Genomic DNA, 56143 nt, shown 5'->3' with positions numbered 1-56143 from the left:
TCAGGTAGACGGCCCACGCCACGGCAAGGGCGACGAAGATGAGAGCGCTCAGGTCCACGCTCGAAGCGTAGGAGCGGACGGCGTGGGCGAGGCGGATGTCAAGTGGTGTGTCGCAGAACTACTGGTGTGACTGGTGTGTCTCGAGCCGCGCCACCACGCCCTCGGGGGCCTCCTCGGCGGTCACCGCGAAGATCCGGTGGTCTCGCCAGGCGCCGTCGATGTGCAGGAAGCGCGGGGCGTAGCCGACCTGCTCGAGGCCGAGCTTCTCCACCACCCGCAGGGAGTTGCTGTTCTCGGGGCGGACGCAGATCTCCACGCGGTGGAGGCCGACGGGACCGAGGCAGTGGTCGATCACCATGCCGACCGCGCGGGGCGCGATCCCGCGCCCGGCGACCTCGGCAGCCACCCAGTAGCCGATCGAGCCCCACTGCGCTGAGCCGCGCGCGACGTTGCTCACCGTGACCTGGCCGACGAAGCGGCCCTCCACCTCGATGACGAAGGGCAGGCACTGGCCGAGCTTGGCCTGGTGGAGCAGCGACCGGGTGACGACCTTGTACGACGAGGGGCGCGGCGCGGCGCCGGGTGGCACCGTCGCGTCCCACGGTCGCAGCCAGTCGTGGTTGCGGGCGCGCACGGCCTGCCACTCGTCGGCGTCGGACCTCTTCAGCGAGCGGACCACGACGCCCCCGGACGCGAGGCGGGCCGGCCACCCGGGCGTCGCGGGGTTCAGTGGTCGCTCCCGACGACCTGCTCGACGGCGTGGCGCACGACGGGCTCGAGGACGCCCAGGCCGTCCTTGACCCCGCCGCGGGAGCCGGGGAGGTTGACGACCAGGCAGTGGCCGGCGATCCCGGCGAGACCGCGCGACAGCATCGCGGTCGGCACCCCCTTGGCCACGCCGGCGGCGCGGATCGCCTCGGCGATGCCGGGGACCTCGCGGTCGAGCAGCGGCGCCGTGGCCTCCGGGGTGCGGTCGGTGGGCGTGAGGCCGGTGCCGCCGGTGGTGAGCACCAGCCTGGCGCCGGCAGCGACGGCCGCAGCGATCGCCTCGCGCACCGGGTCGCCGTCCGGCACGACCGCGGGCTCGTCGCACGCGAAGCCCTGCTCGCGCAGCCAGGCGGCGATCAGCGGCCCGGTCTCGTCGGCGTAGGTGCCGGCGGCGGCGCGGTTGGACGCGACGACGACCGCCGCTGGCAGGTTCATCGGGCCCAGTCCCCGGACCGGCCGCCGGACTTGGCCTCGACGCGGATGTCGGTGATGGTCGCGGCCTTGTCGACCGCCTTGACCATGTCGACGACCGTGAGCGCGGCGACCGACACGGCGGTCAGGGCCTCCATCTCGACGCCGGTGCGGTCGGTGGTGCGGACGGTCGCGGCGATGTCGACGGAGTCGTCGGTGACCTCGAGGTCGACGGTCACGCCGGAGATCGCGAGCGGGTGGCACAGCGGGACCAGCGCGGGCGTCTGCTTGGCGCCCATGATCCCCGCGATGCGGGCCACCGCCAGCGCGTCGCCCTTGGGCACGCCCTCGCCGCGCAGCAGCTCGACCACGGCAGGGCTGACGAGGACCCGGCCACTGGCCGACGCCGTACGGGTCGTGACCGGCTTGTCCCCGACGTCGACCATCCGGGCCGCACCGTGCTCGTCGACGTGGGTGAGCCGGCCTCGGTGCTGGTCGTCCATCAGAACTCCTCGTCGAGCCGGCGGATGGCGACCATCTCGCCGGCCGGGATCGCGGTGGTGTCGGCGGGCACCTCGATGAGGCAGTTCGCCGTCGCCAGGTCGCCGATGAGGTGCGAGCCGTGGCCGCCGACGGGCGAGACGAAGGTGCCACCGCGGTCGGTCTCGTAGTGGCCGCGCACGAGCTGCACCTTGCCCTCCGGCGACGAGAGGCCGTGCGTGAGCCGGGCGCGTCCGGCGGGTCGGACGTAGGGCAGCTTGCCCATCATCCGGCGGATCGCGGGCAGCACGAACATCTCAAAGGAGACGTAGGACGAGACCGGGTTGCCGGGCAGCGTGAAGACCGGGGTGTCGTCCTCGCCGACGGTGCCGAATCCCTGCGGCTTCCCGGGCTGCATCCCGACGCCGCCGAACCACATGGTCCCGTGCTGGGACAGCGACTCCTTGACGACGTCGAAGTCGCCCTCGCTCACTCCCCCGCTCGTCACGACGATGTCGGCGCGGACGAGCTGGTCGCTCAGCGCCTCGGTGAAGGCGTGCGCCTCGTCCGGGACGATGCCCACGCGGTAGGCGATCGCACCGGCAGCGCGGGCGGCGGCGGCCAGCAGGTAGGAGTTGCCGTCGTAGATCGAGTCGTGGCCCAGCGGCGTACCGGGGTCGCGGAGCTCGGAGCCGGTGGAGATGACGACGACGCGCGGGCGGGGCCGGGTCCGGACGGTCGCGCGGCCGACGGCGGCGAGCATGCCGAGGTGGCGCGGCCCGAGGACCGTGCCCTCCTCCAGGAGCATGTCGCCCTCGGTGATGTCGTCGCCGGTCGGCCGGATGTGCTGGCCGGGCGATGCCGGGCGGTCGATCCGGACGGTCGCGACGCCGCGGTCGGTCCACTCGTAGGGCACGACCGTCGTCGCACCGGCGGGCACCGGGGCGCCGGTCATGATCTTGACCGCGGTGCCGGGCGAGAGGGCGAGGATCGACGACTGGCCGGCACCGATCTCCCCGACGACGGGGAGGGTGACCGGGGCGTCCTCGCTCGCGCCGGCGACGTCCTCGGCGACCACGGCGTAGCCGTCCATCGCGGAGTTGTCGAAGCTCGGCAGCGAGATCGGCGCGACCACGTCCTCGGCCAGCGCCAGGCCGAGCGCCTCCATCAGGGGCTGCGGGAAGGCCGGCAGCGGGGAGGTCGTGGCGAGGATGCGCTCGACGTAGTCGGCAACGGGCAGCAGGTCAGCCATCGGTGTCCCGGGGCGGGTCCTGGCTCAGCACGGTGCCGCCCTCGACGCGCTGGGCGGCTGCCGCCTCGAGCGCCACGTCGCCGACGACGCGGACGCCCTTGCCGAAGGTCCAGTCGCCCTCGACGGTGAACGACTCGGCCTCGCGCAGCGACGGGGCACCCTCGGGGAAGCGCTTGTCGAAGTCGCCGACCAGCTTGTAGAAGTCGCCGTCGAGCGACACGAACGGCACCTCGTCGCCGGCCTGGTCGAGCACGAAGTCGCGGCCGAGGTCGTAGACGTCGGAGCGCAGGACGAGCAGGTCGTCCGTCGTCTTCACCGGGACGAACCGGTCGCGGCCGACCTCGATCGTCAGCGCGCCCTCGAACACCTCGATCGCCGCGCCCATCGCGGTCTCGATCTGGATGACCTCCGGCGTCGAGCTGTCGGCCGGGTCGAGGTGCTTGACGTTCTTGATCAGCGGCAGGCCGAGGATGCCGCCACGGGCGTCGAGCGCCTCGACCATCGCCTGCAGGTCGAACCACAGGTTGTTGGTCGAGCAGTACTTGTGCCGGTTGAGGTCGGCCAGCGCCTCCTTGTCGACGTCCAGCGTCTGCGCCGACTCGCGCAGCACGATCCGGCCGTCGGCCTTGCGCCGCGCGAAGTGCCCGCCCTTGCGGTCCGAGGGCGTGCGCCGCACCGCCTCGATGGCGAACGGCGCCCCGCTCTGGGCGAACCAGCCCGCCACTCGCGCGTCGGGCACCGCGCCGAGGTTGTCGGAGTTGGAGACGAAGACGTAGCGGTAGCCCGCGTCGAGCAGCCGCGCCAGCAGGCCGGTGCCGCGCAGCGCGGTGTAGATGTCGCCGTGGCCGGGCGGGCACCACTCGAGGTCGGGCTGCTTCGGGTAGGCCGCGGGCATCATGTCGGCGGCGAGGAGCTTGGGCTCCTTGTTCTGCAGGAACTCCAGCGGCAGGCCCTCGACCGGCAGGTCCTCATAGCGGGCGAGCGCGGCCATCGTGTCGGCCGAGGTGCGGAAGGAGTTCATGAACAGCAGCGGCAGCGTGGCGTCGTACTCCTGGCGGAGGTGGAGCACCTGCCGGGCGATGATGTCGAGGAAGCTCAGGCCGCGGCGCACGCACAGCAGCGACTTCGCGCGCTCCATGCCCATCGACGTGCCGAGCCCGCCGTTGAGCTTGATGACCGCCGTCTTGCGGATGGCCTCCGCGGCGGTCTCCTCGTCGACCTCGACGTCGGCCAGCGCCTCCATGTCGAGCGGCTCGATGGAGTCCTCGGCGATCATGCCGGTCTCGCCGTGCTCGAGGAGTCGGTAGTAGTGCGCGAACGTGTCGATCGCGACATCGTCCACCCCGGCCTCGCGCATCTTCTGGCGCGCGAGCTCGAGGCCCTGCGGGTTGCCCTTGCTTGCCATGGTTCGATCGTAGGCTGCTGGTGTGGGACCGGGACACTCGGCGGCCAAGACCGCCCTGCGCGACCAGGTGCAGGCGGCCCGCAAGCGGCGCCCGCTCGAGGCCGCCGCGGGGTTCGCGGCGTCCGTCGCCGACGTGGCGCTCGCGTGGGAGCCGGTCCGAACCGCTGCGACGGTGGCCGTCTACGTCTCGGTCGGCAGCGAGCCCGGCACCGGCCTCCTGCTCGACGCGCTCGCCTCGGCCGGCAAGCGCGTGCTGCTGCCGGTCGTGCTGCCGGGGCTCGACCTCGACTGGGCCGTCTACACCGGTCGGTCCGGCCTGGCGCCGGCGGTGCGGGGGCTGCTGGAGCCGACCGCGCCGCGGCTCGGGGTCGACGCGATCGCGCAGGCCGACGTCGTGCTCGTGCCCGGCACCGGGGTCTCCCCGACCGGCGCCCGCCTCGGCCAGGGCGGCGGGTGCTACGACCGCGCCCTCCCCCGCGTCACCCCCGGCACCCCCGTCGCCGTGGTGCTGTACGACGACGAGGTCGGGCTCGACGTACCGGCCGAGCCCCACGACGTACGGGTCGGCTTCGCGCTGACCGCGTCGGGGGTGCGGGTGCTGGGTCCTCTGGAGTCACCGGATATCCGGTGAGACTCCCGCTTGGCACCCGAGTCTTGCGTGACAAGCGGGTAGGTCACCGGATATCCGGTGACTCAGTCCGAGGCCGGGGTGAGCACGAGCCGGTCCTCGGCAGCCGCCTCGACGGCGCCGCGGGTGTACGCCCAGGGCAGGGTCTCGCCGTCGACCCAGAGCTCGGTCTGGTCGGAGTAGTGCGACGACGCCGGGTGCCCGGAGACGCCGGTGAGGTTGATCCACCGCGAGTCGTCGAAGTCGGCGAGCGAGACGACCATCCGCATCGACGGCGCGGCGGTGACGTCGAAGCCCTCGACGGCGTTCCACGACGTGGCGTCGACGATGGACGAGCCGCCGCCGACCTGCCAGCCGTCGCGGTTGAAGAGGCGCTCGACCGGCCCCACGCCCGACTCGCCGAGGGTGGAGCTGTGGAGGTTCATGCGGTGCAGGCGCCCCCACTCCCACAGGCGGGGGTCGCGCGACTGGCGACGAGTCATCTCGTCACGCGCGTCGATGAGCGAGGCCCGCAGGATGTCGTCGCGGGTCTCGACCGTGTCGTCGGTGGTCACGTCGTCCCACCACGGTCCGGCCGGCTCCGACAGCATCTGGCCCACCACGCGGAACCACCGGTCGCCGCCGTCGGGCCAGGTGCGCTGCCGCAGCTCGTCGTGGAACGTCTTGTCGAGGATCGTGCGCCACACGACGTTGAAGTAGGCCGCGGCGGGGCTGTCGGCCCGCGAGGTGAAGTCCCAGTTGCGCAGCAGGTTCTGGGCGTTGCGGTAGTAGGGGGACGGCAGCGCCTCGACGTCGAGCAGGTAGGGCACCAGCGTCTCGGCCATCGGGTTGGTGGAGTCGAGCTGGAGGCCGGCCATCTCCGAGACGGACAGCTCCCCCTCCTCCTCGAGCACCTCGCGGATCCGCGTCGAGCGGTAGCCGTAGTCCCAGTCCTTGGTGAGGAGGTAGGGGTAGCGCTGGTCGATGACGGCCTGGTTGGCCGTGACGATGAAGCCCTCCTCCGGGTCGAGCACGCTCGGCAGCCCGTCGAAGGGGATGTAGTCGCCCGTCCAGTCGTTGGCGCTGACCCAGCCCTCCACCGGCATCGTGCCGTCGTTGCCGGCCCGGCGGATCGGGATCCGGCCGGGTGACTGGTAGCCGATGTGACCCTCGCGGTCGGCGTAGACGAGGTTCTGCGCGGGGACGGCGAAGTCGGCGGCGGCCGCGCGGAACGAGTCCCAGTCCGAGGCGCGGTTGAGGGCGAGGATGGCGTCGGCCGTCGGCGCGGGCTCGAGGGCCGTCCACGCCAGCGCGACGGCGTACCCGCTGCCGCGCTCCCCCGGCTCGTCGGTCGGCGCGTTGGCGCCGACGGTCGCGAACTCCGACGAGACGTCGCTGATCAACGGTCCGTGGACCGTCTCGCGGACCCGCAGCTCGACGTCGTCCTCACCCCGGACCTTGATCGTCTCGGTGCGCACCTCCATCGCCTCGGTCGCGCCGTCGCGGACGTAGCGGTCGTCGCCCTCGGTCTGCTCGAGGAAGAGGTCGGTGACGTCGGGGCCGAGGTTGGTGAAGCCCCACGCGATGTCGGCGTTGTGGCCGATGATCACGCCCGGCACGCCCGAGAACGTGAAGCCCGACGTGTCGAGCGAGCAGTCCGCGGTCTGCTCGCGGCAGTGCAGTCCCATCTGCATCCAGATGCCGGGCTGGCTGATGCCGAGGTGCGGGTCGTTGGCCAGGATCGGCTTGCCGGTCGCGCTGTGGTCACCGTCGACGACCCACGAGTTGCTGCCGATCCCGCGGCCCTTGCCGAGGAGCTCGGGCATCGCCTCCACCCGGTCACGCACCCGCTCGAGCGCCGCGACGACGCCCGGGGCGTACGCCGGCCGGCGGGGGTTGCGGGTCGCGTTGCCGGTCGCGTTCTGCTCGAAGACGCCGTCGACGACCCCGCCGCCGCTGACGATCGGCGGGTGCTCGCCGAAGGGGTAGCCGGGCCACAACGAGGTGATCTCGTCGTCGGTGTGGTCGAGCGAGAGCAGCACCCGGTCGACCTCGGCGTCCATGTTGCCGCGCAGGTCCCACGCCATCGCCTTGAGCCACGCCAGCGAGTCGACGGGGTCCCAGTCGGCGGGCTCGTAGTCGAGGCCGGTGAGCCCCAGCACGCTGTACTCGGCCGCCAGCTGCGACGGACTGCGGTCGGCGAGGTAGGCGTTGACCCCCGCGGCGTAGGACGTCAGCGCGTCGCGCGTCGCCGGCTCGAGCAGCGCCAGCTCGCGCTCGGCGACGCGACGCCAGCCCATCGTGCGGATGAACCGGTCGGTCTCGAGGGTCTCGGAGCCGAACAGCTCGGAGAGCCGGCCCGCGGTGACGTGGCGGCGGACGTCCATCTCGAAGAAGCGTTCCTGCGCGTGCACGAAGCCCTGCGCGAACATCAGGTCGGCGTCGGTGTCGGCGTAGACCTGCGGGATGCCGTGGTCGTCGCGCACCACCTCGACGGTCGCCGCGAGCCCGGGGACCTCGATCTCGCCGTCGGTCTGCGGCAGCGGACGGCGTACGACGACCACCGTCACGGCCGCGAGCACCAGGAGCAGCACGACGAGACCCAGCGCCGTCCACGCCGTCCAGCGCACTGCCCGGGGCGCACGCATGAAGGCCTGCCAGCGCGAGCCATGCTCCGGGCGGCGGCCGGCGTCGGCGGGCTGCTCGGGCGTGCCGGTCGAGGCGGTGGTCGGGTCGGGGGTGTCGGCAGGCTCGGTCATCGCCCCACCATTGTGCCGTACCATTGGCAGTCGAAGGGCCCGAGTGCCAGCGCGTCGCGCCGGCCCGGCCGCTCCCGCACCACCGTCGCTTCTCCGTCGCTCCACGAGGACCCACATGCCGACCTACCAGTACGCCTGCACCGAGTGCGGCCACTCCTTCGAGCAGTTCCAGAGCTTCAGCGAGGACGCCCTGACCGTCTGCCCCGAGTGCAACGGCCGGCTGCGCAAGCTCTTCAACGCCGTGGGCGTGGTGTTCAAGGGCTCGGGCTTCTACCGCACCGACAGCCGTTCGGGCGCCAGCTCGTCGGCCCCGCCGTCCTCCTCCACCGCCTCCAGCACCTCGTCCTCGTCGTCCGGCTCGTCCAGCTCCTCCTCGAGCTCGTCGTCGAGCTCGTCCAGCTCGTCCAGCTCGTCCAGCTCGTCGTCCGACTGACCTTCCCTTGGTCGAGGAGGTCACGCGGCGACCGCCACGAGACCCTGTGGAGAGGCCGAGCGCGGAGAGGCCGCTCGGTCCTAGCGTCGGTGCATGTTCCCGGGACTCCCGCCGGCCAGGCGCCGGCTGCGCGCCGTACGACACCAGTTGCGGCGTCGCCGACGGCTGATCGCCGCCGCGCTCACCGCCGTGGCCGCCCTCGGTGCGCTGCGCACCCTCGCACCGCCGCCGGCCGACACCGTCGAGGTGCTGGTGGCCGCGCGGGACCTGCCCTCCGGAGCCCTGCTGGCCGGTGACGACGTCGTCTCCCGCGACTGGCCGGCCGACCTCGTCCCGGCCCGCGCCGCGACGGCCCCGACCGGGCGGGTGCTCGCCGCGCCGATCGGCCGTGGCGAGGTCGTGACCGACGTGCGTCTCGTCGGCCCGGGCCTGGCGCTCGCCCAGCCCGGGGACACGATCGTGCCCGTGCGGCTGCCCGACGCGGGCATGGTGACGCTGCTCCGCGCCGGCGACGACGTGGACCTGCTCGCCACCGATCCCGGCACGGGTGAGGCGTCCCTCGTGGCCCGCGACGTCACCGTCTTGGCCACCCCCACCGACGTGCCCGAGGGTCCGGCCGGCGGGTCCGGCGGCGCGCTGGTCGTGGTCGGCGCGACGGCCTCGGAGGCGACGGCGATCGCCGGCGCCTCCCTGACGCAGTACCTCACGGTGTCGTGGAGCCGCTAGCGTGAGGTGCGTCCAGTTCTCACGCGGCCCTCTCGGGGCCCCACCATGGGAGATCCAGCATGAGCGGCTTCAAGGCATTCATCCTCAAGGGCAACCTCATCGAGATCGCCACCGGCCTGATCATGGCGCTGGCCTTCGCGGCGGTCGTCACCACCTTCACGGCGTGGCTCACCGGTCTGCTGCCCTCGGCGGACGAGTACTTCAGCAACGAGGCCGGCAGCTTCGGCGCCTTCCTCAACGCCCTGATCGCGTTCCTCATCATGGGCGCGGTCGTCTACTTCTTCATCGTGCTGCCCTACACGAAGGCGCGCGAGCGCTTCTTCCCCACCGAGGAGGCCGGCGCGGCTCCCGACGTCGCGCTCCTCGAGGAGATCCGCGACCTGCTCAAGGCCCGCGGCGGCGCCGTCTGACCGACAACCTCTGCGCGGCCCGTCCCCCGCCGGGGGCGGGCCGTTCGTCGTCCCGGAGCGGTGCCTGAGCCACATTCCACGGCGTACGGATGTGGGTGGCGCACCGCTGGGCCGGCGCGTCGCTCAGGACACGCCGCCGGGCGGTGCCTGAGCCACATTCCCGGGCGTACGAATGTGGGTGGCGCACCGCTCCGCCGGCGATCGACTCCGAGCGTCAGCCGTGGTGGGGCGGCACCTGGTCGCGGTACCAGTCGTCGCCCTTGCCCGAGCGGTCCTCGCGCGGGTCCCGGTCGTCGCTCGTCTGGTCGGGCGTGGCGTCGCCGAACACCTCCGCGAGCCGGCGGCGGCGCTGCCACTCGGCCTCACGCTCAGCCTCGCGCTCGGCCTCGCGCTCGGCCTCGCGCCTGCCGGGCTCGGTGGGCTCGGTGGGCTCGGCCGGCTCGGTGGGGGTGTCGGGATCCACGGGAACGGGTCAGGCGCAGATGCCGGGGACGGGGTCGGGCTTCGTGGTGGCCGGCGCCTCGGGGGTCGCGGTACTGGACGGGGTCTCGGTCTCGGTCGGGGTCTCGGACGGGGTCTCGGAAGGCGTCTCGGACGTGGTCCCGGACGGGCTCTCGCCGGCGCTCGGCGACGGGGACTCGGAGGCTCCGGGCGGTCCCTCGGCGCTCACCGAGTTGTCACCGAGCAGCCGCGGCGGGATCACCTTGTCCGCGTTGATCAGCTTCCAGATCTCCTCCGCCTCGGGCGTCCAGTAGACCTTGCCCCAGAACTCGGAGTCGCGCCCGTAGTACTCGGTCGGGAGCGTGACGAACTGGACCTTGTCGAGGCCGATGTTCTGCAGCTGCATCGCCACCTTGCCCAGGCGGGTGACGGAGGCGAACTCCTCGTCGGTGGTCAGCGACTTGGTGGCGGCGTCGAGGAACTTGACGACCTTGTCGAGCCGGGTCAGCGTGCCGGCCGACTGCACCTCGCGGACGAGGGCGCCGATGAACTCCTGCTGGCGCCGGATGCGCGAGATGTCGTTCTGCTGGAGCTGCTCGCCGACGTAGCGGGCCCGGACGTAGTCGAGGGCCTCGTCGCCGGTGAGCACGGACGGGTTGCCCTTCGGCACGAAGATCTGGTGCTGACGGTCGACGATGTCCTCCGGCACGCAGACCGGGACGCCGCCGACGGCGTCGACCATGTCGCCGAAGCTGGCGAAGTCGACGACGACGAAGTGGTCGACGTAGATGCCGGTGGTGGTCTCGAGCTGGTCGAGGGTGCAGACGGGGCCACCGGTGCTGTACGCGGCGTTCCACATCACGTCGGTCGCGGCGGCGGACTCGCCGTCGTTGCACTCGGGGCGGTCGATGATCGAGTCGCGCGGGATCGAGACGGCGTACGCCCGGCTGCGGTCCGCAGAGAGGTGCACGAGGATGGTGGTGTCGGAGCCGCCACCGCCCTCTTGGTCGATGCCACAGCCGTCGCAGTCGCGCGAGTCGGAGCCCATCACGAGGATGTTGAGCGGCTCACCGTTGCCGGTGTAGACCTTCTCGGGACGCTCCTCGTCACCGAGGGCGTCGAGCGAGAGGCCCTCGATGTTGCCGTTGAGGTGGCGGATGAAGTAGACGGTGCCGAGCCCGGTGATCAGCGCGAGCACGACCGCGCTGATCAGGATGACGCGGCCGACCGTGTGCTTGCGGGCGGCCTTCCCACGGCGTTTGGGTGCGCCGTCGGACGGCTCGGGGCGCGACTCGTCCGACACGGGCTCACCTTCGTTGGGGTGGGGAGGGGGCTGACCGGACTGAACCTACTTCACTGCGGCAAGATTTCCGCTCCCGCGGAGCATGGACCACGCCGGTCGAGTGCCCGGCTGGTGCCCGACGGTGTACGCCGACGTGGCAGGATGCTTCCCGCCGCGCCACCTCCGGTGCCGCAGCACGCCCCAGTAGCTCAGTGGATAGAGCAGCCGCCTCCTAAGCGAAAGGTCGCAAGTTCGACTCTTGCCTGGGGCACCCACCCGCGACCGCCGGACCGGGTCGGTCTAGCCCGCGTCGCGCTTCCGGATCTTCCGGCCCTGCAGGCGCCGCCACGCCCGCTCGAAGTCCTCGACCGCGGCCGCGGCCCGAGCCTCCTCGATCGCGTGCAGCCGGCCGAGGGTGAAGCCGTTCATCCCCTCGACGTGCATGCGCGCGCCGTGCTCGCGGAGGAACCGACGGGACATCACGGTGTCCTGGTGCTCCCCCAGGGCCTGCTGCACCTTCTTGGCGGAGGTGGCCAGCTTGGTCGCCTGCTTGCCCAGGGCCGGCTCGGCCATCTCGGCCGCGTAGCGCAGCCGCTTCGCCTTCTTGCGCGCGTCGTGCAGGCCCGTGTCGTGGGCCTCGCTGGCCTCGGCCTGCACTGCTGCCCGCACGGCGCGGCGCAGGCGCTTGACGTCGCGGCGGACCAGACGGGGAAGCACCTCGCCTGCCGGCTCATCGGCGTCGCCCGTGGTCGGGAGGTCGCGCGCGAGGGCGTCGAGCTCGAGCACCAGGCTGGCGTAGCGGACGTCGTCGAGCGCCGCGAGCGCCTGCGAGCGCCCGCGCTGCTCGGCGGCGGCCAGCTCGTCGTCGACCAGCACCTCCACCGGGCCCATCACGAGCTCCGGAGGCTGTGTCGACAGGAGGTGGCTGAGCCGCTCGCGGAGCACCTGGGCGTCGCGGGCGCCGCTCAGCTCGCGGCCGAGCCGGCGCAGCCCGTCGACGAGGCTGTCGGTGCTCGTGGCGAGCAGCGGCCCGCCGGTCTGGAGCGGTGTCCGGAGGCGGCGGGCGGCGATGCGCATCTTGTGGACGGCGCTGGCCTCACCCGAGCGCACCCGCGCCTCCTGCTCGCGCAGGGTGGCGAGGTTCTCGACCAGGTGGGCGCGCACCACCTCGGCCGCGGTGCCGTGCCGAGCGGGCGTCATCCGCCCATCATCCAGCAGCGGGGCGGCCGGCCAGCGTCTCGAACCTGATCCCGGCCTTCTGAAGCCGGTCGAGCAGCGCGTCACCCATCGCCTGGGCGGGCGTGACCTGCCCCGCGGTGACGGGGTTGTCGTCGAGGGCGAGGCACAGCGCCGCCTCGGCCAGCATCGTGGCGGTCTCGGTGTAGCCCGGGTCACCGCCGGAGACGCGGGTGCGGACCGATCGCGCGCCGGCCTCGCCGACGAAGTCGACGGTGAACCACGACCGGGCGCGCTTGGCCTCGTCGGGCCCCGAGCCCCGGGGGACCTTGGAGGTGATGAGCTCGCGCAGCGGCTTGACCTGCGCGGCGAGGGTGAGGGCGCCGACCCCGACGGCGCCGCCGACGGCGTACGGCAGGGTCTTGGTGCCGGCCCAGTGGGAGTAGCGGAACTCCGGGCCGTACGACGCCAGGGCGGCGCCGGTGCGCGCCACGATCACCGGGTCGATGGTCGGCAGCGGGAGCAGCCAGTAGCCGAGCACCGGGTCGCGGTGGGGCTTGCCGCGCACCGCGCGCGACGACCGGCCCTCGGGCCGCGCCTCGGCGCGCCGGCGGGCGGCGTAGGTCCGGCGCATCTCCCGGGCCCGCGCGAACTGCTCCATCGCGGAGTGGAAGGTGCCTCCGGAGAAGGTGCCGCTCGACCGGACGACGCCGCGGAGCGTGATCGGCTGGTCGTCCGGCAGCTGCTGCACGGTGTAGTAGGCGCCGAGGTCGTGCGGGATGGAGTCGAAGCCGCACGCGTGGACGAGGCGGGCGCCGGTGCGGACCGCGGTCTGGTGGTGCTCGAGGTACATCCGGTCCACGAACTCGGGCTCGCCGGTGAGGTCGAGGTAGTCGGTGCCCGCCTCCGCGCAGGCGGCGACCAGCGGGTCGCCGTGCTCGAGGTAGGGCCCGATCGTCGTGGCGACGACCCGCGCGCGGCGGGCGATGTCGGACAGCGCCGCGGCGTCGGTCGAGTCCGCGACCAGCACCTCGACGTCCTCGGCCCCCTGCTCGGCCAGCCGTTGGCGTACGGCCTCGAGCCGGTCGGCGTTGCGGCCGGCGATCGCCCACCGCAGCCCGGTCGGCGCCGTGGTGGCGAGGTAGTCGGCCGTGAGGCCACCGGTGAACCCGGTGGCGCCGAAGAGGACGAGGTCCAGGTCGCGGTCGCTCATCGCGCCATCGTGTCACGCGGAACCACGGCCGCCGGGCCTCCGTCCCACCGCCATGCCCACCGCCATGCGCGCTCGAAGCATCGTCACCGGCCTCACCGTCGTCACCAGCCTGGCCGCTGCCGCGGGCGTCGGCTACGCCCTCGGCAGGGACCCCGACGGCGGTCGTCCGCCCGCCTCGCCGCCCATCGCGCTCGCCAATGCCGACCTCACGGTCGCGGGCGGGTGCGACGAGCTCCTCGACTCCTACGTCGACCGGGCGCTCGAGGCGGTCGGCCCGTACGGCTGGGGCGGCGGTGTCGTCTACGACGTGATGACCAGCAGCGACGCCGCCGGGTCCGCGGCTGAGCCGTTCTCCGAGGCCGCCCGGTCGTCGGTCAGCACCTCACGGAGCACCAGCAACGAGTCGGGCACCAACGTGCAGGAGGCCGGTGTCGACGAGGCCGACGTGGTGAAGGTGGCCGGCAGCCTGCTGCTGCGGCTCCGCGACGGCGAGCTGATGGCGTACGACGTCTCGGGCACGGAGCCGCGCCTGCTGTCCGCCACCCGCCTCGACGACGCCCGCGGCAGCGGGTGGGTCGGCGACCCCGGCGGCCAACTGGTCCTCGTCGACGGGCGCGCCGTGGTGCTCGGCACCTCGGCCGACGGGAGGTCGACGACGATCACCACGGTCGACCTCGCCGACCCCACCTCGCCCACCGTCGTCGACGCGACCACGGTCAGCGGCCGCGCGTCGGCGGTGCGCCTGCACGGCGACGTGGTGCGCGTCGTGCTGCAGAACGGGCTGCCCGAGCTCGACTTCTCCGTCCCCGACGGGACCCTCGGCCAGCTCCGGGCACGGCTGCGCAACCGGGCGCTCGTGCGTGAGACCACCCTCGCCGACTGGCTCCCCACCCTCGACGGCAGGCCGCTCGTCGACTGCGCGGACGTCGCGGTCCCCGAGGACGACCTCGCGCTCGGCACCACCACCCTGCTCGCCCTCGACCCGGCCGATCCCACCGCGCGGACGACCACCGCCGTCGCCACCGATTCCGCCATCTCCTACTTCTCGACCGACCGCTTCTACCTCGCCGCGTCCGCACCCCCGTGGGGCTGGGTCGACTGCATGACCTGCCGCCCGTCGGGCGTCCCGCCGGTCCTCGGCGGCACGACCCCGCTGTTCGCCTTCGCCCTCGACGGCACCGACGCGACGTACGTCGCCTCGGGCGAGGTGGAGGGCACCATCGCCGACCGCTGGTCGATGGACGCCGTCGGCGGCTCCCTGCGCGTCGCGGTCGGGCCGAGCAGCGAGACCGGCAACTTCAACTCCGTGCTGACGCTCCGCGAGGAGGGCTCCGACCTCGTCGAGGCCGGGCGGGTCGACCAGCTCGGCGTCGGTGAGGAGATCAAGTCGGTGCGGTGGTTCGACGACCTCGCGATCGTGGTCACCTTCCGCCAGACCGACCCGCTCTACGCGGTCGACCTCAGCGACCCGGCCGCCCCACGGCTGCTCGGCGAGCTGAAGATCCCCGGCTTCTCGGAGTACCTCCACCCGCTCGGCGAGCACCGCCTCGTCGGGATGGGTCAGGACGCCTCGCTCGAGGGCGTCACCCGCGGCGCCCAGGCCGCGCTCTTCGACGTCACCGACCTCACCGACCCGCGCCAGCTCGACGTCGTCCGCTACGACGAGGGGACACAGGCCGGGGCGGCGACAGACCCGCGCCAGTTCACCTGGCTGCCCGAGCAGCGCTCGGTCCTCACCGTCGTCAGCCAGGGCTGGACCGGCACCACCGGCTGGGTCTCCGTCCTCTCGCTCGCCGACGGGTCGATGAGCAACCGGATGGTCGAGGTCGAGCACGGCACCGACGTCGCGGACGTCCGCCTCGTCCCCCTCGCCTCCGGCAAGGTCGCGCTCGTGACCGGCGAGGACGTGTCGTTCTTCCCCCTCTGAGCGGCGAGGAACGCGGCGTACCCTCCCTGTATGTGCCGCAACATCCGCCCGCTCAACAACTTCGAGCCGCCCGCGACGCGTGACGAGGTCACCGCGGCCGCCCTGCAGTACGTGCGCAAGGTGGCCGGCACGACGAAGCCGTCGCAGGCCAACGAGGCGGCCTTCTACGCCGCGGTGAAGGAGATCGCCCACATCACCGAGCACCTCCTCGACGACCTCGTCACCACCGCCCCGCCGAAGAACCGCGAGGTCGAGGCGGCCAAGGCCCGGGCCCGCGCCCAGGCGCGCTACGCGTGAGCCTCGCGGCCGGCCTCTCCACCGAGGAGGAGGCGCTCGACCTGCTCGCCTCGCGGCCGCTGGTCGTGCTGACCGGTGCCGGGCTGTCCACCGACTCCGGGATCCCCGACTACCGCGGCCCGGGCGCTCCGGCACGCGCGCCGATGACCTACCAGGAGTTCGTCGCCACCCCGGAGGCGCAGCAGCGCTACTGGGCGCGCAGCCACCTCGGGTGGCAGCGGATGGGTCGCGCCGAGCCCAATGCCGGGCACCGCGCGCTCGCCGACCTCGACCCCGGTCTGCTGATCACCCAGAACGTCGACGGCCTGCACGAGGCCGCCGGGTCGCAGCGCCTGGTCGCGCTCCACGGCCGCGTCGCCGAGGTCGTCTGCCTGATGTGTCGTACGACGTCCTCCCGCGCCGCGCTCGAGCGCGAGCTCGACGCCCTCAACCCCGGCTGGCTCGAGCGGCACGGCTGGGCGGAGACGCGGCCCGACGGCGACGTCGACCTCGACGACACCCACGACTTCGTGGTGCCGCGTTGCCCCTGCGGCGGGCCGCTCAAGCCCGACGTGGTCTTCTTCGGCGAGAACGTGCCGCCCGACCGGGTCGCCCGCTGCTACGCCGCGGTCGAGGCGCTCGGCACCTCCGGCGCGCTGCTGGTCGCGGGCTCGTCGCTCACCGTGATGAGCGGGCTGCGGTTCGTGAAGCGGGCGGCCCAGGGCGGCACGCCGGTCGTCATCGTCAACCGCGGCACGACCCGCGGCGACGAGCTGGCGTCGTACAAGCTCGAGGTGGGGTGCAGCGAGTTCCTGGTCGAGCTTCGTAGCCGAGTTTCACGGTTGTCGGCCTAGACATCGGGTGACAAGCGTGAGAGTCCCCGGATATCCGGAGACTCTCGCGACGGATCAGCGGCGCACGAAGATGTGCTCGGCGGCCTCGACGACGAGCTCGGCGGTCTCGCCGCCGGACCCGATGAGGATGCCCTCCTCGGTGCGGGCGATCGTGACGGTCTTGCCGGGCAGCGCCCCGACGCGGCGGAGCAGGCCCATCAGCTCCTCGTCCTTCTGCATCTCCTCGGAGATCCGCTTGACGTGGACGCGCTGGTCCTCCGCGATCGCCGCACCCGACAGCGGCTCGACGTTGTCCATGAAGTCCTCACCGGCGACGTCGCCGAGCTCGTCGAGGCCCGGGATCGGGTTGCCGTAGGGCGACTCGGTCGGGTGGTCGAGCAGCTCGAGGAGCCGGCGCTCGACGGTCTCCGACATCACGTGCTCCCAGCGGCACGCCTCGGCGTGGACGAGCTCCCAGTCGAGGCCGATGACGTCGGTCAGCAGCCGCTCGGCCAGCCGGTGCTTGCGCATGACGCGGGTGGCCAGGCGCTGGCCCTCGTCGGTGAGCTCGAGGTGGCGGTCGCCCTGCACGGTGAGCAGGCCGTCGCGCTCCATCCGGGCCACGGTCTGCGACACCGTCGGCCCCGACTGGTGCAACCGCTCGGCGATGCGCGCACGCAGCGGCACGATGCCCTCCTCCACGAGCTCGTAGATCGTGCGGAGGTACATCTCGGTGGTGTCGATCAGGTCACTCACGGGGCTCATTGTTCCCCATCCGGCAACTACGACCCGCATGCCCGGCATGGGATGGTGAACCGGTGACCGAGCTGATCGTGCCCCGACGCTTCTGCGGACCGCCCGACTCCGGCAACGGCGGCTGGACCGCGGGTGCGCTGGCCGCCCTCGACGAGGCCGACGCGCCCGTCGACCACTGCGGCAGCTGGCCGCCGATCGAGGTGTCGCTGCGCCAGCCGCCGCCCCTCGACACCCCCCTCGACGTCACCGCTGACGCCGGCGTCACGACCGCGTCGTTCGGTGGCGCACCGATCGCGACGGCGCACCGCGTCGACCGGACCCTCGCCGAGGTGGAGCCGGTCGACCCGGAGGCCGCCGCGGCCGCCTCCTCGTCGTACCCGGGCCACACGTTCCACCCCTTCCCGACCTGCTTCGCGTGCGGCACGGCGCGGGAGGAGGCCGACGGGCTGCGGATCTTCCCCGGCGCGGTCGGCGAGGGGCCTGACGGCCACCGCGTCGCGGCCTCCTGGACACCGCACCCGAGCCTCCACGAGGACTGGCACACCTACGTCGACGAGACGCCTCGCGCCTCGGTCGCCGTCACCTGGGCGGCGCTCGACTGCATCGGCGGCTGGGCCGGCGACCTGACCGAGCGGCTCATGGTGCTCGGGCGGATGACCGCCCGGATCGACGACCTCCCCATCATCGGGGAGCCGCACGTCGTCGTCGGCGAGGGCCGCGGTCGGGACGGGCGCAAGACCTTCACCGCCTCGACGCTGTACGACGCCGACGGCCGCGTCGTGGCCACCGCCGAGCACACCTGGATCGCCGTCGACCCCGAGATGTTCGGCGGCCGGGCGCCCGCCGCTGGATGACCGGCTGATCCGTCGGGGTGACCGGCGACGGATTGACCGGCCCCACCGGCCGTTTGAGAAGATGGGGCCATGGCTGATTTGAACGATCCAAAGACCTACTGGTGGCGCAACGCCGTCGTCTACCAGGTCTACGTCCGCAGCTTCGCCGACAGCGACGGCGACGGCATCGGCGACCTGCCGGGCATCACCTCGCGCCTGCCGCACCTCGCCGACCTCGGCGTCGACGCCCTCTGGATCACGCCGTTCTACACCTCGCCGCAGCACGACCACGGCTACGACGTCGCCGACTACCGCGACGTGGACCCGCTCTTCGGCACGCTCTCCGACGCCGACGACCTGGTCGCCCGGGCCCACGAGCTCGGGCTGCGCGTCGTGGTCGACCTGGTGCCCAACCACACCTCCGACCAGCACGAGTGGTTCCAGGCGGCCCTCGCCGCCGGGCCGGGCAGCCCCGAGCGCGCGCGCTACCTCTTCCGCGACGCTCCCGAGGGCGAGCTGCCCAACAACTGGGAGTCCGTCTTCGGCGGGCCGGCGTGGACCCAGGTCGACGACGGCCAGTGGTACCTCCACCTCTTCGACTCCACGCAGCCCGACCTCGACTGGCGCAATCCCGAGGTGCCGGCGATGTTCGAGGACGTCCTGCGCTTCTGGCTCGACCGCGGCGTCGACGGGTTCCGCGTCGACGTGGCGCACGGGCTCTTCAAGGAGGCCGGCCTGCGCGACCAGGTGGTCGCCGAGGGTGGGCGGGCCAGCTCCGGCCAGGTCAACACCGACCACTCGATGGTCTCGCGTGACCTCAAGGACGAGCCCATGTGGGACCAGCCCGAGGTCCACGAGGTCTACCGCGCGTGGCACCGGGTCCTCGACGAGGCCGGGCCGGACCGGATGGCCGTGGCCGAGGCGTGGACCCAGACCCCTGAGTCGATGGCCGCCTTCGTGCGCCCCGACGAGCTCGACCAGGCCTTCAACTTCGCCTGGCTGCTCACCGACTGGTCGGCCGAGGCCTTCGCGACCGTCATCACCGACACCCTCGCCGCGGTCGAGCCGGTCGGCGCCTCGCCGACCTGGGTGCTCAGCAACCACGACGTCGTACGCCACGTGACGCGCTACGGCGGCGGCGCGCGGGGCCTGGCCCGGGGCCGTGCCGCCACGCTCACGATGCTGGCGCTGCCCGGCTCCAGCTACCTCTACCAGGGCGAGGAGCTCGGCCTCGAGCAGGTCGACGTGGAGCCGGAGTTCCGCCAGGACCCGTCCTGGTTCCGCACCGGCGAGGTCGGCCGCGACGGCTGCCGCGTCCCGATCCCGTGGGGCGGCAGCGAGGCGCCGTACGGCTTCGGCCCGGGCACCGGACAGCCGTGGATCCCGCAGCCGGCGGACTGGGCCTCGCTCACCGTCGACGCGCAGACGGGCGCCGAGGGATCGACGCTCGAGTTCTACCGCGCGGCCCTCGCGGCGCGGCGCGAGTTCGCCTGGACCGCGGGCACCGAGGTCGAGCTGCTCGACCTCGGCGCCGACGTGCTGGCGTTCCGGCGCGGGCACATCACGGTCGTGCTCAACTGCGGCGAGACCTCCGTCGACCTCCCCGCGGGCGAGCTGTTGCTGGCCAGCGGTCCGGTCGACGGCGGCAGGCTGCCCGGCGACACCGCCGCCTGGCTCCGCTGATCACCGATATCTGAGGACGTGGCGGTCGGCCCGGACGGCCGGAACCGTCCACCACGTCCTCAGGTATCCCCCGAGGGGTAGGTCAGTCGTCGCTGAGGGCCCGGTTGTACGCCGCCAGCTGGTTGCTGAACCCGGCCAGCTCCTCGTCGGTCCAGGAGGAGAGCCGCTGGTCGAAGCGGTCGCTGCGGCTGCGCGTCATCCTCTCCAGCCGCTCGCGGCCTTCCGCGGTCGCGTCGAGGAGGATCGCGCGGCGGTCCTCCGGGTCGGGCATCCGCTCGACGAGGCCGAGGTCGACCAGCGCCTGGACCTGACGGCTGACGCCGCCCTTGTCCATCCCGAACGCGTCGGAGAGGTCGGCGCCGCGCAGCGGCCCCGCCTTCGCGAGGTGGGTGAGGATGAAGAACGTCATCGGGTGGAGGTCGGGGTGCACCTCTCGGGCGCGCTCGCCCATCACCCGCTTGACGCGGCGGATCAGCGTCCCGACCTCCGCCTCGATGCGGCGCAGGTCGTCGTACCTGGACGTCGTGCTCGTCGTGCCCGGCGTGGTGCTCACGGTGGTCATTGTGGGGCTCACGCCTGAGAGGAGGGTGAGACCGGCGAGACCTCGGCCATGAGCTCGTCCTCGCGCTTCACCGAGGTGCGCAGCGGCACCTCCTTGATGAAGAGGACCGCGATCAGCGCGCCGACCGCGAACGGCAGGGCCACGAGGAAGATGTGTCCGGTCGCGTCACCGAACGCGCTCTCGAAGATCATCCGGAGCGGGGCCGGCATGTCGGACACGTCGGGGATGCCGCCGGTCTGGTGCCCGACCGCGTCGGCGTACTCCGGGTGGACGGCGAGCAGCTTGGCCAGCCCGGTCTGGACGGCGTCCGCGACCTGGTGGGCCAGTACGGCGCCCAGCGCCGCGATGCCGATGGAGCCGCCGAGGGAGCGGAAGAACGCGACGACCGACGAGCCGGCGCCCATGTCACTGAGGGCGATGGTGTTCTGCACCGCCAGGACGAGGTTCTGCATCGTGGCACCGAGGCCGAGCCCGAGGACGGCCATGAAGAGGCCGGTGCGCCACAGCGGGGTCGAGGCGTCGATGGTGGCGAGCAGGCCGATGCCGGCGATGACGGCGACCATGCCACCGACCAACCAGCGCTTCCAGACGCCCGTGTTGGAGATGATCCGGCCGCTGACGATGCTCGAGACGAGCAGACCGCCGACCATGCAGATCGACATCAGGCCGGCCTCGGTCGGGCTCATGTCCTTGGCGCGCTGGAAGTAGAGGCTGAGGTAGACCGTCGAGCCGAACATCGCGACGCCGATCAGCACCGACGCGACGGTGGCGAGGGTCAGGGTGCGGTCCTTGAAGAGCCGCAGCGGGATGACCGGGTCCTTCGCGACGTTGGCCTCGACGTGGATCGCCAGGCCGATCACGACGACGGACGCGGCGACGAGCAGGCCGCTGGTCCACGAGATCCAGTCGAAGTTCTGGCCGCCGAGGGAGATCCAGATCAGGAGGATCGAGACGCCGCCGACGAGGAGGAAGGCACCGAGGTAGTCGATCGACACCTCACGCTTGACCACCGGGAGGTGGAGGGTCTTCTGCAGGACCGCGAAGGCGAGGAGCGCGACCGGGAGGCCGGCGAAGAAGCACCAGCGCCAGCCGACGGTGTCGACGAGCACGCCGCCGACCAGCGGGCCGCTGACCGTCGCGAGGGCGAAGACGGCGCCGATGTAGCCGCTGTAGCGGCCCCGCTCACGCGGGGAGACCATCGTGGCGATGACGACCTGGACCAGCGCGGTGAGGCCACCGACGCCGAGGCCCTGGACGACGCGCGCACCGATGAGCACCTCCATCGACGGCGCGAAGCCGGCGATGAGCGAGCCGATCGAGAAGATCACCAGCGCCGACTGCACCAGCAGCTTCTTGTCGAAGAGGTCGGCGAACTTGCCCCAGATCGGCGTGGTCGCCGTCATCGCGAGCATGGTGGCGACGACGACCCAGGTGTAGCCGGTCTGGCTGCCCTGCAGGTCGTCGACGATGGTCGGCAGCGCGTTGCTGACGATCGTGCTGGACAACATCGCGACGAACATCGCGAGGAGGAGGCCGCTGAGGGCCTCGAGCACCTCGCGGTGCGTCATCTCGCCGCTCTGCTCGGCGGTCACGGGGGGAGCCTGGGTCACTGCAGTCCTTCGTTCGGTTGCGATCAGCAATAGTTGCTCTCCACAACCATAGGCCCGCCGAGTTTGTTCCGCCATCCGGCGGCGACGAGACCTGGATCACCTTGCCGGCGGCGACGAGCCAGCCAGGAAATGCAGCGACCCGCAGGCCTGCTGCCCCTCGGAGAGGGGCCCCGGGGGATGACTCCGGGGGCCTGCGGGTCGGGTGGCTGCAGTGGATTCGCCGGCAGCTGTCGGCGGACCGGGCTGCCTCAGCGGGCAGCCACCTCACTCATCCGAAAAGACTTCATTCTTCGGATCACCTCCCTTCTGTGTGGCTCAACCGTACGTCGGGGGGTGGAGGCGCTCAACGCAATTTCCACCGGCGGCCGGGATGACCTCAGGCGACGACGTCCTCGACGGCCGCCTCGAACTGCGAGCGGTAGAGCCGGGCGTAGGCGCCGTCGACCTCGAGCAGCTGCTCGTGAGAGCCCTGCTCGACGATGGAGCCGTCCTCCATGACGAGGATCAGGTCGGCGTCACGGATCGTGGACAGGCGGTGCGCGATCACGAACGACGTACGGTCCGAGCGCAGCGCCGCCATCGCCTGCTGGAGCAGCAGCTCGGTGCGGGTGTCGACCGACGAGGTGGCCTCGTCGAGGATCAGCAGCGCCGGGTCTTTCAGGTTGGCCCGCGCGATGGTCACCAGCTGGCGCTCGCCCGCCGACAGGTTCGAGCCGTCCTCGTCGATGACGGTGTCGTAGCCGTCGGGCAGCGAGTGGACGAAGCGGTCGACGAAGGTCGCCCGGGCCGCCTCGAGGATCTGCTCCTCGGTGGCGTCCGGCCGGCCGTAGGCGATGTTGTCGCGGATCGTGCCGGCGAAGAGCCAGGTGTCCTGGAGCACCATCCCGATCCGGCCGCGCAGCACGCCGCGCGGGATCGAGGTGATGTCGACGCCGTCGATGAGGATGCGCCCGGACTGCGGGTCGTAGAAGCGCATCACCAGGTTGACCATCGTGGTCTTGCCCGCTCCCGTCGGACCCACGATCGCGACCGTGTGGCCGGGCTCGGCGACGAGCGACAGGTGCTCGATGAGCGGCCGCTCGGGGTCGTAGGAGAACGACACGTCGTCGAAGCGCACCTCGCCGCGCGCATCGGCGGCAGCGGCAGGGCGACCGGTCGCGTCGGCCGACTCCTCGCCGGCGTCGAGCAGCTCGAAGACGCGCTCGGCCGACGCCACCCCCGACTGCAGCAGGTTGAGCATCGAGGCGACCTGCGTGAGCGGCTGCGTGAACTGGCGCGAGTACTGGATGAACGCCTGCACGTCACCGAGCGACATCGTGCCGCTGGCCACCCGGAGGCCGCCCAGGACGGCGATGACGACGTAGTTCAGGTTCCCGACGAACATCATGATCGGCATGATCAGGCCGCTCACGAACTGGGCGCTGTACGACGCCTCGTAGAGCTCGTCGTTCTGCTCGGCGAACACCCGCTCGGCCTCCCGCTGGCGGCCGTAGACCTTGACGATCGCGTGGCCCGAGAAGGTCTCCTCGATGTGCGCGTTGAGCGTGCCGGTGCGCCGCCACTGCTGGATGAACATGCCCTGCGACCGCTTCATCACCGCACCCGTGATGAACATCGCGACCGGGACCGAGACGAGCGCGACCGCCGCGAGCAGCGGCGAGATCCAGAACATCATCGCCAGCACCGCGAAGACCGTGAGCAGCGAGTTGAGCATCTGGCTCATCGTCTGCTGGAGCGTCTGACTGACGTTGTCGATGTCGTTGGTGACGCGGCTGAGCAGCTCGCCGCGCGGCTGCTTGTCGAAGTAGCCCAGCGGCAGCCGGTGCACCTTGTCCTCCACCTCCGAGCGCATCCGCAGCACGGTGCCCTGCACGACGTCGTTGAGGAGGTAGCCGCCGAGCCAGGCCAGCACCGAGGCGGCGACGTAGACGGCGAGGACGACGAGCAGCACGTCGGCGACGGCCGAGAAGTCGACGCCGTCGGTGAGGTCCATCGAGGCGAGCATGTCGGCCTGGTTGTCCTCGCCGCGGGCGCGCAGCGCCTCGATCGCCTGCTCCTGGGTCGCCCCGGTCGAGAGCACGTCCTTGCCGATCAGCCCGGCGAAGACGAGGTCGGTCGCCCGGCCCAGGATCCACGGGCCGACGGCGGTGGCGACGACGCTGAGCACGGTCAGCACCAGCACGGCGTACGCCTTGTGGCGCTCGGGGTGCAGCCGGGCGAGCAGCCGCTTGAGCGAGGGCCAGAAGGTGTCGGCCTTCTGCCCGATCATCCCGCCCCCCATCGGGCCGCGGCCGGGGCCGCCCGGTCCGGACTGGACGCGCTCGGTCTCCTTCAGCTGCCCGGGAGCGACCGCAGGACTGTCGGAGGGAACGGGGTCCCCGCGGCGTTGTTCGGGGGAGCGAAGCGGAGGAGAAGAAGGTCGTGGGGTGTTCATCATGCCACCTCCTCGGCGGTCAGCTGGGACTCGACGATCTCCCGGTAGGTCGTGCAGGTGTCGAGCAGCTCGTCGTGGGTGCCGCTGCCGACGACGGCGCCGTCCTCCATCACGACGATGCGGTCGGCGTGGCGGATGGTCGCCACGCGCTGGGCCACGATCACCACCGTCGACTCCCGCGTCACCGGCCGCAGGGCGGCCCGGAGGCGGGCGTCGGTGGTGAGGTCGAGCGCGGAGAACGAGTCGTCGAACAGATAGATCTCCGGGCGGCGGATCACCGCCCGCGCGATGGCCATGCGCTGGCGTTGCCCGCCGCTGAGGCTGGTGCCGCCCTGGGCGACCTCGGACTGCAGCCCGTCGGGCATGGCCTCGACGAACTCACGCGCCTGGGCGATCTCCAACGCCGCCCACATCTCCTCCTCGGTGGCGTCGGGCTTGCCGTAGCGCAGGTTGTCGGCGATCGTCCCGCGGAAGAGGAAGGCCTTCTGCGGCACGAGGCCGAGCCGGGACCACAGCGTCTCGGGGTCGATGTCGCGTACGTCGACGCCGCCGACGCGCACCGCTCCCCCGGTCGCGTCGAACAGGCGCGGGACGAGGTTGACGAGGGTCGACTTGCCGGCACCGGTCGAGCCGACGATCGCCACGGTCTCCCCGGGCCGCGCCGTCATCGTGACCTGGCGCAGCACCGGCTCGTCGGCGCCGGGATAGGCGAAGGTGATGCCGTCGAGCTCGAGGGCCAGTCGGCCGGGCAGCTCGGTGACGGCGTCGGCCGGCGGGACGACCGACGACTCGGTGTCGAGCACCTCGGTGATCCGGTCGGCGCACACGGCGGCGCGCGGCACCATCATCAGCATGAACATCGCCATCATCACCGACATGACGATCTGCATCAGGTAGGAGATGTAGGCGGTGATGGCACCGACCTCCATGTGGCCGGCCTCGACGCGGTGGCCGCCGAACCACAACACCCCGACGGTGGCGACGTTGGCCACGATCATCACGGTCGGGAACATCGCCGCCTGCCAGCGGCCGGCCCGGATCGCCACCTCGGTGAGCTGGGCGTTGGCGTCGGCGAACCGCGCGGTCTCGTGCTGCTCCCGGACGAAGGCCCGCACCACGCGGACGCCGGTGATCTGCTCGCGCAGCAGCCGGTTGACCTCGTCGATGCGCACCTGCATCAGCCGGAAGCTCGGCACCATCTGGCGGACGATGAGCCCGATGGAGACGCCGAGGACCGGCACGACGGCGAGCACCAGCCAGGACAGGCCGATGTCCTCGCGCGCGGCCATGATGATGCCGCCGACCATCATGATCGGGGCGGCCACCATGAGCGTGCCGCCCATCAGCACGAGCATCTGCACCTGCTGCACGTCGTTGGTCTCGCGAGTGATCAGCGACGGAGCGCCGAAGTGCTGCACCTCGCGGGTGGAGAAGGACCCGACGCGGCGGAAGATCGCGCCCCGGAGGTCGCGGCCGAAGCCCATCGCGTTGCGCGCGGAGAACCACACCGCCGCGATCGAGCAGACGACCTGCACGAACGAGACCGCGAGCATCAGCCCGCCGTGGCGCACGATGTAGCCGGTGTCGCCGGTGACGACGCCCTTGTCGATGATGTCGGCGTTGAGGGTCGGCAGGTAGAGCGCGGCCATCGTGCCGACGAACTGCAGGGCCACGACCGCGGCGAGCGGTGCGGCGTACGGCCTGAGGTAGGTGCGGACGAGTCGGAGCAGCATTCAGGAGTCCTTCTTCTGCTGGGTCTTGAGCACGCCGTGGAGCACGGTGTCGACGATCTCCTCGGCGGACAGCGGGTTGCCGTCGGAGATGTGGGGATGGGTTCCGGAGAAGGTCAGCAGCCTGACCATGTGCATCAGCTGGCTCGGCGGCACGCGCAGGGAGTCGCGGTGCCGCTCGGCGAGGCCCTGGAGGATCGCGGCCACGCGCTCGCGCTCCGCCTCCATGTGCCGGTGGGCCTTGGGCGGTCCGACCATGCCCATCCGGGTCATCAGCTGGAACACCCGGGTGAAGCGCCGCTGGAAGAGCTCGACGACCTCGAGGAGCATCGCGCCGAGCTCCTGGTCGGGCTCGACCTGCTGGAGCTGCGCGATGAACGGGTCGAGGTCGAGCGCGTGCTCGAGGGCGGCGAGGACCAGGTCGTCCTTGGAGTCGAAGACCCGGAAGATCGTGCCCTCGGCGATGCCGGCGGCGTCGGCGATCTGTCGGGTCGTCACCGTGCGCCCGTGCTCGAGCAGGAGCGGGACGGTGGCGTCGACGAGGGCGGCCCGGCGGTCGTCGGGCGACAGTGGCTTGGCGCGAGGTCGCACGCCTTCCACTGTAAGTGAGTGAGCGCTCACTCATCAACTGTTTTTCGCTGACGCCCGGGCTGGTCCGTCACTAGAGTGCGCGTCGTGAAGAGGCGGGGGCTCCAGGTCGTCCTGACCCTGCTCGTGCTGGTCGCACTGGGCGGGGCGACGGCGTACGGCATCTCGGTGGCGCTGGGCATCCGGGTCGAGCCCAAGGACGTGCCCACCGAGGTGCTGCGGGCGGCACCGCCGCGCGAGTCGGTCGCTCCCCCGCGCATCCGCGTCACCGCGCCCGACGGCGTACGCATGTCAGCCGCCCGCGCCGAGCTGCGCGACGCGACCGCCGACGGCGAGGGGACCGCGACGTTGCGGGTCCGCTACGGCGACGGTGACCCCGACGACGACTCCTACCGCCTCACCGGGACCGCCGACCGGCTGCGGATCCGTGCGTCGTCCGAGTCGGGCGCGGTCCGCGGCGTCTACGACCTCGCGCAGGCCGCGTGGGCGCACCGGCCGCTCACCGAGCGCGTGGGCGGGACGGTCACCTCCCGGCTCCCCTTCCGGATGGTCGACCTGGGCGCGGCCGGGGTCGATCCCGACCCCGACCAATGGCGCGGCGGCACCGACTACTCCCACTACTCGCGCGCCTTCGAGGACGTCCTGCTGCCCGAGGCGCCGTGGATCGACCAGGCGGCCCTCCCCGCGGCCCGCCGGAGCGTCCTCGAGCTCGCCCGCCACGTGCTGGCGCAGGGCTACAACGCGGTCACCGTGCCCGGCTTCCTCGAGTACGTCACCTTCGCCGGGGTGCCGGAGGTCTACGCCGACGACCCTGAGTACGTCGCGCGCGCGGAGGCGTTCCGCGACGCGTTCGGCCCGATCTGGGCCGAGCTCGACGAGCTCGGCCTCGACGTCTACCTCCGCACCGACATGCTCGTGCTCAGCACCCCGCTGGAGCGCCACCTCACCGAGCGCTTCGGCCTCGACCCGACCGACCCCGAGCTGTGGGACGTCTACGAGGCGGCGCTCGACGAGATCTACGCCGAGCTCCCGCAGCTGTCCGGGGTCGTGCTCCGCATCGGCGAGGGCGGGTCGATCTACAACACCCCGGGCATCGACTACTACTCCGAGATCACCGTGACCACGGTGCCCGCCGTCCGGGCGATGCTCGACGCCTTCACCGAGCAGGCCGAGCGCGCGGACCGGGACGTCGTCTTCCGCACGTGGAGCGTCGGCGTCGGCGCCGTGGGCGACATGCACACCGACCCGGCGTCGTACGACGAGGTGCTCGCCGGCGTCGACTCCCCGCGGCTGGTGGTGTCGACGAAGTACAGCCTCGGCGACTTCTACTCGTGGCTCCCCCTCAACGAGACCCTCGAGCAGGGCAGCCAGCGGCGCATCGTGGAGATGCAGAGCCGGCGAGAGTTCGAGTCGTTCGGCACCGTGCCCAACGACCTCGGTGTGCTGCACCAGCTCGCGCTGCGCCGCTTCCTCGACGCGAACCCGCACGTCGAGGGGGTCTGGACGTGGACCCAGGACGGCGGCCCCTGGCGCGCTGGCCCGCGGTCGCTGCTGCTGACGACCGGCTTCTGGCAGCTCTACGACCTCAACACCGAGGTCGCCGGGCGGCTCGCGCGCGACCCGGACGCCGACCCCGCCGAGCTCACCGCGGACTGGGTGCGGCGCTGGCTCTCCACCGACCCCGACACGGTCGCGACGGTCACCGAGGCGCTCGCCCTGTCACGCGAGGCGGTCACCCACGGGCAGTACGTCCCCCAGTTCGCCGAGGTCCGCGCGTTCGCGCTGGGACTCGAGCCACCGCCGCAGATGCTGCTCTTCGAGTGGGACATCCTCACCGGCGACAGCGCGGTCCTCGACGTCCTCTACGCCGTGACCCGCGACTCCGGGCCGGAGGGTGTGACGGAGGCGATCGACGACGGCCAGCACGCGATCGACGTCGCCATGACCATGCGCGACCTCGTCGCCGGCACCGACGAGGCGACCTACCGCGACCCGGAGCTGCGCGACCAGCTGCTCGCCTCGCTCGACTACCAGGTCGACCTGCACGCCCTGCTCGGCGCCTATCGCGAGATGGTGCTGCGCCACGGGCAGTGGCTCGACACCGGCGAGGGCCGCCACGTCTGGGAGTCCGCCCGCCAGCGCTTCGACGCCGCCGCGGAGCGGCACGAGGAGACGTACGGCGACGACCTCGCGCTGCCGGCGTACAACCTCACCGCCGCCCGGATCGGCGAGGAGCGGGCCGCCCGCGACCTGCCGATGGCGTGGCTGGCTCGCGGCGGCCTGGTGGCGCTCCTCCTCGGGCTCGGTCTCACCCGCACCGGCCGCACCCTCGCCCGCACGGCCGTCACGCCGTGGCGCGACCCGGGCCCGGTGTCGCCGTGGCTGGTGGTGGCGCTGCCGGTGGCGGGCGTGGCGTGGAGCCGGCTGGTGCTGACGTGGTTCCTGGCGCCGAGCCACCTCGTCGCCGTCGGCCTCGGGTGGGGGGTGCTCACGCTGGTGGTCGCCGTGGCGACCTGGCGCACCCGCTCGTGGCACGTGGCGACGGCGGTCGGCGGGGCGGTGGTCCTGCGGTCGCTCCTGCTGCTGGCCGTGCTGGCGTGGCGCGGGCCCGGCGGCTACTGGTTCGCCTTCTGGACCGAGCCGGTCGTGCGGTCGGCGTACGTCGTGGTGGCGGTCGTGCTCGCCGGCTGGGTCCTCGCCGCCCTGGTCTGGTCGCTGGCCGCCCGGTCCGTGAGCCGTCGGGCCGCAGCGACGGCGGCGGGCACCGCCGGCGCCGTGATGCTCGCGCTCGGCGCCCTCCTCGGGGCCGTCGGCCTCGAGGACGCGCTGACCGTCTGGAACGACCAGCTCGCACTGCTCCCGTGGGGGATGGCGCGCATCCTCGGGATCACGACCTTCCTCGGCATCCCGACCGGCCTGCCGACGTGGCTGGCGGCGGCGGGCGCCGGGGTGGTCGTGGTCGCCCTCGCAGTCGGACTGCCGCGGCGCCGCCGACGACCAGCGGCCTGACGCCGTCAGCCCACCCGGTCGGCTGCCGAGGCGGCCAACCAGTCCGTCCACGACACCGGCGTCGCTCCCCTGGTCGTCTGCTCCACCACCTCGTGGGTCATCCAGGCGCGCACCGCGCGCACCTCCGGCGGGGACGCCAGGGTCAGCAGCCGCCCCTCCTCGCACAGCCGGTCGGCCCGCGAGACGGCCCGGTGCAGCTGCTCGGCCATCATGCCGACCTCCCGAGGCATGGCCATGTCCACGTCGACGGCGTCGAGGTCGTCGTCGCGCGCCTGCTGGGCGGCCAGGCGACCGGTGAGCCGGGCGTGGGTCGGCGAGACGAGGAGGCCCCGGATCTCCTCGGCGATGGCCGCCGACTCCGTGTTGTGCTCGTCGGCCGCGAGCAGCTGGAGCTCACGGACGAGCTCGTCGAGGTGGCTGTCCTGGCGCAGGCTGAGGGCGACCGGGCACTGCACCAGGCGGACGAGCGTCCAGCCGGGTGGCAGGTCGCCGGGCGTCGGTGCGGCGTCGGTCTCGGCCAGCACGGGATCGAGCACCTCGTGCTCGGGATCGGGGTCGACGAGGTCGGCCCAGACGCGCTTGCCGCGCCGGGTGGCGTCGACCCCCCAGCGTCCGGCCAGCATGGCGACGATCGCCAGCCCGCGCCCCGTGGCGTCGAGCTCGTCCCAGTCGAGGTCGTCGCCGGCCGGCGTGCGCGCCAGCACGGCCTCGACGCCCACCGGGCCGTCGTCCTCGACCGCGACCCGGACGCCGGCGACGTCGTCGACGGCGCGCTCCAGGGTGACGTGCATGAACTCGGCCATCGCGTGCAGGGCGGCGTTGCTCGTCAGCTCGCTCGCCACCAGCTCGGCCGCGTCGACCAGCTTCACCTCACCCCAGGCGGCCAGGCCGTCGGCCACGAAGCGGCGCGCGGCGGGGACGCTGGCGGCGTCCGCGGCCAGACGCACCTGCAACCTGCTCGGCGCACTCTGCATGGCTCAGAAGGCTAGACCCCCCGGAGCCTGTCCGTCTGCGAGAAATGCGCGGTGTTCTGCCGAGATTTGCCACGACTCACACGACTCCCCACGACTGCCCGGGACCGCCCGGGACCGGCCCGGGACGGCCCGGGACTTCGCCTCACGGAGCCAGGCGCTCCGTGGCCCAGCCGGAGTCGCGCCGCCGGTAGACCAGCCGGTCGTGCATCCGGCTCGGGCGTCCCTGCCAGAACTCGACGACCTCCGGGCGCACCCGGTAGCCGCCCCACTCCGGCGGCACCGGCACCGGGCCGTCGTCGCCGAAGCGCTCCTGCACCCGGGCGTACGACGCCGCCAGCGCGGATCGTGAGGCCACCGGTCGCGACTGGTCGGAGGCCCACGCTCCGAGCTGGGCGCCGCGCGGGCGGGAGCGGAAGTAGGCCTCGACCTCGTCGTCGGGGATCACCGATGCCGCACCCTCGACGCGGACCTGCCGCTCGAGCGGGTGCCAGGGGAACAGCAGCGCGCACCGCGCGTCGGCGGCGAGCTCTGCGCCCTTGCGGGAGGCACGGTTGGTGTAGAAGACGAAGCCCTCGGTACCGACTCCCTTGAGCAGCACCATCCGGCTCGACGGCCCGCCCTCGGGCGTCGCCGTGGACAGCACCATCGCGTTGGGCTCGTGGACCCCGGCCTCGACCGCCTGGCGCAGCCACCGCTCGAACATCTCGATCGGGTCGGCGGCCAGGTCGGGCAGGTCCAGCCCGCCGCGGCCGTACTCCTCGCGCAGTCCGGACAGGTCCATGTACCGACCCTAGTCGGGCGCGAGGAACGAGCGCCCGGCGTGGGGAGGGAGAAACCAGCGCCCGGCGTGGTGGGGGCCATCGGGTGCACAATGACGGCCATGACCGAGATCCAGCACGGCCTCGAAGGTGTCATCGCGTTCGAGACACAGATCGCCGAGCCCGACAAGGAGGGGTCGGCCCTCCGCTACCGCGGCGTCGACATCGAGGAGCTGGTCGGCCGCGTCCCCTTCGAGAACGTCTGGGGCCTCCTCGTCGACGGCTCCTACACGCCCGGCCTCCCGCCGGCCGAGCCCTACAACATCTCGATCCACACCGGCGACGTCCGCGCCGACGTGCAGTCCGCGGTCGCGATGCTCGCGCCGATGCTGGGCATGGGCCAGACCTACGACATCTCCGACGAGCAGGCGCGCCTCGACCTGTCGCGCGTCGCCGTGATGGTGCTGTCGTACGCCGCCCAGTCGGCGCGCGGCCTCGGCAAGCCGGTCGTCACCCAGGCCGAGGTGGACCAGGGCCGGACCCTGGCCGAGCGATTCCTGATCCGGTGGCGTGGCGAGGTGGACCCGAAGCACGCCCACGCCATCGACGCCTACTGGTCGTCCGCCGCCGAGCACGGCATGAACGCCTCCACCTTCACCGCCCGCGTCATCACGTCGACCGGCGCCGACGTGGCGGCCGCGTTCTCCGGTGCCATCGGCGCGATGTCCGGTCCCCTCCACGGCGGCGCGCCCTCGCGCGTGCTCGGGATGATCGAGGAGGTCGAGAAGCGTGACGGCGACGCATCGTCGTACGTCAAGGAGCTGCTGGACAACGGCGAGCGGCTGATGGGCTTCGGGCACCGGGTCTACCGCGCCGAGGACCCGCGGGCCCGCGTCCTGCGGCGCACGGCCCGAGAGCTCGACGCCCCGCGCTACGAGGTCGCCGAGGCGCTCGAGAAGGCGGCGCTCGAGGAGCTGCGCTCGCGTCGTCCCGACCGGGTCCTCGAGACCAACGTCGAGTTCTGGGCGGCGATCGTCCTCGACTTCGCCGAGGTGCCGGCGCACATGTTCACCTCGATGTTCACCTGCGCCCGCACCGGCGGGTGGTCGGCCCACATCCTCGAGCAGAAGACGACCGGCCGGCTGATCCGGCCGTCCGCGGTCTACGCGGGGCCGTCCTCGCGCCCGGCCGATCAGGTCGCGGGCTGGAGCGCGGACTGGGCGTAGTACCAGGACGTCGCGCCCTTCGCGCCCTGGCGGGTCAGCGAGACGTGCAGGTGGTCGCGGTGTCGGAGCGTCGGGGAGCAGGTGCGCCGGTTGCGGCAGCCCGAGCTCAGGTAGCGCTTCTCGACGAACCCGTCGTACGACGCCCACATCCGGTCGTTCCAGATGATGTACATGATCCCCATCCGGCGCGCGAGCGCATGCGGCTGCCCGGTGTCGTCGGGCGCGAGGACCTCGTCGAGCAGGGCCGCGGCGAGCGCGGCGTCGGCGGGGTCGGTCGCGTCGAGGAGCCAGTCGAACGCCCGTGACTCCTTGTGCTCGCTGCGGCTCGAGCCGGCACACGACCGGCTGATCGGTCCGTAGCCGCCGCCGCGGGCCACGAGCCAGTCGGCCAGCATCAGCACGCCGGGCTTCGGCTTGCGGCGGCAGGCCGTCTGCGGCTGGTAGCCGGCGTACGGCTCCATCGGCATCAGGTACGGCGCGGACGCCGTGACGGTGCCCCGGCGGCCGTTGGTCGGGTCGTCGGTCCCGTCGGCGGAGGCCGCGGTGAGCCCGCTCGCAAGGAGCCCGAGCAGCAGGGCGCAGGTCCCCGTGAGCAGCGCGGCAGCGCGCAGTGACCGTCGCATCGACTCGTCCCACCTTCCCCATGGATCACGTGTGGCACACGGACCGTAAGCGGCCCCAGGAGCCACCGTCAGGGGATCGTCAGAACATCAACGCTGTAGTTCGCAGGCGGCCGTCCCGCCCGGCAGGCGGTGCCGGTTGGCGGCCACCCAGGCGTAGGTGCGCCGGGCGATCGGGTCGACCGGACGGGACTCGATCAGCCGTCCCACCACCCGCCAGGGCAGGGGCCCGGTGCGGAGGATCGAGGCGAAGGCGCGGTGGCCGTAGTCGACCCGGCCGTCGGGGTGGACGTACGGCATCTCGACGACCGCGCGCACCGGGTCGACGCCCAGCGCGTCGAGGTCGGCGGCCTGGACGGTCGAGCTGTCGACCTCGACCCCGAGCCTCGGCACGAGGCGGGCGGTGCGCATGCAGAAGCCGCAGTCGGCGTCGTTCAGCATCAGTCCGCGGGTCATGCGGGCAAGGCTACGGGCGGACCTGTCACAGCGGGTGCCGGATCCCGACGGCTGCTGCCGGCTGTTGTGGCACAGCACGCACCAGGTCCCAGCGGTAGGTGTGCGCGTTCTCGACACGCTGCGTGTCACAACAGACGGAGACCCGCTGCGGGTGGTCACACGCTCCGTGTCAGATCCGGCGGGCGAAGCAGCGGCTGAGCTCGGAGCCGCAGTAGTAGCCGAAGCCGGGGATCGGCTCGTAGCCCGACGACAGGTAGAGCTCGATCGCCTCCGGCTGCTTCATCCCCGTCTCGAGGACGAGTGCCTGGATCCCGGCCTCGGCAGCCGTCGCCTCGAGGTGGGCGAGCATCCGCCGGGCGAGCCCCCGGCGCTGCGCGGCCGGGATGACGTACATCCGCTTGACCTCCGCGGTGACGTCAGCGCCGAGCGCGGTGACGGACGACCGTCGCCACGCACCGGTCGCGACCGGGACGTCGTCGAGGTAGCCGACGAAGAACTGGCCGAGCGGGTCCTCGAAGTCGCGCGGGTCGACCGGCGACTCGTCGCGCCCGCCGTAGCGGGCGACGTACTCCTCCTGGACCGCCTCGACCAGGAGCTGCGAGTCGGGATGCGTGATCGGGAGTCGTCGGATGTCGAGGTCAGGCAAGCGACTGCCCACAGCTGTCGCAGAACCTGGCGGAGGTGTCGTTGCGGGTGCCGCACTGCCGGCAGTACGGGCCCGCGTTGAGGTGGTCGAGGGACTCCTTCACCACCGGCATCGTCTCGCCCGCGACGTACGACGCCTGAGCGCGGAGCCAGCCCACGTTGGCCGCGCCCAGGCCGAACACCAAGCAGAACCCGCCGGCGCCGATGGTGAGGACCGGGCCGAAGCCGGCACCCATCTCCATCGACCGTGCATGGTCCATGAATCCCGTGAAGCCGCGGACGAGCAGGTAGATGCCGGCAAGCACGAGGACCACCGCGAACACTCGCGCGATGGTGCGAACCGTGCTCTGCTGGTCGAGCCCTGGCGCTGCGTCGGTGTTCATCGTTCGTCCCCCGTCTCGGACCGTCGTCGGCGGGTGACAGACTAAGGCCGCTGACAGCGTCGTCAGGACCACCCCTTCCGATTCACGTGAGGTTCCTCCATGACCGACGCCCTCAAGATCCCCGCCGATCTCCTGCCCGCCGACGGCCGCTTCGGCGCCGGCCCGTCCAAGATCCAGACCAGCCACCTCGACGCGCTCGCCGCGACCGGCTCGACTCTGATGGGCACGTCCCACCGGCAGGCCCCGGTGAAGAAGACCGTCGGCCGGGTCCGTGAGGGCCTCGCGGCGTTGTTCGACCTGCCCGACGGCTACGAGGTCGTGCTCGGCAACGGCGGCGCGACGGCCTTCTGGGACATCGCCTGCTTCGGCCTCATCCGCGAGAAGAGCCAGCACCTGTCGTTCGGTGAGTTCTCCTCGAAGTTCGCCACGTCGGCCAGGAAGGCGCCGTGGCTGGCGGACCCGTCGGTCATCGCCAGCGAGCCGGGATCGCGTCCGGAGGCGGTCGCCGAGGACGGCGTCGACGTCTACGCCTGGGCGCACAACGAGACCTCGACCGCCGTGATGGCGCCCGTGCTGCGCCCCGCGGGGGTGGCGGACGACGCGCTCGTGCTGGTCGACGCCACCTCCGGCGCCGGCGGCCTGCCCGTCGGCCTCGACCAGGTCGACGCCTACTACTTCGCCCCGCAGAAGTGCTTCGCCTCCGACGGTGGCCTCTGGATCGCGCTGATGTCGCCGCGGGCGCTGGCGCGGGCCGAGGAGATCGCGGCGAGCGAGCGCTACGTGCCGCCGTTCTTCGACCTGCCGACCGCGATCGACAACTCGTCGAAGAACCAGACCTACAACACCCCGTCGGTGGCCACGCTCTTCCTGATGGCCGAGCAGCTCGACTGGATGAACAGCCAGGGCGGGCTCAAGGGCATGGTCGAGCGCACGACCGCGAGCTCGGACGCGCTCTACGGCTGGGCGGAGCGCACCTCCTACACGACGCCCTACGTCGCCGAGCCGGCCGACCGGTCGCTGGTGATCGGCACGATCGACTTCGACGACTCGATCGACGCCGCCGCCATCGCGGCCACCCTGCGGGCGAACGGCGTCGTCGACACCGAGCCCTACCGCAAGCTCGGGCGCAACCAGCTGCGGATCGCGATGTACCCCGCGATCGACCCGGCCGACGTCGAGAAGCTCACCGGCGCGATCGACCACGTCGTCGCGAACAGCTGATCAGCCCGGCCCTCAGCCGGCGTTGAGCAGCTTGAGCACCGCTCGCTCGAGCGCGGCCTGCCGGGCATCGTCCGTGTCGTACTTCCCGCGGACCTTGACCGTGCGGCCGCGCTCGTAGGCCTCGACGACCCGCGGGTCGACGTAGGACGTGCGGGCGAGGGTCGGGGTGTTGCCGAGGAACTCCGAGACCTCCTTCATCGCCGCGGAGACCGCGCGCTTGCGCGACGCCTTGGTCCCGCCCGGCTCGTCGGTCTCGGCGAGGGCGGACGCGGCGATCACCGTCGCGTGCCAGGTGCGGAAGTCCTTGGCGGTGGCGTCGATGCCGAAGCAGCTGCGGATGTAGTCGTTGACGTCGGAGGACGAGAGGTCCTTCCAGTGCCGACCGTCCTTCCACGCGAGGAGCTTGTCGCCGCCGCCGCGGCGACGGCGCATCACGTCGAGCGCCTCGATCGCGGACGGGTCGTCGATGGTGATGTCGTGGTCGATGCCCGACTTGCCGATGAAGCTGAAGCGCAGCCCGTCCTTGGTGCGGGAGACGTGCTCCCGCAGCATGGTCGTCAGGCCGAAGGACCCGTTGGTGTCGGTGTAGACGTCGTTGCCGATGCGGAAGTAGCCGAGGTCGAGCAGGCGTACGGCGACCGCGCACCCGCGCTCCAGCGACATCCCCTCGGCCCCGATGTCGGCGAGCACCCGCTCCCGGGCCTTGGACAGGGCCTTGCCGAAGACCAGGATCCGGTCGAACTTCGCCGCGTCCCGGCTGGCGCGCCACTGCGGGTGGTAGAGGTACTGGCGGCGCCCGGCGTCGTCGGTGCCGACGGCCTGCAGGTGGCCGTTGGGGTGGGGCGTGATCCACACGTCCTGCCAGGCCGGCGGGATGACGAGGTCCTTGCAGCGCTGCACCTGCTCGGCGTCGAGACGGTTGCCGTCCTGGTCGAGGTAGGTGAAGCCCTTGCCGGACCGGCGTCGGGTCCAGCCGGGCTGGTCGGGGAAGGTGCGCCGCAGTCGGGGCATGCGGCGAACCTAGCGAACGCTCCCCCGCCGCGCCGTCACCCTGAGGGAGGTCTGCTCGACAGGGCCGACGAGATCTCGTCGAAGGCCTGGCGACCGAACGCCACCAGACGGGCCTCCTCCACCGACGTCGGCGTCGCGCGGAGCGTGTCGATCGCCGCGGCGATCGCATCGTCCTTCGGCCACCCGTAGATGCCCGCGCTCACGAGCGGGAACGCCACCGAGCGCGCCCCCAGCTCGTCGGCCACCGCGAGCGCGCCGGAGTAGCACGACTCCAGCAGCGACCGGTCGCGCTCGCCGGCGGTCCAGCTGGGGCCGACCACGTGGATCACCCACCGGGCCGGCATGCGGCCGGCGGTGGTCCACCCGGCGGCACCGGTGGCGAGCCCGTCCGGGAAGCGTCGCCGGCAGTCCTCGAGGACCTCGGGACCGCCTGCGGCGTGGATCGCGCCGTCGACGCCCCCGCCCCCGCGCATCCGTCGGTTGGCGGCGTTGACCACGGCGTCGACGTCCTGTCCGGTGATGTCGCCCTCGACGACCGTGAGCTCCATGGTTCAGGCCTGCCAGCCGTCGGTCGTGCCCGACGAGTCGGGGCGCAGCACCCGCCGCGCCAGCTCGGCCTGGCTGGGCGACAGGAGGTGCTCCGGCACCCGCACCGGCTCACCGTCGTCGACGGTGAAGGTGTAGACGAACATGTCGGGCTTGGGCGGGCCGTCCGCGGTCGCGGACCGCAGCACCGCCTCGGTCACCAGCTGCCCGAGACCGGGGTCGTCGACCTGACCAAGGTCGACCTCGGCGGTCTCGGTGCGGCCGGCGAAGCCGCCGCTGCGCTCAACGCGCAGGCGGCCGGCGGGGACCGGCGCGGGGACCGGCTCGGGTGACTGCTCGTCGACCTCGCCCGCCACCGCGTCAACCTCGACACCGACCTGGGCCCACGCCTCCCGGACGGCGTCGGCGTGGTCGCCGGCGGCCGCCACGGTCGCGGCCGCGAAGGTGGCGAAGGTGGCGCCGGACGGCACGTCGCCGCCCACGAGGGCGTCGTACCAGACCCGGCCCGCGCCCGAGACCGACGTGCCACCGATCGCCACCGCGGCGAGCTGGAACGCCTTGTTGGGGATGCCGGAGTTGAGGTGGACGCCGCCGTTGTCGGAGGTGGTGTCGACGTAGTCGTCCATGTGGCCGACCTGCGGGTCCGCGCCGAGCTCCGGGTCGTCGTAGGCGGTGCCGGGGGTGGCCATGTCGCGCAGGGCGCGCGCCTGGACGGACGGCGCGAAGATGCCCTGCCCGATCAGCCAGTCGCCCTCGCCGGCGTCCTGCCCGAGGAGCCGCTGCTTGAGGCACGACGCGAACGCGTCGGCGACCGACTCGTTGAGCGCGCCGGACTGGCCCTGGTAGGTCAGGTCGGCCGTGTGCTCGACGACGGCGTGGGAGAACTCGTGGGCCAGGACGTCGACCGGCTTGGTGAACCGCTCGAAGACCCGGCCGTCGCCGTCGCCGAAGACGAGCTGGGCGCCGTCCCAGAACGCGTTGTTGTAGCGCGAGCCGTAGTGGACGGTCAGGCTCACGGGGGCGCCGGCGCCGTCGTGGGAGTCGCGCCCGAGGTCGTCGAGGAACATCTGCAGGGTCGCCTCGATGCCGGCGGCGGCCTCGTCGACCGCGACGTCACCGGTCTCGGGCTCCCCCGCGCTGCGCACAGGTGTGCCGGGAAGGGTGGTGCGCGACTCGGCGTCGTGGACCGTCCACGCCGGCGCAGCGGCTCCCTCCGCGACTCCTTCGGGCGCCGCGTCTGCGGCCCGACGGATCTCACGGCCCCGGCCGGCGCGCTCGCGGCGCAGCTCGTCGTCGTGGGCCGCCCGCTCGGGCCCGTCGACACGCGCCGAGAGCCACGGTGGGATGAAGCTGCAGCGGACCGCCCGAGGTGTCGTCATGCCTCCTGTCTACCCCCCGCCGCCGACAGCCGGAAGGGTGCCGATCACGCGGAGCGGTGTGCCGCCACCACGGGCTGGGGTCGCCCGTGGTGGCGGCAGGTCGCAGCCTGAGCCCGCCGTTGCGTGCGATGTGCCGCCACCACGGACCGGGGGCGGTCGGAGGTGGCGGCAGATTGCCGGTCGCAGCCCTGGCTGCGTGCGATGTGCCGCCACCCTGGCCAGGGGCGGTCGGGGGTGGCGGCGGATCGCAGGCCGGGACCGCCGCTCAGGCGCAGGAGGACGCGGTGAAGGTGAGGTCGGTGAGGAAGATGCCTTGCAGGGCCTGTGCGGTGAGCTCGCCCTCCTGGTCGTTCCAGTAGGTGAGCTTGTAGACCATGGAGGCCGGCTTGCCCGAGTAGCTCACCGTCACGTTGCCGTTCGTGCCGGAGACCGGGTCGTGCTCGACGTCGTTGCTGGTGCTGCGCCAGGGGTCGGCGGAGGCGCCGGTCCCGGCGACCATGCCGGCCTTGGCGCCCGAAGGCCCGCCGCTGAGCCACACGCGGTCCTGGTACTGGCCGCGCTTGATCTCGCGTCGCTTGAGCCGACCGTTCTCCCAGTACCACTCCCAGCGCGACTCCTCCGTCTTGGCGTCGATGTCGCTCAGCTTGAAGCTCAGGTTGCGCACCGGGCGGTTGAACGTCAGCGTGATCTCCTGACGGTGGTCGCTCCGAGGAGTCGAGAACTCACCGACTGTCGCCCGCTGCATGATGGTCAGGCCCTTGCGGCCCGTGCCGCCCACGTTGCCGGGCGACAGCGCGAGGTTCGAGTAGCCGCCGGTGCTTCCGGCCACCATGCTGCCGAAGAACTGGCTCGACACGACCATCGTCAGCGGCGCAGTTCCGACGGTGCCCGTGCCAGCCGCGCTGACGAGGCCGGCGACAGCCGTCTTCGACTGGGCGTTGAAGTGCGAGGCCCAGCGGATCTCGTAGTTGGCGTCGGCGCAGGCAACCGGCCCCGACGCAGCGGCGTACGCCGGGACCGCGACGGCGACGGAGACCGCGGGTGCGGTCCAGGCGGCGGCGCGGAGCACGGTGCGCCGGCTCGGCGTGCGTGAGGTCGTGGAATCGGGCTCGACGGACGTGGTCGACATGCAGCTCATCCCTCCCGGATGACGGATTCGAACCGGGCGGGCGCATCCCCACGCGCCCCTCCCGGCCTATAGTGGGAACGAGGCTAGGGACGGGTGGTCGGGGAGCGGACCGGTTTTACCGCTCCGTGGGGAAGCCGTGCTCGACCCGGTCACCGCGCGTCAACGATTGAGTCGGTCGCGGTGGGCGCCGGTAACCTTGACGAGCGATCTGCGCCCTCGTGCGTTCGGCCCCTCGGCCGCCGGTCGCCACCCGATCTCCGCCCGGAAGGCCCCTGCATGCCCACCCAGTCCCGCTCCGACCTGCGCAACGTCGCGATCGTCGCCCACGTCGACCACGGCAAGACCACGCTGGTCGACGCGATGCTCCGCCAGGCCGGCGCCTTCACGGCGCACCAGGCCGAGAGCGTGGCCGACCGCGTCATGGACTCCGGCGACCTCGAGCGCGAGAAGGGCATCACGATCCTCGCGAAGAACACCGCGGTGCACTACACCGGCCCGTCGGCCCCCGAGGGCATGACGATCAACATCATCGACACCCCCGGCCACGCCGACTTCGGCGGCGAGGTCGAGCGCGGCCTGTCGATGGTCGACGGCATCGTGCTCCTCGTCGACGCGTCCGAGGGCCCGCTCCCCCAGACCCGCTTCGTGCTCCGCAAGGCGCTCAACGCCGACATGCCGGTGATCCTGGTCGTCAACAAGACCGACCGCAGCGATGCGCGCATCAGCGAGGTCGTCGACGAGTCCTACGAGCTCTTCATGGACCTCCTCGACGACAGCCACAGCCAGGACGCCCTGGACTTCCCGGTCGTCTACGCCTCCGGCAAGGCCGGCATCGCCTCCCTGGAGAAGCCCGAGGACGGCACCATGCCCGAGGGCTCGGACCTCGAGCCGCTCTTCAAGACGATCCTGGAGACCATCCCGGCTCCGCAGTACGACGACGAGGCGCCGCTGCAGGCCCACGTCACCAACCTCGACTCGTCGCCGTTCCTCGGCCGCCTCGCGCTGCTGCGCATCCACCAGGGCACCCTCAAGAAGGGCCAGACCGTGGCGTGGATGCGCCGCGACGGCGAGGTCAAGAACGTCCGCATCACCGAGCTGCTCATCACCGAGGGCCTCGAGCGCAAGCCCGGCGAGTCCGCCGGTCCGGGCGACATCGTCGCCATCGCGGGCATCCCCGAGATCACGATCGGCGAGACCCTCGCCGACTCGGACAACCCGGTCGCCCTGCCGCTGATCCACGTCGACGAGCCCGCCATCTCGATGACCATCGGCACCAACACCTCGCCGCTGGTCGGCAAGGTCAAGGGCGCCAAGGTCACCGCCCGCCTCGTCAAGGACCGCCTCGACTCCGAGCTCATCGGCAACGTCTCGCTGCGCATCCTGCCGACCGAGCGTCCCGACGCGTGGGAGGTCCAGGGCCGCGGCGAGCTCGCGCTGGCGATCCTCGTCGAGCAGATGCGCCGCGAGGGGTTCGAGCTCACCGTCGGCAAGCCGCAGGTGGTCACCCGCGAGGTCGACGGCAAGCTGCACGAGCCGTTCGAGCGCCTCACCATCGACGCGCCCGAGGAGTACCTCGGCACGATCACCGAGCTCCTCGCCGTCCGCAAGGGCCGCATGGAGGGCATGACCAACCACGGCACCGGCTGGGTCCGGATGGAGTTCGTCGTCCCGGCCCGCGGCCTGATCGGCTTCCGCACCGACTTCCTCACCGAGACCCGCGGCACCGGCATCGCCCACCACATCTCCGAGGGCTACTTCCCGTGGGCCGGCGAGATCCGCTCGCGCAACAACGGCTCGCTGGTCGCCGACCGGGCCGGTGCGGCGACGGCCTACGCCATGACCTCGCTGCAGGAGCGCGGCGTGCTCTTCGTCGAGCCCGCCACCGAGGTCTACGAGGGCATGATCGTCGGCGAGAACTCGCGCGCCGACGACATGGACGTCAACATCACGAAGGAGAAGCAGCAGACCAACATCCGGTCCGCCACCTCCGACAACTTCGAGAAGCTGATCCCGCCGAAGCGCCTCTCGCTCGAGCAGTGCCTGGAGTTCTGCCGCGAGGACGAGTGCGTCGAGGTGACGCCCGAGATGGTGCGCATCCGCAAGGTCGTGCTCGACGCCAACGCGCGCGCCAAGACCGCCTCGCGGGCGCGCAAGGCCAACAAGTAGTCACCTCGATGCGCTGCGCCACCGACGACACCGGCGAGCGGCTCGCAAGCTGGCTGGAGGAGCTCGGGCTCTCCGACCTGCTCGCCGCCGCCGGGTTGCCGACGTACGACCGCAAGGATGGCGTCGTGCGGTGGCGCGAGCCCGGAACCGTCGAGCCGCTCGCTCCCGACCGGGTGGCCGAGCTCGACCGGCAGCTGCGCGCGCAGGGTGACGAGCCCGGCCTCGGCGTGCCCGTCGAGCTGGTCCGGCTGCGGCGCGAAGCCGGTCTGCGGACCGCGCTGCTCGACGGCGGCTGGCTGGACTACGCCGGCGTCGGCCGCCTGCGCGGCACCTCGGAGAACGCGGCGCGCTTCGCCCTGCACAAGGCCGCGCAGCGGCGGACCGTGCTCCTCGTGCAGCACGAGGGCGGCGCCCTGGTCCCTGCCTTCCAGCTCGACGAGGCAGGCGAGGTGCGTGCCGAGCTGCTGGCGGTGCTGGAGCCGCTGCTGGCCGCCGGCGTCGACCCGTGGCGGGCCTGGATCTGGTTGACCACACCGGCCGCCCTGCTCGGCGGCGCGGTGCCCCACGAGGCCGCGCGCGACCCCGAGGAGCTTCCCGTCGTGCAGCACGCCGCGGTCGCCCTGGCCGAGCGGACTCGCTCGGCGCAGGGCTGACCCGGCGTCGGTCCTGCGTCAGCCGGTCTTCTTGGTCGTCACGACCGCGACGCCCTCGATCCGCACCGGCTTGTTCTTCGTCACCACGACCCGCAGCTTGCCCTTGCGGGCGCGGGGCAGGTCGAACGTCCGGAGCTGGCTGTACTTCTTCTTGCCGGCGAACTTCACGACGCCGAGCTTGCGCTTGCCGAGGAACACCCGCGCCTTGCCGCCCTTCTTCACCGTGCCGATGACGAGCACGATGCGCTCGGTCGTGGGCACGCGGGTGACCAGCTCGGAGCCCTTGCGACGCGACGTGATGTAGTCGCCGTACATGGCCCGCTTGTCCTTCTTGCGGTTCCACGAGCCCTTGCGGGCGAAAGTGCTCTCGTCACGGGGCACCGTGAACGACACGAATGCGGGCGTCGGGTCGGCGACACCGGCGGCGTTGACCGCTGCGACGCTGAAGGTGTGGGTGCCGGCGCGGAAGCGGCTGGTCACTCCGGCGGCGTCGCACGGCAGCGTCTCCTCGTCGACCGTGCACCGGAAGGTGGCGGGCGTGACGCTCGAGGAGTAGGTGAACTTCTGGCGACGCTCCAGGACGATCGACTCGTTCGCAGGTCCGGACGTGATCGTCGTGTCGGGGGCGGGCGTGGCCTTCAGCGCGAAGTCGGCGGCGTTGACGGCGAAGAAGTAGTTGTCGACCGCCTCCACCTTGATGCGCACCTTGGCCGCGTCGACGTTGGGCATCGCCAGCGTCTCCGACCCGTCGTTCGGCGTGCTCGCCGCGAGCACGGTGCCGAACGTTGTCCCGCCGTCGGTGGACAGCGAGATCTTCACGTTCTGCGCCAGCCGGTTGGTGCCCTTGACGTCCCAGGTGACGGGGACCGACGAGCCACCCGCCACGGTCCCGCCGCCGGCCTGCGAGGTGACCAGGAACGGACCTGCGGTCTTGTCGACCTTGAGCGCGAGCTCGTCCCACGCGATGCCGCCGCCGTTGGGGAAACCGTCGCGGGCGGTGAGCCGGAAGTTCATCACCGCGTCGTCGACGTCGAGGCTGCCGAGGTAGTCGGCCGTCGGCAGGAACTCCGAGTAGCAGTCGAGCAGCGTGTCGGGCAGCTGCCTGTTCGGCAGCCCGGCCGCGGAGGGGCAGGTGCCGGTCACCGCGTTGGTGTTGCCGGCGAGGACCTGCGCCATGTCGGGGAAGACCCTCGTGAGGTTGCCGTCGGCGATGTTGATGCCCGGAGCCGGGCTCTTCAGCGAGTCCTCGTCGCTGACCACGGCGTCGTCGCCGAAGACGCGGAACAGCGGGCCGTAGACCTTGGTGTTGTCGGACAGGCGGGTGCCCTCACCGAAGTTCGTCTGCTCCCAGAGGTACGTCAGGGCGTCGCCGTCGGCGTCCTTGCCGGACACGCCGGTCAGCGCGAACGGCGTCCGGATCGGGATGGTCTTGTCGGCCGGGACCTCGACCACCGGGGCGGTGTTGTCGGCGAGACCGGTGTCCGTGGGCGACAGCTGGACGCCGTCGTTCTGGGCCTCGCCGCCGCGCGAGGTCTCACCGACGAAGCCGGCCACTCCACCGGGCTCGACCGTCAGCTGGTCGACGTCCTCGAGGACGTCGCCCGGACCGGGGATGATCGACGGCTGGTCGTTGAAGATGACCTGGAAGCCGCGGGCGTCGGGCGTGCCGACGACGGGGGTGTAGCCGAACTCGTCGAAGCCCCACTGCGCGATGGAGACCGCGCGCCCGGTGAGGCCCTCGATGGCCGCGTCCAGGCCGGCGGTGTTGTAGGCCGCGAAGGGCACCGTCGTGGTGCTGCCGCCGAACCCGAGCACGAGGCTGTCACCGGCGCCGAAGGCCTCGGTGAGCGAGACCGTCTGCACCTCGACGTTGTCGTAGGTGTTCGCCCGGTAGGCGTCGACCTCGTCGATGGTGCGGAAGGAGAAGTAGGGGTCGGTGTGCGGCTGCAGGTCGTCCTGGCCGCAGATGCCGGCATAGGCCATCACCGAGGAGCCCGAGCCGGGCTCGACCGAGGCCTCGGAGATGTTGCCGCCGCAGTTGCCGGCGGCGCCGTTGAACGTGTGGTTGCCGGAGAATTGGTGGCCGATCTCGTGGGCGACGTAGTCGATCGCGAAGAAGTCGCCCTTCGGCTCGGGGAGGCCGGTGCAGCCGCCGCCCTTGTAGTCGCCGCCGACGACGCCGAGGTAGGCGATCCCGCCGCCGTTGTTGCCCAGTGCGATGTGGCCGACGTCGTAGTTGGAGGCCCCGACGAGCTGGCCGAGGACGGTGCGGTTCTTGCCGAGGGTCGGCACGTCGCAGTAGTCGAGCTCGCCGTCGGTGTCGTCGGCGGGGGTCGGCGTGCCGTTGTCGTCGAAGGGCTCGAAGCAGGGCGCCACGCCGCAGGGGCCGTTGGCGCCGGTCGCCTTGGCGTCGGTGTCGAGGTTGAGCTTGTCGGTGGCGTTGACCAGACGAAGCTCGGTGGCGAGGTCGTCGTTGTAGATCTGGTTGACCCGGTTGATCAGGGTGACCTTCTCGGCGAGCACGTTGTCGGTGCCGAAGTAGGCGGCGTAGGACGGGTCGGAGGTCAGCGCGAGGCGGTAGTAGTGGCGCTGCACCTGCGCGCCGGGCGCCGTCGAGCGTGCCTCGGCGGCCGCGGCGACCGTCTCGCGGATGGCGTCGACCTCACCCTCCTTGCGGCGCACCTCCGCGGCCGGGAGGTCGGTCGAGCGGTAGCTGAGGTGGGCGGTGGTGCCGGGCCGGTTGTAGGCGGGGTCGACGTACCAGTCGCTGCGGCCACCCGGCGTGCGGACGAACGCGTGGAAGCCCATCTGGGTGACGTCCATGGCGACGGTCGCCTGCGGGTCGTCGATGCCGACGCCCGACCAGGTGGCGATCTCGGAGTGCGCGGCGGCGAGCTCGGACTCCATCCGCTGCGTGCGCTCGACGCGGAACGACTGGGGCTTGCCGTCAGGCCCGGGGATCTCCACGACAGCGGAGCCACCGGCACGCGGCAGCTCGCCCCGCAGGGCACCCAGGTCGACGCGGGTGGCGGCGTACTCCTTCGGCTCGACACGGACCTTCGAGCCCGACGGCTCGAACCCGCGGAGGGGGGCGAAGGCCCCGTCGTCGGGGGCGGCGACGGCCGGAGCGATCGAGCTCAGCGCACCCGCTCCCATGACGAGGGCCAGACAAGCGGCGAGACGGCGAGAGCGAGATGGCACACGGGCTCCTTCGAAGACGGGACTCGCAGCCTAGGTAGGGCCACCGACAGGCGCCATACCTCTTTGGTAGCGATTCGCCCTCAGGCCCCGACCGACTCGGTGCGCAGGGTCGGGGCCAGCACCACGAGCCCGAGCAGCGGGAGCACGGCGAGCACGAGCAGCGCCGCGGGCATCCCGAACGGCCCGCTGATGCCGGCGACCACGGCCGAGCCGATGCTGCCGCCGATGAGGAAGAGCAGCGTCGAGACGCCCATCGCCACGCCGCGCACGTCCTCGTGCACCGCGTCGCCGACGACCGCGCTGAGCGCCGGCTGGCCGAGGCCGAAGGCGAACGTCACCAGGACGATGCCGACGACCAGGACGACCGCGCTCGCCCACAGGGCGCCGACGGTGGCCACCAGAAGCGCGGCCGAGGCGACGAGCCCGGCGATCGCCAGGGACCGGCTCGGGCCGAGGCGGCTGAGCATCGGGCCGGCGACCTGCGGCACCAGCAGCGCGACGGCGGCGCTCGGCACCATCGCCAGCCCGACCTGCCACGCCTCCCAGCCCTCGGCCAGCAGCACCGCGGGCAGCGCGATCAGCATCGCGAACCACGCCGCCGGGACCGCCGAGGCCGCGACGGCGCTCCGCACGACGGTCGCGTTGCGGATCACCTCGACCGGGAGGAAGCCGTCGGGGCGGCGGCGTACGCTCGCACGCACCGCCGGCACGCCGAGCACGAGCAGGCTCGCACCGATCGCGGCCACCAGCAGCCCCGCCGACGGCGACTGCACGAGCAGCACCATGCCGGCCGCGGTGAGGGCCACCACGATCGCGCCCACGACGTCGAGGCGCGCGCCGCTGCCGCCGGTGGGCAGCGCGCGCCAGAGCAGGGGTACGACGAGCGCGCCGAGGATGGGCAGCGCCATCACGGCCCGCCAGCCCCAGGCCGCCTCGACCAGGCCGCCGATGAGCGGGCCGAGGCAGCTGACCGCGGCAGCGACGCCGGCCAGCCGCCCGAACGCGAAGCCGCGGACCTCGCCGGAGTACTTGGTCGACAGGATCGTGACGCCGAGCGTCGGCACGGCCGCTGCCCCCGCGCCCTGCAGCATCCGCGCACCCAGCAGGACCTCGAAGGTCGGCGCGAGCGCCGCGACCAGCGCGCCGACCGACATCAGCACGAGGCCGGCGAGGAGCGGGGCACGGACACCGACGAGGTCGGAGATCCGTCCGTAGAGCGCGGTGGTGACGGCGAGCATCAGCACGTAGAGGCTGATCGCCCACGCGGCGAGCCCGGCGCTGACCCCGAGGTCCTCGCCGAGGAGCGCCAGCGCGACGGCCGCGCTCGAGGAGCCCATGCCGGCGAGGCCGAAGAGCAGTCCCAGCAGCATCGAGACGCGCCGGGAGTCGTCCGGGGCGTCGGTGCGGCCGGTGGCCGGCGTGGAGGTCGTCATCGACGTGGGACAACAGCGGCGGAGGGTGTGCCATTCCCTGCAGGATCCGTGGAAGAGGGCTTCGCGGCCCCGCCCGCGCCGTACCCTGTCGCCCATGAGCACGCCGTACGACGCCCCCTCGGGACCGGGCGACCACGGCCCCGGGGACGCCTACCTGCGGTGGCGGCAGCTCCAGGAGCAGGCCGACGCCCAGCACGACGCCCTGCTCGTCTCCGACGCCGAGCGCGACCAGGTGTGCCGGCGGCTGTCCGCGGCCTTCAGCGAGGGTCGGATCACCTCCCCCGAGCTCGACGAGCGCACGTCGCGTGCCCTCGCGGCGCGCACCTACGGCGACCTCGAGGACGTGATGACCGGGCTGGAGCCGCCCGTCGCGACGTCCTTCCGCCCGGTGGTGCCGGGGCACCGTCCGCCCGAGCGCAGCGTCCTCCCCCGCCTCCTCTTCTGGCTCGTCGGGCTCGTCACCGCTCCGTTCATCCTCGTCGGCGGCGGCCTGGTGCTGGCGGGCGAGTGGGTCTTCGGCACGATCCTGCTGCTGCTCTTCCTGCCCGGCCTGATCGCCCTCTACCGGTGGGCCCACCCGCGCACCTGACCGATCGGTCGGTATCGCCTCCGCGCGGGTAGCCTGCGCGACATGACTGCTCGCCGCCAGCTGCCCACCGACGAGGCCCGCGACCTGCTCGCCCTCACCCGCGAGATCTGCACGAAGGAGCTCGCGCCGCGGTCGGCGGAGGCGGAGGCCACCGAGACCTTCCCCCGCGACGTCTTCCGGATGCTCGGGCAGGCCGGCCTGCTGTCGCTGCCGTACCCCGAGGACTTCGGCGGCGGCGACCAGCCCTACGAGGTCTACCTCCAGGTCCTCGAGGAGATCGGCGCCGTGTGGTCCTCGGTCGGCGTCGGGGTCTCCGTGCACGCGCTGTCCTGCTTCGGCCTGGCCTACTTCGGCACCGACGAGCAGCGCGCCGAGTGGCTGCCCGACATGCTCAGCGGCGACCTGCTCGGCGCCTACTGCCTCTCCGAGCCGCACGCCGGGTCCGACCCCGCCGCGATGCGTACGACGGCCCGCCGCGACGGCGACGCCTACGTCCTCAACGGCGCCAAGGCCTGGACGACCCACGGCGGCCACGCCGACTTCTACAAGGTGATGGCTCGCACCTCCGACGACCGCAACGGGATCTCGTGCTTCCTGGTGCCGGCGTCCGCCGAGGGGCTGAGCGCCGACCCGCCGGAGCGCAAGATGGGCCTCACCGGCTCGGCCACGGCGACCATGCGCTTCGACAACGTCCGCGTCGACGCCTCCCGCCGGCTCGGAGCGGAAGGCGAGGGCCTGCGCATCGCGCTGGCCGGGCTCGACTCCGGCCGCCTGGGCATCGCCGCCGTCGCGGTCGGCCTCGCCCAGGGGGCGCTCGACGCAGCCGTGGCCTACGCCCGGGAGCGGGAGACCTTCGGCACGAAGATCATCGACCACCAGGGGCTGGCCTTCGTGCTCGCCGACATGGAGGCCGCGATCGTCTCCGCCCGCGCCACGATGCTCCACGCCGCGCGGCTGCGCGACGCCGGGCTGCCGTTCTCCCGCGAGGCGTCGGTCGCCAAGCTGGTCGCCACCGACAACGCCATGAAGGTCACCACCGATGCCGTCCAGGTGCTCGGTGGCTACGGCTACACCCGCGACTTCCCGGTCGAGCGCTACATGCGCGAGGCCAAGGTCATGCAGATCTTCGAGGGCACCAACCAGATCCAGCGGATGGTCATCTCGCGCTCGCTCGCCAAGGACAACGCCGGCGTCATCGGCTGAGGAACTGCTCGATCAGCTCCTGCGCCTCGGCACCGGCGACCATCTCCGAGATCGTGGCGGCCTCCGTCGCACCTGCGGCGCCCCGGTCGGCGTCCCAGCCTGCTCGCAGCAGCCGGCGGGTCGCACCGAGGGCCGCGGCGGGCCCGTCGGCGAGTGCCTGCGCGAGCTCGAGTCCCCGCCCGGCAGCGTCCGGCGCGACCTCGGTGACCATGCCCCACTCGTGGGCGGTCGCGGCGTCCACCGGTCGGCCTCCGAGCGCGAAGCCGAGCGCACGGTGCGAGCCGATCGCGCGCGGCAGCAGCCACGACACCCCGCAGTCCGGGGTGAGGCCGATCCCGGGATAGGCGAAGGCGAACCTGGTGTCCTCCTGGGCGACGACGAGGTCGCAGGCGAGCATCACCGCCAGTCCTGCTCCGGCGACCGCGCCGTGCACGACCGCGACGACCGGCTTGGTCAGTCCCTCCAGTGCCTGCACGGCAGCGTCCGCCTCCGAGGCGAGCTCGTGGAGGTACGTCGCCGGGTCAGGGGCGGCCACGAACGATCGGACGTCGCCGCCGGCGCAGAAGCGCTTGCCGGCACCGGTCAGCAGGACGGCTCGCACCGCGTCGTCGGCGCCGACCGCCACGACGACCTCGCGCAGCGCCCGGGCGAGCGGGAGGTCCAGCGCGTTGGCCGCTGCCGGACGGGACAGCTCGACGCGCGCGACGCCGGCCTCGACGGTGCAGGTGACAGGGGCGGACACGATCAGAACCTCCTGAAGAGGGCCGCCAGGGCCTGGCCGCCGCCGATGCACATCGTCACGATGCCGAGCTCGAGGTCGCGTCGCGCCATGTCACGAGCGACTCGCAGCGTGAGGTTGGCGCCGGTCGCGCCGACCGGGTGGCCGAGCGCGATGGCGCCGCCGTAGGGATTGACCTGCGTCGGATCGAGCCCGGCGTCGCGGATCACCGCCACGGCCTGGGAGGCGAACGCCTCGTTGAGCTCGACGATGCCGATGTCGGACGGCGACGTGCCGGTCTTCTCGAACAGTGACCGGAGCGCGAGCGTCGGCGCGTAGCCCATCAGCTCCGGCTCCATCGCCGCGGTGGTCACGGCCTCGAGGGTGACCAGTCCGCGCAGGCCACGCTCCGCGACGACGGGCTCGCGCGCCAGGACCAGCGCTGCCGCACCGTCGTTGATCCCGGAGGCGTTGCCCGCCGTGACCGTCCCGTCCTTCGCGAACGCCGGTCGCAGACCGGCGAGCTTCTCCAGCGTGGTCCCGGGCTTGGGGTGCTCGTCCTCGGACACGACGTGGGGCGTGCGCCCTCCCACGGTGACCTCGACGATCTCCTCGGCGAAGGCAGCCCGCGCCTCGGGGGTGGCCGCACGTCGCTGCGACTCGACCGCGAACTCGTCCTGCTCGGTGCGGGAGACGGCGTACTTCTCCGCGACGTTCTCCGCGGTCACGCCCATGTGGATGCCGTGGAAGGGGTCGGTCAGCATCATCACCGTGCCGTCGACGAGCGAGCGGTCGCCGAGCCGGTAGCCGTTGCGCGCCCCGAAGTCGTAGAACGGCATCCGGGTCATCGACTCGTCGCCGCCCGCCACGGTGAGGTCCAGGTCGTTCCAGCGCATCTCCATCGCGGCCGACCACACGGCCTGGAGGCCCGACCCGCACAACCGGTTGACGGTGTACGCCGGCACGTTCGCCGGCAGGCCCGCGCCGACGGCAACCCGCCGCGCGTTGTAGGCGTCGGGGCCGACCTGGCCGATGCAGCCCATGACGACCTCCTCCACGTCGTCGGCGGGGACACCTGCCCGGTCGAGGGCGGCCTTCACCGCCGTCGCGCCGAGCTCGAAGCCCGGGACGTCCTTGAAGGCCCCTCCGAAGCTGCCGATCGGGGTGCGGGCGCCGTCGAGGACGACGATCCGGTCGTTGTTCATGTGCTGCTCCTCAGTGGTCGACGTAGGTGTAGAAGCCCCGCCCGGACTTCCGGCCCAGCAGGCCCGCGTCCACCATGCGCGCCAGGAGCGGCGGAGCGGCGTACAGCGGCTCCTTGAACTCCGCGTAGAGGGAGTCGGCGACGGCAGCGGTCGTGTCGAGCCCGATGAGGTCGGCCAGCGCGAGCGGACCCTGCGGGTGTGCCGCGCCCAGCACGAGACCGCGGTCGATGTCGTCCGCCGTGGCGAAGCCCGACTCGAGCATCCGGATCGCCGAGAGGATGAAGGGGACCAGCAGCGCGTTGACGACGAAGCCGGCACGGTCCTGGCAGTCGATGGCCTGCTTGTGGAGGCTGTCCTCGACGAAGCTCCGCGCGCGGCTGGTCGTCTCCGGCGACGTCAGCAGGCTCGGGGCGATCTCGACGAGCTGGAGCACGGGCACCGGGTTGAAGAAGTGCATGCCGACCACCTGCTGCGGGCGCGAGGTGACCACGCCGAGCTTCATGATCGGGATCGACGAGGTGTTCGAGGCGAGGATCGCGTCGGGCGCCTGCACGACCTTGTCGAGCAGCCGGAAGAGGTCGGCCTTGACCGCCTCGTCCTCCACGATCGCCTCGATCACCAGCTCGCGGTCGGCGAGCGCGTCGAGGTCGGTCACGACGCTGATCCGCTCCATCACCGCGGCCGCCGAGTCGACCTTCCCCTTCGCCTCGGCGCGCGCCAGCGACCGCTCGAGCCGGTCACGTCCGGCGGCGACCGCGGGGGCGTCGTTCTCCACCACCACCACGTCGGAGCCCGCGCGTGCGCAGACCTCCGCGATCCCGGCTCCCATGAGCCCGCAGCCGACTACTCCGACCTTCTGCATGTGTTCCACCTTCGTTGTGTGTTGGGCACTGTGTGTTGGACGCGCGCTGACGTCAGGTCAGCACGAGGATCGCGATGAGCACGAGGTTGAGCGCGCTGACCAGGACGGCCATCGCGGTGCCGGCCCAGCGCAGGAGGCGACCGTTGACGAGCGCGCCCATGACGGCGCGGTCGCTGGTGAGCCGCACCAGCGGGAACAGCGCGAACGGGATGCCCAGGCTCAGCACGACCTGGGACAGGATCATCGCCGTGGTCGGCGAGACCCCCAGCGCGAGGATGCCGATGGCGGGCACGAGCGTGATGCCGCGACGGACCAGCAGCGAGTGGAACCTGCCGCTGAAGCCCTCCATGATCACCGAGCCCGCCAGGGTCGCCACGGCCGTCGACGCGACTCCTGACGCGAGGAGCGCGACAGCGAAGAGCGCGGCAGCGGTCGCACCGACGGCGGCCCCGAGACCGTCGTGCACGCCCTCCAGCGAGTCCACGCCGGTTCCCGCCAACGCGTGCGCGGCGACGAGCAGCATCGTGAGGTTGACGCCGCCCGCCACGGCCATCGCGCACGCGACGTCGACGAGCGACATCCGGGCGGCGACGGCCCGCGACTCGTCGTCGGTCGCGACCTCGGCAAGGCGGGGGCCGGGCAGCGCGGAGTGCAGGTAGATGGCGTGCGGCATCACCGTGGCGCCGAGCATCGCGGTGGCGAGGAGCAGGGTCTCGCTGCCCTCGAGCCTCGGCACCAGTCCGGAGGCGATGCCGGGTCCGTCGACGCCCACGAGGCCCAGCAGCCACCACAGGCACGCGGCGATGACGCCGAACATGACCAGCACCGTGGCCTGGAAGAGCCGGTCGCGCGACCGTCCCTGGAGCAGGAGCACCAGCATCGACACCCCGGCGGTCAGCAGGACGCCCTGGAGGAGCGGGACGCCGAACAGCAGGTTGAGTGCCACCGCACCGCCGAGGAGCTCGGCGACGTCCGTCGCGACCGACACCGCCTGGCTCTGGATCCACAGCCCGGTCGAGACCCCACGCCCGTAGCGGCGCCGGCAGCCCGCAGCGAGCGACTCCCCCGTCCCGATGCCGAGCTTGACCGCGAGGTACTGCGTCAGCACGGCCAGCAGGTTCGCGGCCACGATGACCCACACCAGCAGGTACCCGTACTGGGCGCCCGCGCTGGTGTTGGTCGCGAAGTTGCCGGGATCGACGTACGCGATGCCGGCGACGAACGCGGGCCCGAGCGACGCCGACCGCAGCGAGCTGCGGCGCCGACCGACCGAGGGTGCGTACGGCGCCCCGCCCCGGTCGGTGCGCGACCGGAGGCTCCGTCCGTTCACCGCAGTCTGTCGGCGAGGACGAGCCGGAGGGCCGCCCCGCAGAGGACGATCGCCGAGAGGACGGGGTGGCCCGCGACGACCAACGCGGTCGCAGCAGCCAGGCACACGCACGTGTAGGCGACCGCAGCCGCGGAACCGGGCCCGCGACGGGAGACCGCTGAGGCGCCGTCCCGGATGACCATATGAATGATGATAAGGGTTACGGAAGCGGTGTCAAACCCCTTCGCGTCCTCGGGGGACGCTCGCGGCGGACCGGGTCAGAGGATGTCCCAGGTGACCGTCTGGTGCAGCACGTCGGAGTAGCGCCGCTGCATGTAGCGGACGAACTCGCCCATGTGCTCCTCCATCGCCGCGAACGAGGAGTCGCCGTCGTGCGCCTCGAGGGCGGAGAGGATCCGCTCGTGGGCGCCGAGGATCGCCTTGCGCCGCTGCTCGGGGTAGTCGACACCCATGTGCGTGCCGTCGACGATGTCGACGAGCGCATCGATGAGGAAGCCGTACATGGCGTTGCCCGAGCCCCACGCGATCAGCTCGTGGAACTCCCGGTTGGTGGCGAGGAAGATCTCGCGGTTGGCCAGGTTCTCCCGCATCTGCTCGACCGAGTTGCCGAGTCGCTCGAGCCCGTCCTTCTTCATCCGGCTCGCGGCGTGGCGCGCCATCACGGGCTCCAGGTCACCGCGCGCCTCGACGATCATCGAGAAGGGCGACTCGCTGAACTGCAGGAGCAGCACCAGGCCGTTGGCGAGGTAGGTCGCGTCGGGCTTCTCGATGACGGGGCCACCGCCCGGACCCGGCTTGAGCGTGAGCACGCCCTGCAGCTCGAGGAACCGCAGCGCCTCGCGCAGGGTGCCCCGCCCGACGCCGTAGTGCTCGAGCATCACTCGCTCGGGCGGCAGGCGGTCACCGACGGTCTGGCCACCTCGGTAGATGTCGTCGACGACGCGCTTGGCCACGATCAGCGCGGTCTTCTGGGGCCTGGAACTCACGCTCATCGACGCTTCTCCTCTTCCTGCTCCGAGAGTTGAGGAACCCTACCAATCATGGGCACCTATGGCGGGCGTCGACGCACCGATGCGGCGGCCCGCCGTCGGACTGGTCCGCGAGGCGAAAGTGCTTGACGTCACACCGAATGAATCCAATAGTTATCACGGATTCATCCGAACCGACATCCTCGAGGAGCCCGAGATGGCACGACACCCCCGTTCCCGACGTCTCGCCGCTGCCCTCGTCGGCACTGCGCTGCTGACCACGACCGCGGCCTGTGGCGCTGGCGGGGATGCCGACGCGGCGGACGGTACCGTCACCCTGCGCTTCTCCTACTTCACGTCCGAGAACAACCCCATCGCGCGGACGTGGAAGCAGTGGATGGACGAGGTGACCGAGCGCAGCGACGGCAGCATCCAGTTCGAGCAGTACTGGGACGGGACGCTCCTGGCCGGCGACGAGGTCGTCGAGGGGCTCGGCGACGGTCGTGCCGACATCGCGCAGGTGACCCCGACCTTCTACCCCGGCCGCTTCCCGCTCACCGCGGTCAACGAGCTCCCGTTCGGCACCAACAACGTCGGCGCGATCGCCTCGGCCATGTCCACCCTCGTCGACGAGGACGGGGCGCTGGCCGAGGAGTGGTCCAGCCAGGGCCTGGTCCCGCTCGCCTGGAACGTCGGCGGCTCGTCTGCGATCGCCTCCTCTCGCGAGCTGGCCACGGCCGAGGACTTCCGGGGCCTGAAGATCCGCGGCATGGATCGCGGCAGCCGTGCGCTCGACGCGAACGGCGCCAACGTCATCGCCCTCGCCCCCACCGAGCTCTACGGCTCGATGGACCGGGGCCTGCTGGACGCGGTCTACGGCGTCCAGTTCGGCGCCCTCCCCTCGCTCAAGCTCGAGGAGATCAGCGACTACGTCGTGGACGCGTCCACCGGAGCCCAGACAGCGTCGACGCTCGCGATGAGCCAGGAGGGCTGGGACCGGTTGAGCGAGGAGCAGCAGGCCGTCATCGAGGCAGTCTCCGCCGACGCACCCGCGATGTACGAGGCGCAGAACCGTTCCGCCGAGGACGAGGCGTGCACCGCCTTCACCGAGGCAGGCGCCGAGCTGTCGGTCCTCGACGAGGCCGAGGTCGAGACGCTCCGCAGCAACGGTCAGGACGTCGTCGTCGACGCCTGGCTCGCCGAGGTGGAGGAGGCCGGCAACGACGGCGCAGCGTTCCGCGAGGAGTACGACGCCGCGGTCGAGGCCGCGGCGGCCGCGTTCTCCGACGGCGACGAGAGCGGCGTCGCCCGCTGCATCGCCGCCGGCTGACCGCCCGCGATGATCAAGGTCTGCACCGCACTCCCGCGCCGTCCCGACCACACGATCGAGGCCTTCCAGCACCACTGGGGCACGGTCCACCGCGACCACGCGCTCCGCATCGACCGGATCGACCGCTACGTGCAGTCCCACCGCGTGCCGGTGGTGCTGCGCGGCACCACCGAGAGTGCGTACGACGGGTTCCCCGAGGTGTGGTTCGCCGACCTCGACACCGCGCTGGCCCTGGCGCAGGACCCGCAGTACCTCGAGGGCGCACACGTCGACGAGCCACGTTTCGCCGACGCCGACAGGATCGCCCGGACGTGGGTCGCTCCCGAGCTGGTGCGGCCCTGGACGGGCTTCGCCGAGGCCGGGTCACCCGGGAAGGTGCTCCTGCTGCTGGCCGCCGATCCCGCGCACGACGACGACGTGCGCCGCGCCGTCGAGGAGACGTCCGCGCTGCGGATCATGTGCTCCCCCGCCCTCGCCGACGCGCGAGTCGAGGGACGTCATGCGTTCGGTGTCGTCGCCGAGCTCTGGTGGGC

53 protein-coding genes and 1 tRNA gene (2 of these 54 cut by a window edge) are annotated in these 56143 nt (G+C 72.2%); 19 read left to right on the top strand and 35 right to left on the bottom strand.

Annotation, left to right across the window (positions count from 1 at the left end):
• The 6 genes in view from sepX to AC3A3L_RS21085 are tightly spaced (at most 60 nt apart) and all read right to left on the bottom strand, a layout consistent with a single transcriptional unit that may run on beyond the window.
• Positions 1-58, bottom strand: the 5' end (the start) of a protein-coding gene (gene sepX / locus AC3A3L_RS21110; protein WP_487642009.1) for a divisome protein SepX/GlpR. Its footprint begins 887 nt before the window's first position; the window shows 58 of its 945 coding nt (coding positions 1-58); it begins with the start codon at positions 56-58; its stop codon lies off the left edge, out of view.
• 60 nt (positions 59-118) lie between these two features.
• Positions 119-679: a GNAT family N-acetyltransferase gene (locus AC3A3L_RS21105; RefSeq protein ID WP_487642008.1), complete on the bottom strand. Its 561-nt coding sequence runs from the start codon at positions 677-679 to the stop codon at positions 119-121.
• A gap of 47 nt (positions 680-726) precedes the next feature.
• Positions 727-1203, bottom strand: coding sequence for a MogA/MoaB family molybdenum cofactor biosynthesis protein (locus AC3A3L_RS21100; protein WP_487642007.1), 477 nt, complete (start codon positions 1201-1203; stop codon positions 727-729).
• Positions 1200-1682: a cyclic pyranopterin monophosphate synthase MoaC gene (moaC, locus tag AC3A3L_RS21095; protein ID WP_487642006.1), complete on the bottom strand. Its 483-nt coding sequence runs from the start codon at positions 1680-1682 to the stop codon at positions 1200-1202. The genes AC3A3L_RS21100 and moaC overlap by 4 nt, the downstream gene beginning before the upstream one ends.
• Positions 1682-2911: a molybdotransferase-like divisome protein Glp gene (glp, locus tag AC3A3L_RS21090; RefSeq protein ID WP_487642005.1), complete on the bottom strand. Its 1230-nt coding sequence runs from the start codon at positions 2909-2911 to the stop codon at positions 1682-1684. The genes moaC and glp overlap by 1 nt, the downstream gene beginning before the upstream one ends.
• Positions 2904-4316: a UTP--glucose-1-phosphate uridylyltransferase gene (locus tag AC3A3L_RS21085; RefSeq protein WP_487642004.1), complete on the bottom strand. Its 1413-nt coding sequence runs from the start codon at positions 4314-4316 to the stop codon at positions 2904-2906. Before AC3A3L_RS21085 ends, glp begins: the two co-directional genes overlap by 8 nt.
• 22 nt (positions 4317-4338) lie before the next feature.
• Between AC3A3L_RS21085 and AC3A3L_RS21080 the strand changes: the two genes are divergently transcribed.
• Positions 4339-4947, top strand: a complete 609-nt coding sequence (locus AC3A3L_RS21080; protein ID WP_487642003.1) for a 5-formyltetrahydrofolate cyclo-ligase — start codon at positions 4339-4341, stop codon at positions 4945-4947.
• 62 nt (positions 4948-5009) lie between these two features.
• On the opposite strand, the gene AC3A3L_RS21075 is transcribed toward AC3A3L_RS21080, so the two are convergent.
• On the bottom strand, positions 5010-7682 hold the full coding sequence (locus AC3A3L_RS21075; protein WP_487642002.1) for a penicillin acylase family protein: 2673 nt from the start codon (positions 7680-7682) through the stop codon (positions 5010-5012).
• Positions 7683-7797: 115 nt separating this feature from the next.
• Here AC3A3L_RS21075 and AC3A3L_RS21070 point away from each other — a divergent pair, with 115 nt between their 5' ends.
• The 3 genes from AC3A3L_RS21070 to AC3A3L_RS21060 all read left to right on the top strand — a co-directional run bounded on the left by AC3A3L_RS21070 (position 7798) and on the right by AC3A3L_RS21060 (position 9251).
• Positions 7798-8115: an FmdB family zinc ribbon protein gene (locus AC3A3L_RS21070; protein ID WP_487642001.1), complete on the top strand. Its 318-nt coding sequence runs from the start codon at positions 7798-7800 to the stop codon at positions 8113-8115.
• A 93-nt stretch (positions 8116-8208) separates the two neighbouring features.
• Positions 8209-8841, top strand: coding sequence for an SAF domain-containing protein (locus AC3A3L_RS21065; RefSeq protein ID WP_487642000.1), 633 nt, complete (start codon positions 8209-8211; stop codon positions 8839-8841).
• A 59-nt stretch (positions 8842-8900) separates the two neighbouring features.
• Complete coding sequence (locus AC3A3L_RS21060) at positions 8901-9251, top strand: MscL family protein (protein WP_487641999.1); 351 nt, start codon at positions 8901-8903, stop codon at positions 9249-9251.
• 214 nt (positions 9252-9465) lie between these two features.
• Here AC3A3L_RS21060 and AC3A3L_RS21055 read toward each other — a convergent pair whose 3' ends face one another.
• Positions 9466-9714 carry a hypothetical protein gene (locus tag AC3A3L_RS21055; protein ID WP_487641998.1) on the bottom strand — a complete coding sequence of 83 codons (249 nt, stop codon included), beginning with the start codon at positions 9712-9714 and terminating at the stop codon, positions 9466-9468.
• Positions 9715-9723: 9 nt separating this feature from the next.
• Positions 9724-10995 (bottom strand): LCP family protein, encoded by a 1272-nt coding sequence (locus tag AC3A3L_RS21050; protein WP_487641997.1) that lies wholly within the window; start codon positions 10993-10995, stop codon positions 9724-9726.
• A gap of 177 nt (positions 10996-11172) precedes the next feature.
• Here AC3A3L_RS21050 and AC3A3L_RS21045 point away from each other — a divergent pair.
• Positions 11173-11245 (top strand) — tRNA-Arg (locus AC3A3L_RS21045).
• A gap of 29 nt (positions 11246-11274) precedes the next feature.
• Here AC3A3L_RS21045 and AC3A3L_RS21040 read toward each other — a convergent pair.
• Both AC3A3L_RS21040 and AC3A3L_RS21035 read right to left on the bottom strand, forming a co-directional pair.
• Positions 11275-12174 (bottom strand): CHAD domain-containing protein, encoded by a 900-nt coding sequence (locus AC3A3L_RS21040; protein WP_487641996.1) that lies wholly within the window; start codon positions 12172-12174, stop codon positions 11275-11277.
• Between the two features lie 7 nt (positions 12175-12181).
• The gene (locus AC3A3L_RS21035) at positions 12182-13363 is read right to left on the bottom strand and encodes a saccharopine dehydrogenase family protein (protein ID WP_487641995.1); all 1182 of its coding nucleotides are present in this window, start codon (positions 13361-13363) and stop codon (positions 12182-12184) included.
• A 64-nt stretch (positions 13364-13427) separates the two neighbouring features.
• Between AC3A3L_RS21035 and AC3A3L_RS21030 the strand changes: the two genes are divergently transcribed.
• From AC3A3L_RS21030 to AC3A3L_RS21020, 3 genes are read left to right on the top strand one after another with little or no spacing between them, the layout of a single operon-like run.
• Positions 13428-15290, top strand: coding sequence for a beta-propeller domain-containing protein (locus AC3A3L_RS21030; RefSeq protein ID WP_487641994.1), 1863 nt, complete (start codon positions 13428-13430; stop codon positions 15288-15290).
• A gap of 30 nt (positions 15291-15320) precedes the next feature.
• Positions 15321-15587: a DUF2277 domain-containing protein gene (locus AC3A3L_RS21025; RefSeq protein WP_487641993.1), complete on the top strand. Its 267-nt coding sequence runs from the start codon at positions 15321-15323 to the stop codon at positions 15585-15587.
• Entirely contained in the window at positions 15584-16420 is an 837-nt protein-coding gene (locus AC3A3L_RS21020) for a Sir2 family NAD-dependent protein deacetylase (RefSeq protein WP_487641992.1), read from the top strand. Before AC3A3L_RS21025 ends, AC3A3L_RS21020 begins: the two co-directional genes overlap by 4 nt.
• 54 nt (positions 16421-16474) lie before the next feature.
• Here AC3A3L_RS21020 and AC3A3L_RS21015 read toward each other — a convergent pair whose 3' ends face one another.
• On the bottom strand, positions 16475-17155 hold the full coding sequence (locus AC3A3L_RS21015) for an iron-dependent transcriptional repressor DtxR (protein WP_487641991.1): 681 nt from the start codon (positions 17153-17155) through the stop codon (positions 16475-16477).
• 62 nt (positions 17156-17217) lie between these two features.
• Between AC3A3L_RS21015 and AC3A3L_RS21010 the strand changes: the two genes are divergently transcribed.
• Together AC3A3L_RS21010 and AC3A3L_RS21005 are read left to right on the top strand one after the other, a co-directional pair.
• Positions 17218-18009: a hypothetical protein gene (locus tag AC3A3L_RS21010; protein ID WP_487641990.1), complete on the top strand. Its 792-nt coding sequence runs from the start codon at positions 17218-17220 to the stop codon at positions 18007-18009.
• Between the two features lie 69 nt (positions 18010-18078).
• Complete coding sequence (locus AC3A3L_RS21005; RefSeq protein ID WP_487641989.1) at positions 18079-19671, top strand: glycoside hydrolase family 13 protein; 1593 nt, start codon at positions 18079-18081, stop codon at positions 19669-19671.
• Positions 19672-19753: 82 nt separating this feature from the next.
• Here AC3A3L_RS21005 and AC3A3L_RS21000 read toward each other — a convergent pair whose 3' ends face one another.
• The 5 genes from AC3A3L_RS21000 to AC3A3L_RS20980 all read right to left on the bottom strand — a co-directional run bounded on the left by AC3A3L_RS21000 (position 19754) and on the right by AC3A3L_RS20980 (position 26598).
• Positions 19754-20224, bottom strand: coding sequence for a MarR family winged helix-turn-helix transcriptional regulator (locus AC3A3L_RS21000; RefSeq protein WP_487641988.1), 471 nt, complete (start codon positions 20222-20224; stop codon positions 19754-19756).
• A 17-nt stretch (positions 20225-20241) separates the two neighbouring features.
• A complete protein-coding gene (locus AC3A3L_RS20995; RefSeq protein WP_487641987.1) occupies positions 20242-21825 on the bottom strand; it encodes an MDR family MFS transporter in 1584 nt (527 codons plus the stop codon).
• A gap of 394 nt (positions 21826-22219) precedes the next feature.
• Positions 22220-24277, bottom strand: a complete 2058-nt coding sequence (locus tag AC3A3L_RS20990) for an ABC transporter ATP-binding protein (RefSeq protein ID WP_487642026.1) — start codon at positions 24275-24277, stop codon at positions 22220-22222.
• The gene (locus AC3A3L_RS20985) at positions 24277-26010 is read right to left on the bottom strand and encodes an ABC transporter ATP-binding protein (protein ID WP_487641986.1); all 1734 of its coding nucleotides are present in this window, start codon (positions 26008-26010) and stop codon (positions 24277-24279) included. The genes AC3A3L_RS20990 and AC3A3L_RS20985 overlap by 1 nt, the downstream gene beginning before the upstream one ends.
• Positions 26011-26598, bottom strand: coding sequence for a TetR/AcrR family transcriptional regulator (locus AC3A3L_RS20980; RefSeq protein ID WP_487641985.1), 588 nt, complete (start codon positions 26596-26598; stop codon positions 26011-26013).
• An 84-nt stretch (positions 26599-26682) separates the two neighbouring features.
• Here AC3A3L_RS20980 and AC3A3L_RS20975 point away from each other — a divergent pair, with 84 nt between their 5' ends.
• Positions 26683-29604: a hypothetical protein gene (locus AC3A3L_RS20975; RefSeq protein WP_487641984.1), complete on the top strand. Its 2922-nt coding sequence runs from the start codon at positions 26683-26685 to the stop codon at positions 29602-29604.
• A 5-nt stretch (positions 29605-29609) separates the two neighbouring features.
• Here AC3A3L_RS20975 and AC3A3L_RS20970 read toward each other — a convergent pair whose 3' ends face one another.
• Positions 29610-30578: an ATP-binding protein gene (locus AC3A3L_RS20970; protein WP_487641983.1), complete on the bottom strand. Its 969-nt coding sequence runs from the start codon at positions 30576-30578 to the stop codon at positions 29610-29612.
• Positions 30579-30720: 142 nt separating this feature from the next.
• A complete protein-coding gene (gene pdxH, locus AC3A3L_RS20965) occupies positions 30721-31359 on the bottom strand; it encodes a pyridoxamine 5'-phosphate oxidase (RefSeq protein ID WP_487641982.1) in 639 nt (212 codons plus the stop codon).
• Between the two features lie 99 nt (positions 31360-31458).
• On the opposite strand from pdxH, the gene AC3A3L_RS20960 reads away from it, so the two are divergent.
• The gene (locus tag AC3A3L_RS20960; protein WP_487641981.1) at positions 31459-32562 is read left to right on the top strand and encodes a citrate synthase 2; all 1104 of its coding nucleotides are present in this window, start codon (positions 31459-31461) and stop codon (positions 32560-32562) included.
• On the opposite strand, the gene AC3A3L_RS20955 is transcribed toward AC3A3L_RS20960, so the two are convergent.
• The 4 genes from AC3A3L_RS20955 to AC3A3L_RS20940 form a co-directional block, all read right to left on the bottom strand.
• Positions 32529-33185, bottom strand: a complete 657-nt coding sequence (locus tag AC3A3L_RS20955) for a VldE C-terminal domain-containing protein (protein ID WP_487641980.1) — start codon at positions 33183-33185, stop codon at positions 32529-32531. The genes AC3A3L_RS20960 and AC3A3L_RS20955 overlap by 34 nt on opposite strands.
• Before the next feature lie 87 nt (positions 33186-33272).
• The gene (locus tag AC3A3L_RS20950; RefSeq protein WP_487641979.1) at positions 33273-33638 is read right to left on the bottom strand and encodes a thiol-disulfide oxidoreductase DCC family protein; all 366 of its coding nucleotides are present in this window, start codon (positions 33636-33638) and stop codon (positions 33273-33275) included.
• 169 nt (positions 33639-33807) lie between these two features.
• Positions 33808-34284 (bottom strand): GNAT family N-acetyltransferase, encoded by a 477-nt coding sequence (locus tag AC3A3L_RS20945; RefSeq protein ID WP_487641978.1) that lies wholly within the window; start codon positions 34282-34284, stop codon positions 33808-33810.
• A complete protein-coding gene (locus tag AC3A3L_RS20940) occupies positions 34277-34666 on the bottom strand; it encodes a zinc-ribbon domain-containing protein (RefSeq protein ID WP_487641977.1) in 390 nt (129 codons plus the stop codon). Before AC3A3L_RS20940 ends, AC3A3L_RS20945 begins: the two co-directional genes overlap by 8 nt.
• A gap of 99 nt (positions 34667-34765) precedes the next feature.
• On the opposite strand from AC3A3L_RS20940, the gene serC reads away from it, so the two are divergent.
• Entirely contained in the window at positions 34766-35887 is a 1122-nt protein-coding gene (gene serC / locus AC3A3L_RS20935) for a phosphoserine transaminase (protein ID WP_487641976.1), read from the top strand.
• A gap of 12 nt (positions 35888-35899) precedes the next feature.
• Here serC and AC3A3L_RS20930 read toward each other — a convergent pair whose 3' ends face one another.
• From AC3A3L_RS20930 to AC3A3L_RS20915, 4 genes are all read right to left on the bottom strand, one after another.
• On the bottom strand, positions 35900-36898 hold the full coding sequence (locus tag AC3A3L_RS20930; RefSeq protein WP_487641975.1) for a DNA topoisomerase IB: 999 nt from the start codon (positions 36896-36898) through the stop codon (positions 35900-35902).
• Positions 36899-36933: 35 nt separating this feature from the next.
• The gene (locus AC3A3L_RS20925; RefSeq protein WP_487641974.1) at positions 36934-37446 is read right to left on the bottom strand and encodes an O-acetyl-ADP-ribose deacetylase; all 513 of its coding nucleotides are present in this window, start codon (positions 37444-37446) and stop codon (positions 36934-36936) included.
• A 3-nt stretch (positions 37447-37449) separates the two neighbouring features.
• On the bottom strand, positions 37450-38823 hold the full coding sequence (locus tag AC3A3L_RS20920) for a protealysin inhibitor emfourin (RefSeq protein WP_487641973.1): 1374 nt from the start codon (positions 38821-38823) through the stop codon (positions 37450-37452).
• Between the two features lie 265 nt (positions 38824-39088).
• A complete protein-coding gene (locus AC3A3L_RS20915) occupies positions 39089-39952 on the bottom strand; it encodes a hypothetical protein (RefSeq protein WP_487641972.1) in 864 nt (287 codons plus the stop codon).
• 276 nt (positions 39953-40228) lie between these two features.
• Between AC3A3L_RS20915 and typA the strand changes: the two genes are divergently transcribed.
• Both typA and AC3A3L_RS20905 read left to right on the top strand, forming a co-directional pair.
• Positions 40229-42118 carry a translational GTPase TypA gene (typA, locus tag AC3A3L_RS20910; protein ID WP_487641971.1) on the top strand — a complete coding sequence of 630 codons (1890 nt, stop codon included), beginning with the start codon at positions 40229-40231 and terminating at the stop codon, positions 42116-42118.
• Positions 42119-42126: 8 nt separating this feature from the next.
• Positions 42127-42771: a hypothetical protein gene (locus tag AC3A3L_RS20905; protein WP_487641970.1), complete on the top strand. Its 645-nt coding sequence runs from the start codon at positions 42127-42129 to the stop codon at positions 42769-42771.
• Between the two features lie 18 nt (positions 42772-42789).
• Here AC3A3L_RS20905 and AC3A3L_RS20900 read toward each other — a convergent pair whose 3' ends face one another.
• Complete coding sequence (locus AC3A3L_RS20900) at positions 42790-45972, bottom strand: reprolysin-like metallopeptidase (protein WP_487641969.1); 3183 nt, start codon at positions 45970-45972, stop codon at positions 42790-42792.
• 80 nt (positions 45973-46052) lie between these two features.
• Positions 46053-47405: an MFS transporter gene (locus AC3A3L_RS20895; RefSeq protein WP_487641968.1), complete on the bottom strand. Its 1353-nt coding sequence runs from the start codon at positions 47403-47405 to the stop codon at positions 46053-46055.
• A gap of 94 nt (positions 47406-47499) precedes the next feature.
• On the opposite strand from AC3A3L_RS20895, the gene AC3A3L_RS20890 reads away from it, so the two are divergent.
• On the top strand, positions 47500-47994 hold the full coding sequence (locus AC3A3L_RS20890) for a DUF1707 SHOCT-like domain-containing protein (RefSeq protein WP_487641967.1): 495 nt from the start codon (positions 47500-47502) through the stop codon (positions 47992-47994).
• A gap of 42 nt (positions 47995-48036) precedes the next feature.
• A complete protein-coding gene (locus tag AC3A3L_RS20885; protein WP_487641966.1) occupies positions 48037-49197 on the top strand; it encodes an acyl-CoA dehydrogenase family protein in 1161 nt (386 codons plus the stop codon).
• On the opposite strand, the gene AC3A3L_RS20880 is transcribed toward AC3A3L_RS20885, so the two are convergent.
• The 6 genes from AC3A3L_RS20880 to AC3A3L_RS20855 form a co-directional block, all read right to left on the bottom strand.
• On the bottom strand, positions 49187-49939 hold the full coding sequence (locus AC3A3L_RS20880; RefSeq protein ID WP_487641965.1) for an enoyl-CoA hydratase/isomerase family protein: 753 nt from the start codon (positions 49937-49939) through the stop codon (positions 49187-49189). The genes AC3A3L_RS20885 and AC3A3L_RS20880 overlap by 11 nt on opposite strands.
• A 2-nt stretch (positions 49940-49941) precedes the next feature.
• Entirely contained in the window at positions 49942-51120 is a 1179-nt protein-coding gene (locus AC3A3L_RS20875) for a thiolase family protein (RefSeq protein WP_487641964.1), read from the bottom strand.
• A gap of 10 nt (positions 51121-51130) precedes the next feature.
• A complete protein-coding gene (locus AC3A3L_RS20870; RefSeq protein ID WP_487641963.1) occupies positions 51131-51982 on the bottom strand; it encodes a 3-hydroxybutyryl-CoA dehydrogenase in 852 nt (283 codons plus the stop codon).
• 52 nt (positions 51983-52034) lie between these two features.
• Positions 52035-53312: an Nramp family divalent metal transporter gene (locus AC3A3L_RS20865; protein WP_487641962.1), complete on the bottom strand. Its 1278-nt coding sequence runs from the start codon at positions 53310-53312 to the stop codon at positions 52035-52037.
• Entirely contained in the window at positions 53309-53494 is a 186-nt protein-coding gene (locus AC3A3L_RS20860; protein WP_487641961.1) for a hypothetical protein, read from the bottom strand. The genes AC3A3L_RS20865 and AC3A3L_RS20860 overlap by 4 nt, the downstream gene beginning before the upstream one ends.
• A gap of 75 nt (positions 53495-53569) precedes the next feature.
• The gene (locus AC3A3L_RS20855; protein WP_487641960.1) at positions 53570-54298 is read right to left on the bottom strand and encodes a FadR/GntR family transcriptional regulator; all 729 of its coding nucleotides are present in this window, start codon (positions 54296-54298) and stop codon (positions 53570-53572) included.
• Between the two features lie 199 nt (positions 54299-54497).
• Between AC3A3L_RS20855 and dctP the strand changes: the two genes are divergently transcribed.
• Positions 54498-55610 carry a TRAP transporter substrate-binding protein DctP gene (gene dctP, locus AC3A3L_RS20850; protein ID WP_487641959.1) on the top strand — a complete coding sequence of 371 codons (1113 nt, stop codon included), beginning with the start codon at positions 54498-54500 and terminating at the stop codon, positions 55608-55610.
• 9 nt (positions 55611-55619) lie between these two features.
• On the top strand, positions 55620-56143 hold the 5' portion of the coding sequence (locus tag AC3A3L_RS20845) for an EthD domain-containing protein (protein WP_487641958.1). 154 nt of this gene lie beyond the right edge of the window; only the first 524 of its 678 coding nucleotides appear in the window; it begins with the start codon at positions 55620-55622; the stop codon falls past the right edge of the window.

It is taken from the genome of Nocardioides sp. Soil_C_8 (genome assembly GCF_057656315.1).
Note: the sequence above shows the minus strand (reverse complement) of the source record. Positions and strands in the feature narration are given on the sequence as shown.

What these genes read in the sequence shown, in the direction of transcription:
- AC3A3L_RS21100 (WP_487642007.1), bottom strand. Translation starts at nt 1,203, where the DNA reads ATGAACCTGCCAGCGGCGGTCGTCGTCGCGTCCAACCGCGCCGCCGCC.
- moaC (WP_487642006.1), bottom strand. Translation starts at nt 1,682, where the DNA reads ATGGACGACCAGCACCGAGGCCGGCTCACCCACGTCGACGAGCACGGT.
- glp (WP_487642005.1), bottom strand. Translation starts at nt 2,911, where the DNA reads ATGGCTGACCTGCTGCCCGTTGCCGACTACGTCGAGCGCATCCTCGCC.
- AC3A3L_RS21085 (WP_487642004.1), bottom strand. Translation starts at nt 4,316, where the DNA reads ATGGCAAGCAAGGGCAACCCGCAGGGCCTCGAGCTCGCGCGCCAGAAG.
- AC3A3L_RS21075 (WP_487642002.1), bottom strand. Translation starts at nt 7,682, where the DNA reads ATGACCGAGCCTGCCGACACCCCCGACCCGACCACCGCCTCGACCGGC.
- AC3A3L_RS21070 (WP_487642001.1), top strand. Translation starts at nt 7,798, where the DNA reads ATGCCGACCTACCAGTACGCCTGCACCGAGTGCGGCCACTCCTTCGAG.
- AC3A3L_RS21065 (WP_487642000.1), top strand. Translation starts at nt 8,209, where the DNA reads ATGTTCCCGGGACTCCCGCCGGCCAGGCGCCGGCTGCGCGCCGTACGA.
- AC3A3L_RS21060 (WP_487641999.1), top strand. Translation starts at nt 8,901, where the DNA reads ATGAGCGGCTTCAAGGCATTCATCCTCAAGGGCAACCTCATCGAGATC.
- AC3A3L_RS21040 (WP_487641996.1), bottom strand. Translation starts at nt 12,174, where the DNA reads ATGACGCCCGCTCGGCACGGCACCGCGGCCGAGGTGGTGCGCGCCCAC.
- AC3A3L_RS21035 (WP_487641995.1), bottom strand. Translation starts at nt 13,363, where the DNA reads ATGAGCGACCGCGACCTGGACCTCGTCCTCTTCGGCGCCACCGGGTTC.
- AC3A3L_RS21030 (WP_487641994.1), top strand. Translation starts at nt 13,428, where the DNA reads ATGCGCGCTCGAAGCATCGTCACCGGCCTCACCGTCGTCACCAGCCTG.
- AC3A3L_RS21025 (WP_487641993.1), top strand. Translation starts at nt 15,321, where the DNA reads ATGTGCCGCAACATCCGCCCGCTCAACAACTTCGAGCCGCCCGCGACG.
- AC3A3L_RS21005 (WP_487641989.1), top strand. Translation starts at nt 18,079, where the DNA reads ATGGCTGATTTGAACGATCCAAAGACCTACTGGTGGCGCAACGCCGTC.
- AC3A3L_RS20990 (WP_487642026.1), bottom strand. Translation starts at nt 24,277, where the DNA reads ATGAACACCCCACGACCTTCTTCTCCTCCGCTTCGCTCCCCCGAACAA.
- AC3A3L_RS20985 (WP_487641986.1), bottom strand. Translation starts at nt 26,010, where the DNA reads ATGCTGCTCCGACTCGTCCGCACCTACCTCAGGCCGTACGCCGCACCG.
- AC3A3L_RS20970 (WP_487641983.1), bottom strand. Translation starts at nt 30,578, where the DNA reads ATGCAGAGTGCGCCGAGCAGGTTGCAGGTGCGTCTGGCCGCGGACGCC.
- pdxH (WP_487641982.1), bottom strand. Translation starts at nt 31,359, where the DNA reads ATGGACCTGTCCGGACTGCGCGAGGAGTACGGCCGCGGCGGGCTGGAC.
- AC3A3L_RS20960 (WP_487641981.1), top strand. Translation starts at nt 31,459, where the DNA reads ATGACCGAGATCCAGCACGGCCTCGAAGGTGTCATCGCGTTCGAGACA.
- AC3A3L_RS20955 (WP_487641980.1), bottom strand. Translation starts at nt 33,185, where the DNA reads ATGCGACGGTCACTGCGCGCTGCCGCGCTGCTCACGGGGACCTGCGCC.
- AC3A3L_RS20950 (WP_487641979.1), bottom strand. Translation starts at nt 33,638, where the DNA reads ATGACCCGCGGACTGATGCTGAACGACGCCGACTGCGGCTTCTGCATG.
- AC3A3L_RS20940 (WP_487641977.1), bottom strand. Translation starts at nt 34,666, where the DNA reads ATGAACACCGACGCAGCGCCAGGGCTCGACCAGCAGAGCACGGTTCGC.
- serC (WP_487641976.1), top strand. Translation starts at nt 34,766, where the DNA reads ATGACCGACGCCCTCAAGATCCCCGCCGATCTCCTGCCCGCCGACGGC.
- AC3A3L_RS20930 (WP_487641975.1), bottom strand. Translation starts at nt 36,898, where the DNA reads ATGCCCCGACTGCGGCGCACCTTCCCCGACCAGCCCGGCTGGACCCGA.
- AC3A3L_RS20925 (WP_487641974.1), bottom strand. Translation starts at nt 37,446, where the DNA reads ATGGAGCTCACGGTCGTCGAGGGCGACATCACCGGACAGGACGTCGAC.
- AC3A3L_RS20920 (WP_487641973.1), bottom strand. Translation starts at nt 38,823, where the DNA reads ATGACGACACCTCGGGCGGTCCGCTGCAGCTTCATCCCACCGTGGCTC.
- AC3A3L_RS20915 (WP_487641972.1), bottom strand. Translation starts at nt 39,952, where the DNA reads ATGTCGACCACGTCCGTCGAGCCCGATTCCACGACCTCACGCACGCCG.
- typA (WP_487641971.1), top strand. Translation starts at nt 40,229, where the DNA reads ATGCCCACCCAGTCCCGCTCCGACCTGCGCAACGTCGCGATCGTCGCC.
- AC3A3L_RS20905 (WP_487641970.1), top strand. Translation starts at nt 42,127, where the DNA reads ATGCGCTGCGCCACCGACGACACCGGCGAGCGGCTCGCAAGCTGGCTG.
- AC3A3L_RS20895 (WP_487641968.1), bottom strand. Translation starts at nt 47,405, where the DNA reads ATGACGACCTCCACGCCGGCCACCGGCCGCACCGACGCCCCGGACGAC.
- AC3A3L_RS20890 (WP_487641967.1), top strand. Translation starts at nt 47,500, where the DNA reads ATGAGCACGCCGTACGACGCCCCCTCGGGACCGGGCGACCACGGCCCC.
- AC3A3L_RS20885 (WP_487641966.1), top strand. Translation starts at nt 48,037, where the DNA reads ATGACTGCTCGCCGCCAGCTGCCCACCGACGAGGCCCGCGACCTGCTC.
- AC3A3L_RS20875 (WP_487641964.1), bottom strand. Translation starts at nt 51,120, where the DNA reads ATGAACAACGACCGGATCGTCGTCCTCGACGGCGCCCGCACCCCGATC.
- AC3A3L_RS20870 (WP_487641963.1), bottom strand. Translation starts at nt 51,982, where the DNA reads ATGCAGAAGGTCGGAGTAGTCGGCTGCGGGCTCATGGGAGCCGGGATC.
- AC3A3L_RS20860 (WP_487641961.1), bottom strand. Translation starts at nt 53,494, where the DNA reads ATGGTCATCCGGGACGGCGCCTCAGCGGTCTCCCGTCGCGGGCCCGGT.
- dctP (WP_487641959.1), top strand. Translation starts at nt 54,498, where the DNA reads ATGGCACGACACCCCCGTTCCCGACGTCTCGCCGCTGCCCTCGTCGGC.